At 76.5% G+C, this 54,976-nt stretch carries 61 protein-coding genes (2 of these 61 only partly in view); 42 read left to right on the forward strand and 19 right to left on the reverse strand.

The window, feature by feature from the left end; genetic code table 11:
* From ACI78U_RS04300 to ACI78U_RS04330, 7 genes are all read left to right on the forward strand, one after another.
* On the forward strand, positions 1–934 hold the 3' portion of the coding sequence (locus ACI78U_RS04300; protein ID WP_456874054.1) for a WS/DGAT/MGAT family O-acyltransferase. 509 nt of this gene lie to the left of the window's left edge; 934 of the gene's 1,443 nt are visible here — the last part of the coding sequence; the start codon falls outside the window, past its left edge; its stop codon occupies positions 932–934.
* A 91-nt stretch (positions 935–1,025) separates the two neighbouring features.
* The gene (locus ACI78U_RS04305) at positions 1,026–1,220 is read left to right on the forward strand and encodes a hypothetical protein (RefSeq protein WP_456874055.1); all 195 of its coding nucleotides are present in this window, start codon (positions 1,026–1,028) and stop codon (positions 1,218–1,220) included.
* A 28-nt stretch (positions 1,221–1,248) separates the two neighbouring features.
* Entirely contained in the window at positions 1,249–1,446 is a 198-nt protein-coding gene (locus ACI78U_RS04310) for a hypothetical protein (protein WP_456874056.1), read from the forward strand.
* Positions 1,443–3,866 carry a glycoside hydrolase family 65 protein gene (locus tag ACI78U_RS04315; protein ID WP_456874057.1) on the forward strand — a complete coding sequence of 808 codons (2,424 nt, stop codon included), beginning with the start codon at positions 1,443–1,445 and terminating at the stop codon, positions 3,864–3,866. The genes ACI78U_RS04310 and ACI78U_RS04315 overlap by 4 nt, the downstream gene beginning before the upstream one ends.
* Before the next feature lie 231 nt (positions 3,867–4,097).
* Complete coding sequence (locus ACI78U_RS04320) at positions 4,098–4,601, forward strand: hypothetical protein (RefSeq protein WP_456874058.1); 504 nt, start codon at positions 4,098–4,100, stop codon at positions 4,599–4,601.
* 163 nt (positions 4,602–4,764) lie between these two features.
* Complete coding sequence (locus ACI78U_RS04325; protein WP_456874059.1) at positions 4,765–5,235, forward strand: adenosine-specific kinase; 471 nt, start codon at positions 4,765–4,767, stop codon at positions 5,233–5,235.
* Between the two features lie 154 nt (positions 5,236–5,389).
* Positions 5,390–5,854, forward strand: a complete 465-nt coding sequence (locus ACI78U_RS04330; RefSeq protein WP_456874060.1) for an Hsp20/alpha crystallin family protein — start codon at positions 5,390–5,392, stop codon at positions 5,852–5,854.
* 26 nt (positions 5,855–5,880) lie between these two features.
* Here ACI78U_RS04330 and ACI78U_RS04335 read toward each other — a convergent pair whose 3' ends face one another.
* On the reverse strand, positions 5,881–6,675 hold the full coding sequence (locus ACI78U_RS04335) for a dienelactone hydrolase family protein (RefSeq protein ID WP_456874061.1): 795 nt from the start codon (positions 6,673–6,675) through the stop codon (positions 5,881–5,883).
* A gap of 230 nt (positions 6,676–6,905) precedes the next feature.
* On the opposite strand from ACI78U_RS04335, the gene ACI78U_RS04340 reads away from it, so the two are divergent.
* On the forward strand, positions 6,906–7,121 hold the full coding sequence (locus tag ACI78U_RS04340) for a DUF1918 domain-containing protein (protein WP_456874062.1): 216 nt from the start codon (positions 6,906–6,908) through the stop codon (positions 7,119–7,121).
* A gap of 375 nt (positions 7,122–7,496) precedes the next feature.
* Positions 7,497–8,717 (forward strand): hypothetical protein, encoded by a 1,221-nt coding sequence (locus ACI78U_RS04345; protein ID WP_456874063.1) that lies wholly within the window; start codon positions 7,497–7,499, stop codon positions 8,715–8,717.
* Here ACI78U_RS04345 and ACI78U_RS04350 read toward each other — a convergent pair.
* On the reverse strand, positions 8,663–9,439 hold the full coding sequence (locus ACI78U_RS04350) for an AMIN-like domain-containing (lipo)protein (RefSeq protein ID WP_456874064.1): 777 nt from the start codon (positions 9,437–9,439) through the stop codon (positions 8,663–8,665). The genes ACI78U_RS04345 and ACI78U_RS04350 overlap by 55 nt on opposite strands.
* A gap of 234 nt (positions 9,440–9,673) precedes the next feature.
* Between ACI78U_RS04350 and ACI78U_RS04355 the strand changes: the two genes are divergently transcribed.
* The gene (locus ACI78U_RS04355; RefSeq protein WP_456874065.1) at positions 9,674–10,117 is read left to right on the forward strand and encodes a DUF4383 domain-containing protein; all 444 of its coding nucleotides are present in this window, start codon (positions 9,674–9,676) and stop codon (positions 10,115–10,117) included.
* A 291-nt stretch (positions 10,118–10,408) separates the two neighbouring features.
* Here ACI78U_RS04355 and ACI78U_RS04360 read toward each other — a convergent pair whose 3' ends face one another.
* The 3 genes from ACI78U_RS04360 to ACI78U_RS04370 are packed head-to-tail and all read right to left on the reverse strand — an operon-like array spanning position 10,409 to position 12,547.
* On the reverse strand, positions 10,409–11,077 hold the full coding sequence (locus ACI78U_RS04360) for a RibD family protein (protein ID WP_456874066.1): 669 nt from the start codon (positions 11,075–11,077) through the stop codon (positions 10,409–10,411).
* Positions 11,070–11,486 (reverse strand): DUF302 domain-containing protein, encoded by a 417-nt coding sequence (locus ACI78U_RS04365; protein ID WP_456874067.1) that lies wholly within the window; start codon positions 11,484–11,486, stop codon positions 11,070–11,072. Before ACI78U_RS04365 ends, ACI78U_RS04360 begins: the two co-directional genes overlap by 8 nt.
* A 26-nt stretch (positions 11,487–11,512) precedes the next feature.
* Positions 11,513–12,547, reverse strand: coding sequence for a zinc-binding dehydrogenase (locus ACI78U_RS04370; protein WP_456874068.1), 1,035 nt, complete (start codon positions 12,545–12,547; stop codon positions 11,513–11,515).
* Between the two features lie 233 nt (positions 12,548–12,780).
* Here ACI78U_RS04370 and ACI78U_RS04375 point away from each other — a divergent pair, with 233 nt between their 5' ends.
* From ACI78U_RS04375 to ACI78U_RS04400, 6 genes are all read left to right on the forward strand, one after another.
* Complete coding sequence (locus ACI78U_RS04375; RefSeq protein WP_456874069.1) at positions 12,781–13,062, forward strand: PLD nuclease N-terminal domain-containing protein; 282 nt, start codon at positions 12,781–12,783, stop codon at positions 13,060–13,062.
* A 75-nt stretch (positions 13,063–13,137) separates the two neighbouring features.
* Positions 13,138–13,515, forward strand: a complete 378-nt coding sequence (locus tag ACI78U_RS04380) for a hypothetical protein (RefSeq protein WP_456874070.1) — start codon at positions 13,138–13,140, stop codon at positions 13,513–13,515.
* A gap of 121 nt (positions 13,516–13,636) precedes the next feature.
* Positions 13,637–13,996 (forward strand): spore germination protein GerW family protein, encoded by a 360-nt coding sequence (locus ACI78U_RS04385; protein ID WP_456874071.1) that lies wholly within the window; start codon positions 13,637–13,639, stop codon positions 13,994–13,996.
* Positions 13,997–14,166: 170 nt separating this feature from the next.
* Complete coding sequence (locus ACI78U_RS04390; protein WP_456874072.1) at positions 14,167–15,255, forward strand: Acg family FMN-binding oxidoreductase; 1,089 nt, start codon at positions 14,167–14,169, stop codon at positions 15,253–15,255.
* On the forward strand, positions 15,252–16,172 hold the full coding sequence (locus tag ACI78U_RS04395) for a universal stress protein (RefSeq protein ID WP_456874073.1): 921 nt from the start codon (positions 15,252–15,254) through the stop codon (positions 16,170–16,172). Before ACI78U_RS04390 ends, ACI78U_RS04395 begins: the two co-directional genes overlap by 4 nt.
* A complete protein-coding gene (locus ACI78U_RS04400) occupies positions 16,169–17,074 on the forward strand; it encodes a universal stress protein (protein ID WP_456874074.1) in 906 nt (301 codons plus the stop codon). Before ACI78U_RS04395 ends, ACI78U_RS04400 begins: the two co-directional genes overlap by 4 nt.
* 41 nt (positions 17,075–17,115) lie before the next feature.
* Here the strand turns inward: ACI78U_RS04400 and ACI78U_RS04405 are convergent, their stop codons facing one another.
* Complete coding sequence (locus ACI78U_RS04405; protein ID WP_456874075.1) at positions 17,116–18,321, reverse strand: AI-2E family transporter; 1,206 nt, start codon at positions 18,319–18,321, stop codon at positions 17,116–17,118.
* Positions 18,322–18,985: 664 nt separating this feature from the next.
* Here ACI78U_RS04405 and ACI78U_RS04410 point away from each other — a divergent pair.
* Positions 18,986–19,360: a hypothetical protein gene (locus ACI78U_RS04410; protein ID WP_456874076.1), complete on the forward strand. Its 375-nt coding sequence runs from the start codon at positions 18,986–18,988 to the stop codon at positions 19,358–19,360.
* 609 nt (positions 19,361–19,969) lie between these two features.
* Here ACI78U_RS04410 and ACI78U_RS04415 read toward each other — a convergent pair.
* Positions 19,970–22,414 carry a cation-translocating P-type ATPase gene (locus tag ACI78U_RS04415; protein WP_456874077.1) on the reverse strand — a complete coding sequence of 815 codons (2,445 nt, stop codon included), beginning with the start codon at positions 22,412–22,414 and terminating at the stop codon, positions 19,970–19,972.
* A 193-nt stretch (positions 22,415–22,607) separates the two neighbouring features.
* Complete coding sequence (locus ACI78U_RS04420; protein ID WP_456874078.1) at positions 22,608–22,853, reverse strand: hypothetical protein; 246 nt, start codon at positions 22,851–22,853, stop codon at positions 22,608–22,610.
* A 134-nt stretch (positions 22,854–22,987) separates the two neighbouring features.
* On the opposite strand from ACI78U_RS04420, the gene ACI78U_RS04425 reads away from it, so the two are divergent.
* Positions 22,988–23,842 carry an SDR family NAD(P)-dependent oxidoreductase gene (locus ACI78U_RS04425; RefSeq protein WP_456874079.1) on the forward strand — a complete coding sequence of 285 codons (855 nt, stop codon included), beginning with the start codon at positions 22,988–22,990 and terminating at the stop codon, positions 23,840–23,842.
* A 10-nt stretch (positions 23,843–23,852) separates the two neighbouring features.
* Here ACI78U_RS04425 and ACI78U_RS04430 read toward each other — a convergent pair whose 3' ends face one another.
* Positions 23,853–24,467, reverse strand: coding sequence for a TetR/AcrR family transcriptional regulator (locus ACI78U_RS04430; RefSeq protein ID WP_456874080.1), 615 nt, complete (start codon positions 24,465–24,467; stop codon positions 23,853–23,855).
* Between the two features lie 102 nt (positions 24,468–24,569).
* Between ACI78U_RS04430 and ACI78U_RS04435 the strand changes: the two genes are divergently transcribed.
* The 3 genes from ACI78U_RS04435 to ACI78U_RS04445 all read left to right on the forward strand — a co-directional run bounded on the left by ACI78U_RS04435 (position 24,570) and on the right by ACI78U_RS04445 (position 27,004).
* Positions 24,570–25,589 carry a hypothetical protein gene (locus ACI78U_RS04435; protein ID WP_456874081.1) on the forward strand — a complete coding sequence of 340 codons (1,020 nt, stop codon included), beginning with the start codon at positions 24,570–24,572 and terminating at the stop codon, positions 25,587–25,589.
* 40 nt (positions 25,590–25,629) lie between these two features.
* On the forward strand, positions 25,630–26,097 hold the full coding sequence (locus tag ACI78U_RS04440) for a TspO/MBR family protein (RefSeq protein ID WP_456874082.1): 468 nt from the start codon (positions 25,630–25,632) through the stop codon (positions 26,095–26,097).
* Positions 26,098–26,287: 190 nt separating this feature from the next.
* Positions 26,288–27,004 (forward strand): hypothetical protein, encoded by a 717-nt coding sequence (locus ACI78U_RS04445; protein WP_456874083.1) that lies wholly within the window; start codon positions 26,288–26,290, stop codon positions 27,002–27,004.
* 10 nt (positions 27,005–27,014) lie between these two features.
* Here the strand turns inward: ACI78U_RS04445 and ACI78U_RS04450 are convergent, their stop codons facing one another.
* Entirely contained in the window at positions 27,015–27,488 is a 474-nt protein-coding gene (locus ACI78U_RS04450) for an N-acetyltransferase family protein (RefSeq protein WP_456874084.1), read from the reverse strand.
* A gap of 55 nt (positions 27,489–27,543) precedes the next feature.
* Between ACI78U_RS04450 and ACI78U_RS04455 the strand changes: the two genes are divergently transcribed.
* Positions 27,544–28,047 (forward strand): DUF2505 domain-containing protein, encoded by a 504-nt coding sequence (locus ACI78U_RS04455; protein ID WP_456874085.1) that lies wholly within the window; start codon positions 27,544–27,546, stop codon positions 28,045–28,047.
* Positions 28,048–28,050: 3 nt separating this feature from the next.
* Here the strand turns inward: ACI78U_RS04455 and ACI78U_RS04460 are convergent, their stop codons facing one another.
* The gene (locus ACI78U_RS04460; protein ID WP_456874086.1) at positions 28,051–31,191 is read right to left on the reverse strand and encodes a carboxyl transferase domain-containing protein; all 3,141 of its coding nucleotides are present in this window, start codon (positions 31,189–31,191) and stop codon (positions 28,051–28,053) included.
* Positions 31,192–31,244: 53 nt separating this feature from the next.
* On the opposite strand from ACI78U_RS04460, the gene ACI78U_RS04465 reads away from it, so the two are divergent.
* Both ACI78U_RS04465 and ACI78U_RS04470 read left to right on the forward strand, forming a co-directional pair.
* Positions 31,245–31,373, forward strand: coding sequence for a hypothetical protein (locus ACI78U_RS04465; protein ID WP_456874087.1), 129 nt, complete (start codon positions 31,245–31,247; stop codon positions 31,371–31,373).
* Between the two features lie 42 nt (positions 31,374–31,415).
* Positions 31,416–32,726 carry a serine/threonine-protein kinase gene (locus ACI78U_RS04470; RefSeq protein WP_456874088.1) on the forward strand — a complete coding sequence of 437 codons (1,311 nt, stop codon included), beginning with the start codon at positions 31,416–31,418 and terminating at the stop codon, positions 32,724–32,726.
* Here the strand turns inward: ACI78U_RS04470 and ACI78U_RS04475 are convergent, their stop codons facing one another.
* Positions 32,727–33,758 carry an ion channel gene (locus ACI78U_RS04475; RefSeq protein WP_456874089.1) on the reverse strand — a complete coding sequence of 344 codons (1,032 nt, stop codon included), beginning with the start codon at positions 33,756–33,758 and terminating at the stop codon, positions 32,727–32,729.
* Positions 33,759–33,853: 95 nt separating this feature from the next.
* Between ACI78U_RS04475 and ACI78U_RS04480 the strand changes: the two genes are divergently transcribed.
* Together ACI78U_RS04480 and ACI78U_RS04485 are read left to right on the forward strand one after the other, a co-directional pair.
* Positions 33,854–34,360: a mycothiol transferase gene (locus ACI78U_RS04480; protein ID WP_456874090.1), complete on the forward strand. Its 507-nt coding sequence runs from the start codon at positions 33,854–33,856 to the stop codon at positions 34,358–34,360.
* Between the two features lie 152 nt (positions 34,361–34,512).
* Positions 34,513–35,694, forward strand: coding sequence for an acyl-CoA dehydrogenase family protein (locus ACI78U_RS04485; RefSeq protein WP_456874091.1), 1,182 nt, complete (start codon positions 34,513–34,515; stop codon positions 35,692–35,694).
* A 12-nt stretch (positions 35,695–35,706) separates the two neighbouring features.
* Here ACI78U_RS04485 and ACI78U_RS04490 read toward each other — a convergent pair whose 3' ends face one another.
* Positions 35,707–35,988 carry a hypothetical protein gene (locus ACI78U_RS04490; protein ID WP_456874092.1) on the reverse strand — a complete coding sequence of 94 codons (282 nt, stop codon included), beginning with the start codon at positions 35,986–35,988 and terminating at the stop codon, positions 35,707–35,709.
* Positions 35,989–36,129: 141 nt separating this feature from the next.
* Between ACI78U_RS04490 and ACI78U_RS04495 the strand changes: the two genes are divergently transcribed.
* Together ACI78U_RS04495 and ACI78U_RS04500 are read left to right on the forward strand one after the other, a co-directional pair.
* Positions 36,130–36,708 (forward strand): hemerythrin domain-containing protein, encoded by a 579-nt coding sequence (locus ACI78U_RS04495; RefSeq protein ID WP_456874093.1) that lies wholly within the window; start codon positions 36,130–36,132, stop codon positions 36,706–36,708.
* A 69-nt stretch (positions 36,709–36,777) separates the two neighbouring features.
* Positions 36,778–37,083: a hypothetical protein gene (locus ACI78U_RS04500; RefSeq protein ID WP_456874094.1), complete on the forward strand. Its 306-nt coding sequence runs from the start codon at positions 36,778–36,780 to the stop codon at positions 37,081–37,083.
* A 138-nt stretch (positions 37,084–37,221) separates the two neighbouring features.
* Here ACI78U_RS04500 and ACI78U_RS04505 read toward each other — a convergent pair whose 3' ends face one another.
* Entirely contained in the window at positions 37,222–37,707 is a 486-nt protein-coding gene (locus tag ACI78U_RS04505) for a MarR family winged helix-turn-helix transcriptional regulator (RefSeq protein WP_456874095.1), read from the reverse strand.
* A gap of 21 nt (positions 37,708–37,728) precedes the next feature.
* Between ACI78U_RS04505 and ACI78U_RS04510 the strand changes: the two genes are divergently transcribed.
* The 7 genes from ACI78U_RS04510 (at position 37,729) to ACI78U_RS04540 (ending at position 44,045) form a co-directional block, all read left to right on the forward strand.
* On the forward strand, positions 37,729–38,769 hold the full coding sequence (locus tag ACI78U_RS04510; RefSeq protein ID WP_456874096.1) for an ABC transporter substrate-binding protein: 1,041 nt from the start codon (positions 37,729–37,731) through the stop codon (positions 38,767–38,769).
* Between the two features lie 77 nt (positions 38,770–38,846).
* Positions 38,847–40,292: an APC family permease gene (locus ACI78U_RS04515; RefSeq protein ID WP_456874097.1), complete on the forward strand. Its 1,446-nt coding sequence runs from the start codon at positions 38,847–38,849 to the stop codon at positions 40,290–40,292.
* Entirely contained in the window at positions 40,289–41,311 is a 1,023-nt protein-coding gene (locus ACI78U_RS04520; protein ID WP_456874098.1) for an acetamidase/formamidase family protein, read from the forward strand. Before ACI78U_RS04515 ends, ACI78U_RS04520 begins: the two co-directional genes overlap by 4 nt.
* Before the next feature lie 67 nt (positions 41,312–41,378).
* Positions 41,379–42,458, forward strand: coding sequence for a sigma-70 family RNA polymerase sigma factor (locus ACI78U_RS04525; protein ID WP_456874099.1), 1,080 nt, complete (start codon positions 41,379–41,381; stop codon positions 42,456–42,458).
* Positions 42,455–43,357: an STAS domain-containing protein gene (locus tag ACI78U_RS04530; protein ID WP_456874100.1), complete on the forward strand. Its 903-nt coding sequence runs from the start codon at positions 42,455–42,457 to the stop codon at positions 43,355–43,357. Before ACI78U_RS04525 ends, ACI78U_RS04530 begins: the two co-directional genes overlap by 4 nt.
* Complete coding sequence (locus ACI78U_RS04535; protein ID WP_456874101.1) at positions 43,354–43,758, forward strand: STAS domain-containing protein; 405 nt, start codon at positions 43,354–43,356, stop codon at positions 43,756–43,758. Before ACI78U_RS04530 ends, ACI78U_RS04535 begins: the two co-directional genes overlap by 4 nt.
* Complete coding sequence (locus ACI78U_RS04540; RefSeq protein ID WP_456874102.1) at positions 43,755–44,045, forward strand: phosphatase RsbU N-terminal domain-containing protein; 291 nt, start codon at positions 43,755–43,757, stop codon at positions 44,043–44,045. Before ACI78U_RS04535 ends, ACI78U_RS04540 begins: the two co-directional genes overlap by 4 nt.
* Positions 44,046–44,128: 83 nt before the next feature.
* Here the strand turns inward: ACI78U_RS04540 and ACI78U_RS04545 are convergent, their stop codons facing one another.
* Entirely contained in the window at positions 44,129–44,425 is a 297-nt protein-coding gene (locus ACI78U_RS04545) for a hypothetical protein (RefSeq protein ID WP_456874103.1), read from the reverse strand.
* 209 nt (positions 44,426–44,634) lie between these two features.
* Between ACI78U_RS04545 and ACI78U_RS04550 the strand changes: the two genes are divergently transcribed.
* The gene (locus ACI78U_RS04550) at positions 44,635–45,423 is read left to right on the forward strand and encodes an esterase/lipase family protein (protein ID WP_456874104.1); all 789 of its coding nucleotides are present in this window, start codon (positions 44,635–44,637) and stop codon (positions 45,421–45,423) included.
* Here ACI78U_RS04550 and ACI78U_RS04555 read toward each other — a convergent pair.
* The gene (locus ACI78U_RS04555) at positions 45,393–46,991 is read right to left on the reverse strand and encodes an FAD-dependent oxidoreductase (protein ID WP_456874105.1); all 1,599 of its coding nucleotides are present in this window, start codon (positions 46,989–46,991) and stop codon (positions 45,393–45,395) included. The genes ACI78U_RS04550 and ACI78U_RS04555 overlap by 31 nt on opposite strands.
* A 59-nt stretch (positions 46,992–47,050) precedes the next feature.
* Between ACI78U_RS04555 and ACI78U_RS04560 the strand changes: the two genes are divergently transcribed.
* Both ACI78U_RS04560 and ACI78U_RS04565 read left to right on the forward strand, forming a co-directional pair.
* On the forward strand, positions 47,051–47,632 hold the full coding sequence (locus ACI78U_RS04560; protein ID WP_456874106.1) for a helix-turn-helix domain-containing protein: 582 nt from the start codon (positions 47,051–47,053) through the stop codon (positions 47,630–47,632).
* Between the two features lie 52 nt (positions 47,633–47,684).
* Entirely contained in the window at positions 47,685–48,254 is a 570-nt protein-coding gene (locus tag ACI78U_RS04565) for a hypothetical protein (RefSeq protein WP_456874107.1), read from the forward strand.
* A 283-nt stretch (positions 48,255–48,537) separates the two neighbouring features.
* Here the strand turns inward: ACI78U_RS04565 and ACI78U_RS04570 are convergent, their stop codons facing one another.
* A complete protein-coding gene (locus ACI78U_RS04570) occupies positions 48,538–49,572 on the reverse strand; it encodes a zinc-dependent alcohol dehydrogenase (protein WP_456874108.1) in 1,035 nt (344 codons plus the stop codon).
* Positions 49,573–49,601: 29 nt separating this feature from the next.
* Between ACI78U_RS04570 and ACI78U_RS04575 the strand changes: the two genes are divergently transcribed.
* Entirely contained in the window at positions 49,602–51,320 is a 1,719-nt protein-coding gene (locus ACI78U_RS04575; protein ID WP_456874109.1) for a dihydroxy-acid dehydratase, read from the forward strand.
* Positions 51,321–51,326: 6 nt separating this feature from the next.
* Here the strand turns inward: ACI78U_RS04575 and ACI78U_RS04580 are convergent, their stop codons facing one another.
* Both ACI78U_RS04580 and ACI78U_RS04585 read right to left on the reverse strand, forming a co-directional pair.
* Positions 51,327–52,088, reverse strand: a complete 762-nt coding sequence (locus ACI78U_RS04580; RefSeq protein WP_456874110.1) for a dihydrodipicolinate synthase family protein — start codon at positions 52,086–52,088, stop codon at positions 51,327–51,329.
* 79 nt (positions 52,089–52,167) lie between these two features.
* Positions 52,168–52,389, reverse strand: a complete 222-nt coding sequence (locus ACI78U_RS04585; RefSeq protein WP_456874111.1) for a hypothetical protein — start codon at positions 52,387–52,389, stop codon at positions 52,168–52,170.
* Positions 52,390–52,605: 216 nt separating this feature from the next.
* Here ACI78U_RS04585 and ACI78U_RS04590 point away from each other — a divergent pair, with 216 nt between their 5' ends.
* The 3 genes in view from ACI78U_RS04590 to ACI78U_RS04600 are tightly spaced (each overlapping or abutting the next) and all read left to right on the forward strand, a layout consistent with a single transcriptional unit that may run on beyond the window.
* Positions 52,606–52,857, forward strand: a complete 252-nt coding sequence (locus ACI78U_RS04590; RefSeq protein WP_456874112.1) for a hypothetical protein — start codon at positions 52,606–52,608, stop codon at positions 52,855–52,857.
* Positions 52,854–53,684 carry a hypothetical protein gene (locus ACI78U_RS04595; RefSeq protein WP_456874113.1) on the forward strand — a complete coding sequence of 277 codons (831 nt, stop codon included), beginning with the start codon at positions 52,854–52,856 and terminating at the stop codon, positions 53,682–53,684. Before ACI78U_RS04590 ends, ACI78U_RS04595 begins: the two co-directional genes overlap by 4 nt.
* Positions 53,684–54,976, forward strand: the 5' portion of a protein-coding gene (locus ACI78U_RS04600) for a fumarate reductase/succinate dehydrogenase flavoprotein subunit (protein WP_456874114.1). Its footprint extends 510 nt past the window's final position; only the first 1,293 of its 1,803 coding nucleotides appear in the window; its start codon is at positions 53,684–53,686; its stop codon lies beyond the right edge, outside the window. The genes ACI78U_RS04595 and ACI78U_RS04600 overlap by 1 nt, the downstream gene beginning before the upstream one ends.

The raw sequence follows: 54,976 nt of genomic DNA on the forward strand, positions 1-54,976 counted from the left end.
GTCGGCGGCGGTCCTGGCCGCGCAGGCGGTGACGCGGCTGGCCCGGCTGCCGCTGGACCAGGCACGGGCCCTGGCCTCGGTGGCCCGCCGTCCGGCGGAACTGGCCCGGCAGGTGGGCACCACGGTCCGCGGGGTCCGGGCGCTGACCGGCGCGCTGCTGCCGGCGCCCCGCTCGTCGCTGTCCGGTCCCGTCTCGGCGCACCGGCGGTTCGCCTTCGCCCGTGGCTCGGTGGCGGACGTCTCGGCGGTCCGGCACGCGCTGGGCGGGACGTTCAACGACGTGGTGCTGGCGGCGGTCAGCAAGGGCTTCCGGACGCTGCTGCTCAGCCGCGGCGAGCGGCCGGCGCCGCACCTGGTGCGGACCCTGGTGCCGGTGAACGTGCGCGCCCCGGGCGAGGAGGCCATCCGCGACAACCGCATCTCGCTGATGCTCGCCGAGCTGCCCGTCGACCTCGCCGACCCGGTCGAGCGCCTCCTCGCCGTCCGCGGGGAGATGACCCGGCTCAAGGCCGAGCACGAGGCGGAGGCCGGGGCCGCGCTGCTCCGGATCGCGGGACTGGAGGCCTTCCCCGCCGTCGCCTCGCCGGTGCGGCTCGCCGCGCACCTGCCGCAGCGCTCGGTGGTGACCGTGACGACCGACGTGCCGGGCCCGCGGCAGCCGCTGTACGCGCTCGGTCGCGAGCTGCTGGAGATCATCCCCTACGTGCCCATCGCCTCGCGGCTGCGCACCGGGGTGGCGGTCTTCAGCTACCGGGACCGGCTCGCCTTCGGCGTCACCGGCGACCGCGAGTCCGCGGCGGACGTCTGGACCCTCGCCCGCGGCATCGAGACCGGCCTCGCCGAGCTGGTCGCCGCGGCCGCCGCCGCTCCGACCGGCCCTCCCCTGACCGGTCCGGGCAGCGAGTCCCACCGGGGTCGGAGGTCCTCCCGGTGACCAGTCCTCCGGCCGTTCCGGAGGACGCGCGGTCGGCCGACGATGAGGGCTCGACGCCGACCGCCGGTCCGGAAGGCAGTGGGAGGTCGCCATGGACGTCCTGCACCCCGATGTCGACGAGGGCCTGCTGCTGCAGCTGGACCTGGCCCGTCTCGAGCTCGGCGAGGCGCGACGGGCCCGGCGGGCCAAGGACACGCCGGCGGCCCGGCAACGGGTGGTGGAGGCGATGCGCCGGGTCGACCGGTTGCTCGACCGGTGGAACGAGCTCGCCCGGACCCCGGTCTGACCGCCGGTCGGCCGAGCGGAGCGGTGCCGTGACGCCGGAGGACTTCTCCACGGGCTCCTCCGTGGGGGCGGCCGTGTACGGCCGGGTGCGTGCGCTCCTCCCGGACTGCGAGGTACGCGTGTCGCGCAGCTTGGAGGTGCACGACCCCGCCGAGGTCGACGACGAGGTCGCCGCGTGGCTGCGCGAGGCGGCGGCTCAGGCCGACGCCCCGGGAGTCCCCCGGTGACCGGCTGGCTGCTGCGCTACGAGGGCCTGGACCCGGCACGGGAGCCGCTCCGCGAGGCGCTGTGCACGCTGGGCAACGGCCGGTTCGCCACCCGCGGCGCGGCGCCCGAGGCGCGCGCCGGCGGCTGCCACTATCCAGGGACGTACGCGGCGGGGGTGTCCAACCGGCTGGTCGACGAGGTCGACGGGCGGCGCGTCGAGAACGAGAGCATCGTCAACCTGCCCGACTGGCAGTCCCTGACCCTGCGGATCGCCGACGGTCCCGACCTCGGACCGGAGGCCGGGACCGTGTCCGCCCACGTGCAGGAGCTGGACCTGCGCCGTGGCGTGCTCACCCGGCGCTACCGGGTCACCGACGGGCAGGGCCGGACCACCCGCGTGGCCCAGCGCCGGCTGGTGTCGATGGCCGACCCCTTCCTGGCCGCGCTGGACACCACGGTCGTGGCGGAGAACTGGGAGGGGCGGGTCGTCGTCCGGTCCGGACTCGACGGCCGGGTGGAGAACGCCGGCGTGGCTCGTTACCGGCACCTGAGCGGGCGGCACCTGGTGCCCCGGGAGGCCGCCGTGGACGACGACTGCGTGCTGCGGCTGACCACGGAGACGAGCGCGTCCCACGTCCGGGTCGGGCTGGCCGCCCGGCACCGGGTGCTCGTGGACGGCGAGCCGTGCGACGTCCCGGTCGTCCCCGTCGTCGACGGCGACGTCTATGCCGGCGCGGAGCTCGTCCTCGACGTCGTCCCCGGCCGGGTCGTGACCGTCGAGAAGGTCGTCGCGCTGTGCACCTCGCGGGACCGGGCGATCGACGAGCCGGGCGCCGCGGCACTGGACGCGGTCCGCCGCGCCCCCCGCTTCGACGAGGTGCTGGCCCGTCACGAGCAGGCCTGGCGGCGCCTGTGGGACCGGTGCGACGTCGTGATCGACGGGCCGCCGCACACCTCGCTGGTGCTGCGGCTGCACGTCTTCCACCTGCTGCAGACGGTCTCACCGCACAGCATCGACCTCGACGTGGGCATCCCCGCGCGGGGCCTGCACGGCGAGGCCTACCGCGGGCACGTCTTCTGGGACGAGCTGTTCGTGCTGCCCTTCCTCACCCTGCGGCTGCCCGAGGTCGCCCGCGCGATGCTGCTGTACCGCTGGCGCCGGCTGCCGGCCGCCCGTGCCGCCGCGGGGGCGGCCGGACGGCGCGGCGCGATGTTCCCCTGGCAGAGCGGCTCGACCGGCCGGGAGGAGTCGCAGACGCTGCACCTCAACCCGCGGTCGGGCCACTGGCTGCCCGACAACTCGGCGCTGCAGCGGCACATCGGACTGGCCGTCGCCTACAACACCTGGCGCTTCCACGAGGCGACCGGCGACACCGGCTTCCTCGACGCCCACGGCGCGGAGCTCCTCCTGGACGTCGCGGCGTTCTTCGCCGACCTCGCCACCTACGACCGCAGCGACGACCGCTACGACGTCTGCGGCGTGATGGGACCCGACGAGTACCACGACGCGCTGCCGTGGCGGGACCGGCCCGGGCTCGACGACAACGCCTACACCAACGTCATGACCGCCTGGACGCTGGCGCGGGCGCAGGACTGCCTCGCCCTCCTCGCGCCGCGGCGGCAGGCGGAGCTGCTCGACCAGCTGGGCCTGGGCCTGGCCGACCTCGAACGGTGGGAGCACGTCTCCCGGAAGCTGCGGCTGTGCTGGCACGACGACGGGGTGCTCAGCCAGTTCCGCGACTACGACCGGCTCGAGGAGTTCGACTGGGACGGCTACCGCCGCCGCTACGGCGACATCAGCCGGCTCGACCGGATCCTCGAGGCCGAGGGCGACTCGACCAACCGCTACAAGCTGTCCAAGCAGGCCGACGTCCTCATGCTGTTCCAGCTCCTGACGGCCGACGAGTTCTACGCGGTCCTGGACCGGCTCGGCTACCCCCACGACCGGCAGACCATCCCCCGCACCATCCGCTACTACCTCGACCGCACCTGCCACGGCTCGACGCTGTCGAAGGTGGTGCACGCGTGGGTGCTGGCGCGGGGGGACCGGCGCCGGGCGTGGGCCCACTGGCTGGAGGCGCTGGAGAGCGACGTCGCCGACGTGCAGGGCGGCACGACCGCCGAGGGGATCCACCTGGGGGCCATGGCCGGCACCGTGGACCTGCTGCAGCGGGCGTTCACCGGCCTGGAGACGCGGGGGGACGCGCTGGGGCTGGACCCGTACCTGCCGGACGCGCTCGCCGGCATGCGGTTCCGGCTGCGGTACCGGGACCACCCCGAGGTCGAGGTGGACATCACGCACGGCGAGGTCGTCGTCGGCGGTGACCTCCGGCGGGCGGCCGTGCTGCCGCTGCGGGTCCGCGACCAGGACCACCAGCTGGACCCGCGCGGCAGCCTCCGCGTGCCGCTGTCCCGGCGGCGCAACGGCCGCGGCACCTGAGCGCACCGTCGGTGCGCGGCGGTGAGACGGCCCACCGACCTCGCCGGGGCGACCGGAGGACCTTGGTCGGCGGCCCACCCCGGGACCAACGGAGGACCCTCGCGGGCCGCACGCCGGTGGTGTCCGGCCGTGTCGCCGCGCGACGGTGAGGCCGTGAGGCAACGGGAGGCCAGGTCGACGGCGCACCGTGGTGCAGGCGGTCGCGGTCACCGCCTGTGGCAGCGGGAGGCCGTGTCCACCGGCACGGCGCGGAGTGCGCGGCCGGCGCCGACCGAGGAGGAGTCCAGGCGCATCGCCGGCCTGGTGGGTCCGGCCCTGGTCGCGATCACCGCGTCCGAGGCGGTGAACCTCGACCTGGTCAGGCGCCAGCACCGAACCGACAGCTACCTCGACGGGTCCGTGGTCTTCGTCGCCGGGCTGGCCCTGGTCCGCGCCCACGGCCACTGGGTCCGGGGCTGGCCGGTCCTGATCACCCTGACCGGCTGGGCGGCCCTCCTCGGCGGCCTGGCCCGGATGTTCTCCCCGGGGGCGGAGGAGGGGGACGCCGGAGCCGGCGCGTACGCCGCGATCGCCGTCCCGTTCGCCGTCGGCGTCCACCTGACGGCGAGGGCGTACTGGCCGGCGGCCGGGGCGCCCCGCCACCCCCTCCGCTCGCTCGCCGGGCCGGCGGACCGTCCGGCGCGGCGCCCGGGCCTTCCGCCCCTGCTCCGGCCGTCGCGTCCGGCGGCACCGTGACGGTGACCGGGGGACGTGCGGAGGAGACGGCGATGACGTACCACGAGGTGCGCGGCAGGGACGCCGCGCTCCGCGACAGGACCGGCCGACCCGAGGCGGCGGGGTCCGCCGGGCCCGGCGCCGCGGAGCCGCAGCCACGACCGCTGCGGGCCTGGCCGTCCACGTGGTCTCCGTCGACAAGACCACGGACAGCGCGGTCGTCCTCGGTCAGGCGCACTTCGTCAAGACGGTGGAGGACCTGCACGAGGCCCTCGCCGGGGCGCATCCGGACCTCCGCTTCGGGCTGGCCTTCTGCGAGGCGTCGGGCGACCGTCTGGTCCGGCGCTCCGGCAACGCCGAGGACCTGGTCGAGGAGGCCACCGACAACGCGCTGCGCATCGGCGCGGGCCACTCCTTCGTGGTGCTGCTGCGCGGAGGCCACGCAGTCGACGTCCTCGACCGCATCAGGGCGGTGCCCGAGGTGTGCACGGTCTTCTGCGCAACCACGAACCCGGTCGAGGTGCTGGTCGCCGTCACGGGTCAGGGCCGCGGGGTCATCGGGGTCGTCGACGGATCTGCTCCCCTGGGCGTCGAGACCGACGCCGACGCCGCCGACCGGCACCGCCTCCTGCGGGACCTGGGCTACGAGCTCTGAGGACCCCGGGGACCGCGGCCCGGGGCGGGCACCCCGCGGCGCGCCGAGAGGGTGCAAGGGACCTCTCGCGCGGGACCTCTGCCCCTGCTCCGCACGACGCGGCCCTCGGCACGGTGGTGGGGTCCCATCCGGACCGCACCGAGGAGAGACCCTCATGACCACCCTGCAGGAACGCGACAGGCGCAGCCTCGAGTCGCCGTGGAGCCGGCTGGACCGCCTGTTCGACGAGTGGATGCGGACCATGCCGATGCGCCGACTGCTCGGCGAGGCACCCGGAGAGGAGATCATCCGCGTCGACGAGTACCGCGACGACGACACCCAGGTCATCCGCGCCGAGCTGCCCGGCATCGACCCGGACCGGGACGTCGAGCTCAGCGTCTCCGGCGGGATGCTGCGCATCAACGCCGAGCGCCGGGTCGAGGAGAGGACCGAGGAGAAGGGCCTGACCCGCCGCGAGATGCGCTACGGCAGCTTCACCCGCACCCTCCCCCTCGCCGAGGGCGCCACCGAGGACGACATCAGGGCGGAGTACAAGAACGGGGTCCTCGAGATCCGGGTCCCCGTGGCCCAGGCACAGGTCGAGTCCGAGCCGAGGAAGATCCCGGTCGCGCGCGGCTGAGCCGGTGACCCGATCGCCCGGGAGCGTCAGCTCCCGGGCGCTGCCGACGGCACGTCCCCGTCGGCTCCGTCCCCGCGCTCACCCGTCGGACCCGGAGCGCGGGAGAGGTGGTCGACGAACCAGTCCCGGGCCCGGTGCGCCGCGGTCTCGAGCGTGCCCGGCTCCTCGAACAGGTGCGTCGCGCCGGGCACGACGGCGAGCCGGTGCTCGCAGCGCAGCCGGCGCGCGGCCCGCGCGTTCAGCTCGAGCACGTCGACGTCGCGGCTCCCGACGAGGAGCAGGGTGGGCGCCCGGACCTCGCCCAGTCGCGGACCGGCCAGGTCGGGCCGCCCGCCCCTCGACACGACGGCGGCGACGTCGGCGCCGGGCTCCGCGGCCGCCCACAGCGCCGCCGCGGCCCCCGTGCTGGCGCCGAACAGGCCCAGCGGGAGCGACCGGGACCCCGGCTGCCGGCGCAGCCAGGCGAGGACCTGCAGCAGCCGGCCGGCGAGCAGGCCGATGTCGAAGACGGTGGCCCGGTGCGCCGCCTCGGCCGGGGTGAGCAGGTCGAACAGCAGGGTGGCCAGCCCCGCGCCCTGGAGGAGCCCAGCGACATACCCGTTCCGGGGGCTGTGCCGGCTGCTGCCGCTGCCGTGCACGAACACCACGACCCCGATCGGGCGGTCCGGGACGGTGAGCCGGCCGGCCAGCCGCACGGCCCCGGCGACCACCTCGACCTCCTCGCCCCCGTGCCGCAGCCCGGCCGCGGCCGGGTCTCCCCTGCGCGGGGCGCCCGGCGCCGGTGCCGTCCGGCTGGTCGTCTCGGGGCCCACCCTCGGCACCGCCTCTCGTCGGCCGTCCTCCGACGAGCGTGGGGGGACGCGGCCTCGGCGACCACGGGCCCACGTCCCGGGGCGAGCACGCGGACGACCCCGTCCTCCGGAGGACCGAGGTCCCTCCGGGACGGGCCGACCGGCCGTGGTCGGCGCCGCCCGCGGTGCCCACACTGACCTCCCGGGCGGCCCGCCCGCCCCGAGCGGCGGGCCGCCTGCGGCTCAGTGGGGAGGCAGCCGTGCGGGCGCAGGTGGGTGACTGGCTGATCGTGCACAGCCGCCGGGTGGACGACGGCGTCCGCGAGGGCCTGGTCCTCGAGGTCCCCCGAGCCGACGGCAGCCCGCCCTACCTGGTCCGCTGGCTCGACGACGAACGCACCAGCCTGGTGTACCCCGGGCCGGACGTGACCGTCCGCCCCGGGCGGGGGCACGCGGTCGAGGCCACGGTGGGCTGACCCGTCGCGGAGGGCCGCACGGCCGTCCGGCGGGGCGACCTCCGGCACTGTCCGCCGGTCGCGACCGGGCGGTCCGATGAGCCGGTGAACGCCGATGCCGGGACCGCGACCCGCTGGCCCGTGATCACCGGGGCCCGGGCCGCGACGGTGCCACCCGTCCCTCCACCACCGGCCCCGCCGCCGGTGCCCGCCCCGCCCCCCGAGCCGGCCCCTCCCCCGCAGCCGGTGCCTCCTCCGGAGCCCACACCCCCGCCGCAGCCCGCGCCGGTGCCAGAGCCGCTCCCGGTCCCGACGCCGCCGTTGACGCATCCCCCTGGCCGTCGAGCGGGGCGTGCGCCGCTCGCCGCTGGTCCCCGGGATCCGTGGACCGGCCGGGTGGACCCGAGGACGGCGTCACCGTGGACGGCGCTGCTCGGTGGGGACCCCCTCCCCTGGCTGCTCGCCTCGGACGACCCCGCGGCACGCTGGCTGACCCTCACCGCCGTGCTCGGCCGCCCACCGGCGGACCCGCGGGTGCGGGCCGCGCACGACGCGTCCCTCACCGACCCGGCGACGGGGGAGCTGCTGGACCGGTTGCCCGACTGGGAGGCCGGCGAGCAGTTCTCCGGGGACGACAACCCACGGTTCGCCCCCAACTGGCTGGTCCTGCTCGCCGACCGGGGCGTCGGCGCCGGCGACGACCCGCGCGTCGAGCACCTCCTCGACCGGATGCTGGCCCACCAGGAGGACAGCGGCCGGTTCCCCTCCTACACCGCCCTGCGCCGCGGTGAGCCCCCCGCGTGGGGTGCGCTGCTGTGCGACAGCCACGCCGTCACCGAGGTGCTGGTCCGGTTCGGGCGGGGCGAGGACCCCCGGGTCCACCGCGCCCTGGACCGGATGGGCCGGGACCTGACCGACACCCCGCAGGGGCGGGCCTGGCCGTGCCTGCCGCACTCGGCCACCGGCTGGCGCGGCCCGGGGCGCGTCCGCGACTGCTGCCCGATGGTGACGCTGCAGGCGCTGCGCACGTTCGGCCGGGTGCCGGCGCGGTTGCGTCCGCCGGGCCTGCTGGACGTCGCCCGGGTCCCGCTGCACGTCTGGCGGGTCCGCGGCGAGGAGCAGCCGCACGTGTTCGGGCACGGGCGCCGGTTCAAGGCCGGGACGTGGCCCCCGACCTGGTACGGCGCCCTGACCGTGCTCGACGCCCTCGCCGGGTACCCGGCCCTGTGGCGGGGCGTCCCGGCCGCCGACCCGGACCGGCGGGCGCTCGCCGAGCTGCTGGCCTGCCTGGTGGCCTACGCCGTCGGCGACGACGGCCGGGTCACCCCGCGGTCGGTCCACCGCGGGCTGGCGTTCCTGTCGGCCGGGCAGAAGCGGGAGCCCTCCGCGTTCGCCACCGCCCGCGTGCTCGCGACCCTGACCGTCTACGACGGGCTGGCCGCTGCCGCCGCCGCCGTGGACGTGACCGCCCTGACGAGCTCCCGGGGCGGCACCGGCACCGCCGTCCCGCCGCCTCCGGCACGCGAGCCACCCCGCCGCCCGGCACGGCCTCCAGGGGGCGGTCAGGAGGCGTCGGCCACCTCGAGGACGACCCGCGCCGGGTCCTCGAGCAGGTAGACCCGGAAGGGTGTCTCCGACGCGGTGCCGACCAGGGCCGCCGTGACGCCCTCGAAGGTCCCGTCGAAGAAGACCTCGGTCACCTGCTCGGTGTCGCGCGCGGACAGCCGCTGCGCCCCCGCGTACTCGTCGACCCCGGTGTCGGGCGGGTAGCCGACCCCGGTCACCGTCACCTGGAGCGTGGCGTCCCCCTCCAGGTCCACGGCCTCACCGCTGCCCTGCCGGGCCGGTTCGTCCGTGTACCGCACGTCCCAGCCCGGTGTCCCGGTGCCGTGGAACTCGAACACGACCCGGTCGAAGCCGTCGTGGCGGCCGATGCGGATCGCGGTGACGTTGCCGAAGGCATCGGCCGAGGCCTGCTGCGTGTCCGGCGCGGTGTCCGCCGGGAACGGCGGCTGCGGCGCGCCGCCCCCGTCGTCCTGCCCACCGTCGTCCTGCCCACCGTCGTCCTGCCCACCGTCGTCCTGCCCACCGTCGTCCTGCCCACCGTCGTCCTGCCCACCGTCGTCCTGCCCGCCGCCGTCCTGCCCGCCGCCGTCCCCGTCCGGCGAGGGGGACGACGAGGTGGGCGACGGCGCCGTCGTCGCCGTCGCACCGCCGTCGGACCCGGTTCCGTCCCCGTCGCCGCCGCAGCCGGCGAGCAGGCCCCCGAGGAGGAGCAGGACCGCAGGACCGCGGCCGCGTCGGAGACGGGCACCTCGGTCGAGCGCGCTGCGGGTCATGGCCGGCTCCTCTCCTCGGGCTCGGGCCGACGGTGACGGATCGGAACGCCTCCGGCCGCTGCCGGACGGCCCTGGGCTCCGGGCCGTCGGTCCCGCTGCCCGCGCGGACGGGACCTCCGGCACCGCCGCGCGGCGACCGAGGTCCCCGGCTCGCGGTGACCTGCTCCTCTGCCGCTCCAGCCCGGACGGCGGCGCACTGGGGTCCTCACCGCGGACGTCGTCGAGGAGGTCCCCATGTCCGCACGAGACCGCACCGTCGGCACCCCCGGGGCGTGGACGTGGCCGCAGGTCACCGCCCTCGTCGTCGGTGCCGTCTACACGATCTTCGGCATCGTCGGGTTCTTCGTGACCGGGTTCGAGGACTTCGCCGCCCACACCGGCGACGAACTCCTCGGCTTCGAGGTCAACCCGCTCCACAACCTGGTCCACCTCGCCATCGGGGTCGCCGGTCTCGCCCTCGCCCGCTCCCTCGCCCTCGCCCGCACCTACGGCTGGGCGCTCGCCGTCGGCTACGGGGCCGCTCTGGTCTACGGGCTGTTCGCCATCGGGGAGACGTGGGACTTCCTGGCCGTCAACGCCGCGGACAACTGGCTGCACGCCGTCAGCGCCGCCGTCGGTCTGGTCATCGCGCTCGGTCCGGTCCGGGCGGCCGTCGGCAGGCGGACGACGCGGGTCTGAGGCACCCGCCGGTCGCGAACACCGCTCCGGAGGGACCGAGGCAATGTGCGCCTTCGGTCCCTCGCGGCCGTGCTCGGGTGACCCCGCCGAGGCCCCGGCCTCGGTCGCGAGCCGGAGGACCGGGGGTCACAGGAACAACCGCTGCTCGACGCGCGCCGCGGCGAAGGACCCGGCGAAGGCCCGTCCCGGTCGGTGGGCGCCGACCGACAGCGGGAGGAGACGGGCGGGCCGGTGCCCTCACCGCGGTGGTGCTCGCGACCGGGCGGGCGCCGGACCCGCGGCCGGTGCCGGTCACCCGGCGGGCGCGGCGTCCTCGGCGGGCGGGAGCACGCGATACCGCAGCCACACCGGCCCGCCGTCCTCCTCGGGACCGCGGCACCCGGTGAGCTCCAACGGCACCCGGGGCAGCGGAGCCGCGCCGTGCCAGCGGGGACCGGCGCCGGCGAGGACGGGGTGGACCAGCAGGCTGACCTCGTCGACCAGACCGGCGGCCAGCAGCGCACCGGTCAGGCCGCCACCGCTGTCCACCCGCACCGTCCGCAGACCGCGGCGACCCAGCTCGGCCAGCGCCGCGGCCAGGTCGACGCGCTCCCCTCCGGTGACGAGCTCCTCGACACCGGGCGCGGCGCCCGGAGGGGGTCCACCGGCGCGCAGGGCGAGGACCCCGGACCAGTAGCCGGCCCGGGCGAGCGCCTGCCACGCCCCGACCCGCCGGCGGCCGTCGACCACCGCGAGCAGGGGCCCCTCGGGCGCCGGTCCCGGCTGCGGGGCCCGGGCCAGGTCCGCCTCCTGCGCGAGGACGGTGTCGGCGCCCGTCAGGGTGACGTCCTCGTGCCAGGTCCCGGCCAGGGCGTAGAAGCGCCCCACGTCGACCGGGAACCCGGTGGTGGCGCCGTCCAGCGACACCGCCACGTGGACCACCACGTGCGGGCGGCGCCCGGCGCGGACCGTCTCAGGCACCCGGTGCCGCGTCGGCGACCTCGCCGAGCGCGCTCGCGAGCCGGTCCCGTGCCTCGGCGGCGACGGGGGCCAGCGCGTCCCGGCCGGTCAGCCCGACCATGACGTCGGGGTCCATCGCCGAGACCCGGGTGGCGCCGTGCTCGTCGACCCGGACGACGACGTTGCAGGGCAGCAGCAGGCCGACGTCCGGCTCGGCCTCCAGCGCCCGGTGAGCCAGCGGCGGGTTGCAGGCGCCCAGGATCAGCTGCGGCGGCACCTCCACGCCGAGCTTCGTCCGCAGGGTCGCCGCGACGTCGATCTCGGTCAGCACGCCGAACCCCTGACCGGCCAGCGCGGCCCTGGTCCGCGTCAGCGCCTCGTCGAACGGGAGGTCGACCTCGACCGACATCCCGTACCCCGGGCCGTCCACGACCGGTTGCTCCTGCGCCGTCCCGCTCACCGGTGGACCGCGACCTTCAGCGCACCGGAGGCGACCGGGTCGGCGAACAGGTCGTAGGCCGCGGGCACCTCGTCGAAGCCGAAGCGGTGCGTGACGATGCGGCCGGCGTCGAGCTTCCCGGCCTGCAGCATCCGCAGCAGCATCGGCGTGGTGTTCGTGTCGACCAGGCCGGTGGTGATGGTGACGTCACGGATCCACAGGTCCTCGAGGTGCAGCGTCGTCGGCTTGCCGTGCACGCCGATGTTGGCCACCCGCCCGCCGGGCCGGACCACGTCCACGGCGAGGTCGAAGGTCGCCGGGAGGCCGACGGCCTCCATGCCGACGTCGGCGCCCAGCCCGCCGGTCAGCTCCCGCACGGTGCCGACGACGTCGTCGTCGGGCGAGAGGACGAGGTCGGCGCCGAGCTCGGTGGCCGCGGCCCGGCGCGACTCGACCGGGTCGACGACGACGATCCGCTGCGGGGTGTAGAAGCCGGCGGTCATGATCGCGGCCAGCCCGATCGGGCCCGCGCCCACGATGACCACGGTGTCCCCCGGCCGCACCCCGCCGTTGAGCGCGCCGACCTCGTAGGAGGTGGGCAGGATGTCGGCCAGCATCAGCGCCGCCTCGTCGGCGACCCCCTCGGGCAGCCGGTGCACCGAGCCGTCGGCGAACGGGATGCGTACCGCCTCGGCCTGCACGCCGTGGGTGGTGTGCCCGAGGATCCAGCCCGCGCTCCGGCACTGTCCGTACCGGGCCTCCCGGCAGTAGCGGCACCGGCCGCAGGCGGTGATGCACGAGACGAGCACCCGGTCGCCGGGACCGACGGTCCGCACCCCGGGACCCACCTCCGTGACGGTGCCGACCGCCTCGTGGCCGAGGATCGTCCCCGGGGCCACCTCGGGCACGTCGCCCTTGAGGATGTGCAGGTCGGTGCCGCAGATGGTGAAGCCGTCCACGCGCACGACGGCGTCCTCGGCGTCCTCGATGCGCGGATCGGGGACGACCTCCCACGACCGCTTGCCGGGACCGTGGTAGACGAGCGCCTGCATGACCTCTCCTCCCGCTGTCGGAGCGTCCAGTCCAGCGCGGCGGGACCACCGGACCGGAGGGCCGAACGTCCCGCGTGGCAGGGACGCACCGCCTGCTCGACGCGGCCCGCGGGCGCGCGGGACCGATGGCCCGGCCCGGCGGTGCTCTCCGACCCTCCACGCCGGGCACCCGCCGCCCGACCATCGACGGCGCGGGGCCCGCACGTGCCGCTCAGGTCCCGAGGAGGTCCGTCATGACGTCCACCGGCCGCAGCGCCCGAGCCCGCCGCCCGGCCACCGGCCCGGCGACGACGCGGTCCCGCCGACCGCGCCGCTGGGCCGACCTGAGCCCCCGCCGGAAGGGGGTGCTGCTGGCCCTGGGGTCGGTCCAGCTGTCGCTGGCCATCGCGGCCTGGACCGACCTCGCTCGCCGCCGCCCCGACCAGGTGCACGGCCGGAAGGCCGTCTGGGCGGCGGTCATCGCCGTCAACTGGGTCGGTCCCCTCGCCTGGTTCCGCTGGGGCCGGCGTCGCTGAGCGGCCGGCCGACGGCGCCGCCCGGACGGACACGCTCGAGGAGGAGCCGGACGGACACGCTCGAGGAGGAGCGCTGTGAGACCCACGTGGAGGGACGCCCTCGCCACCCTGCTGGTCACCGCGGCCGTCCTCGCCTACATCGCCCACCTGGTCGGCGACGACCTCCCGCTGCTGCGCGACGCACGGGGCACGGGGGCAGTGGTCCTGGTGCTCGGCGTCGCGGCGGCCCTGGTCCCCGGCCGGGCCGTCCGGCGGCCGCGGACGATCAACCGGGTCGCCCTGACGACGGGTGCGGCCGGACTGGTCCTCGGGATCGCCACCGTCTGGGTGGGCACCAGCGAGGAGCTGCTGTGGTTCACCGTGGCGTTCCTCGTGGTGACCTGGGGTCTCGGCGAGGTGGCTGCCCTCGACGCCTGGCCGCCCACCCGGCGGCAGACCCCGGCGGCCCCGTGACCCGCACCCGGTGACAGGGCCGTTGGCCCCTGCCCCTCCGGGCAGTGCGCCCGTGCCCGGACCCCGGCGCCCCGCCGAGACTCGACGGCCCAGCCCCGGACACCACGGTCGAGGAGGGCCCATGGACGTCGGTGCGATCGTCAACGGAGCACGGGACGCGATCACCGTGAAGCGGGTGTTCGCCGAGCCCTACGAGAAGGACGGCGTCACCGTGATCCCCGCCGCCAGCATCGGTGGAGGCGGTGGAGGCGGCGCCGGGCACGACGACTCCGGACAGGAGGGGCAGGGCGCGGGGTTCGGCCTGGGAGCCCGTCCGGCCGGGGTGTACGTGATCAGGAACGGGGAGGTGACCTGGCAGCCGGCGGTCGACGTCAACCGGCTGGGCACGATGGCCGGCCTGGTGCTCGTCGTGCTGCTGGTGACCCGGTCCCGCGTCCTCCGTGCGCAGGTGCGATCCCGCCGTCGTCGGCGCGGCACCTGACGCCCGTCCGGAGCAGTGCCTCACCGCCGGCCCCGACGGCGACGGGGCAGGTCGCCTCGTGGAGCCGACGAGCGGGGACGTTGGTCGCTGCCACGGGTGACCGCAGGCCCCGGGACGCGGCCCTCGGTCGGGACGACGCTCGGGGCACCACCGCCCGGAGGAGTCGCACCATGACCCGCCGCACCGCCGCCCCCAGGTCGCTGCCGCTGCTCGAGGCGGCCGCCGACGCCGCCGTCCTGGCGCCCTCGGTGCACAACACCCAGCCCTGGCGGATCCGGCTGCACCCCGACCGGCTGGAGGTCTCCGCCGACCGCTCCCGGCAGCTGACGACCCTCGACCCCGCCGGCCGCGCCCTGGCCCAGAGCGTCGGCGCCGCGCTGCTCAACGCCCGGGTCGCGCTGGCCGCCGCCGGCACCGCCGCCCGGGTCGACCGGCTGCCCAACCCCGCCGACCCCGGCCTGATGGCGGTGCTGCGCCCGGTCGCCGGCCCGCCCGACGCCGCCCTCGCCGCGCTCGCTCCGGCCGTGCGCCGGCGCCGCACCAACCGCCGCCGCTACGCCTCCGACCGGGTCCCCGACCAGGTGCTGCGCGTCCTGTCGGCCGCGGCAGCCGCGGAGGACACCGCCCTCGTCCCGGTGGCGCGCGAGGAGGACGCCCGGCTCCTCGCGAGGCTCCTCCAGGACGCCGACCGCATCCAGAACGCCGACCCCGCCTACCGCGCCGAGCTGCGCCGCTGGACCAACCGCGAGCCGGGCACCGGCGACGGCGTGCCCACCAGCGCCGTCCCGCACGTCGACGGACGCCAGCACGACCAGCTGCCCGTCCGCGACTTCGACACCGCCGGCGCCGGGGAGCTGCCCGCCGACACCGGCTCGGGCACCGAGCAGACGCTGGTCGTCCTGGCGACGCACCGCGACGACCCGCCGGCCTGGCTGCGCTGCGGAGAGGCCCTCGAGCGGGTGCTGCTGGAGCTCACCGCCCGCGGCTGGGTCGCCGGACCGCTCACCCAGGCCGTCGAGGTGCCGGCCACGCGGAGCCGGCTGCGCGCGCAGCTCACCCCTGACGCCCACCCGCAGTCGGTGCTGCGCATCGGCCGGGCACCGGCCACCTCGCCGACCCCCCGCCGTCCCCGCGGCACGGTGGTGGAGAACAGCGCCTCCCCCGCCGAGCGCCCGGTCCGCCGATGGCCGAGCCGCCCCGGCTGGCCCGGGCAGGCCCGTCCCGTCCCCGACGGCCGCGGGGGGACGACGTGGGTGTGACCGCCGTCCGGCCTCCGGTCGTGGCCGGGGTCGACGGCGGCCCCGCCACGCGGCACGTGGCGCGGGCCGCCGCCGACCGCGCGCACCGCGAGCTGCTCCCGCTGGAGCTGGTGACCGCGGTCGAGGGTGCGCACGACGCCGGACGCGCGCACGACGGTCCCTGGCAGCGGGCGCTGGCCCACCTCGACGCGCTGCGCCGGGACCTCGCCGAGTACGTGCCCACGACCCCCGTCCGGACGATCGTGCGGGCCGGGCCCGCGGCGGAGGTGCTGCGCGAGGAGTCCACCGGCGCGGCCCTGCTCGTGGTCGGCCGTGGCGGTGTCCCCGGGGTGCTCGGCCCCGTCGTCCGGGAGCTGCTGCGCACCGCTCGCTGTCCGCTGCTGCTGGTCCCGCGGCAGGCGGCCGGGGGCGGCGACGTGGTGGCCGGTGTCGACGGCACCGACGGTACGACCTCGGTGCTCGCCGCGGCGGCCCTCGAGGCCGGCACGCGGGGCGCTCCGCTGCGGATGGTCCACACGTGGGGCCGGCGCGCCGGCGTGGCCGACCCGTCGTCACCGGCAGCCGTCGTCCCGCCCGTCGCCGAGGCCGTGGTCGACGCCGAGCGACGGTTCGTCGAGGACCGGGCCGGACGCGTCCGGGGTGGGTGGCCCACGGTCCCCGTCACCGTCGACGTGCGCGCGGGCGACCCCGCGTCGGTGCTGGTCGACCTGTCCCGCGGCGCCGGACTGGTCGTCCTCGGCCGGGCGGGTGACGCCTCCGGCCGCGCCGTGGTCGACGCCGTCGCCACCGGCGCCCGGTGCCCGGTCCTCCTCGTCCCGCCGGCGGGACGGCGCCCCGCCGGTCCCGCGGCGGGGATCCCCGCACCGCGTGACCGTCCTGTCCCGGCGCCACGGCGCCCGACCCCGGGGCGGACGTGACCGGGCCGGGACGGGAGCGGGTCGTCGTCGCGGGCATCGACGGGTCCGCGGCCGCGCGGGAGGTCACCGCGACCGCCGTGGGCGAGGCGGTCCGGCGCGGCTGTGCGCTGCACCTGGTGCACGCGCTGTCCTGGCCCACCACCGTAGCGCCGGTGGGTGGGGCCCGGGCGGCGGACGTGCCGGAGCTCGGCTCCCTCCTGCACGCCGCCGGGGAGGCCGCGCTGCGGACGGCCGCGGGGGACGCCGCGGACGTGCTCGGGCAGGACCGGGTCAGCTGGGCGGTGGAGTCCGGCGATCCGGCGACCGCCGTCGTCGAGGCCGCCCGCGACGCCGAGGTCCTGGTCCTCGGCAGCCGGGGCGCCGGCGGGGTCACCGGCCTGGTCCTGGGCTCCACCGTGTCCGAGGTCCTCCTCGGCCCGCCGTGCCCGGTGCTGCTGGTGCCGGATCCGTCCGGGGCGGTCGTCCGGCCCCGGTCCACCGTCGTCGCGGCGGTCCAGGGCCGGCCCGGCGACGACGCCGTCCTGGCGTTCGCCCTCACCGAGGCCGCGACGCGCCGCACCGACCTGCTGGCCGTGCACGCCTGGCAGGACGTGGCCCTCGAGACCGCGGTGCTCTCGGTCGAGCCCCGGGTGGACTGGGCCGGCGCCCTCGCCGACGAGCAGCGCGTGCTCTCCGAGGCGCTGGCCGGCCGGCGGGACGAGGCGCCCGACGTGACGATCCGCGAGGCCGTCGTCCGCGAGCGTCCGGCTCGCGCCCTGCTGGCGGCCGGGCTCACCGCCCAGCTGCTCGTCCTGGGCGCCCGCCGGCACCGCGGACTCGCCCGCCTGGGCTCCACCACGCACGCGGTCGTCCACCGCGCCACCTGCCCGGTCGCGGTCGTCCCGGTCGACCACGCCCGGTGACCGGCTCGCCAGGTCCCGCGCTGTCGTGCACCACGGCCGGCTCACCGCGGCTGGCGGAGCAACCCCCGCCACCGCCGACGGGCGGCGGGGCCCGGCTCCCCCGGGCCGTCGTCGGCGACGAGCTCGTAACGGTGCCCGTAGGTGTCGATCACCGCCTGGAACGCAGCGACGACCGGGATGGCGACCAGCGCGCCCATGCCCCCCAGCAGGCTCGCGCCGACGATGACCGAGCCGAGGGCGACCGCCGGGTGCACGTGCACCGTGCGCGCGGTGATCCTCGGTCCCACCAGGTAGTTCTCCACCTGCTGGTACGCGGCGCCGAACACCACGACCCACAGCGCGTCCGACGGCTGGCCGGCGAGTGCCACGACGGCGGGCAGGCCGATCGCGAGGTAGGTCCCCACGGTGGGGATGAACTGCGACACCAGCCCGGTCCAGAGCGCGAGCGGCAGCCAGAACGGGACCCCCAGGAGCAGCAGGAAGACGGCCGTGACGAACGCGCTGAGCAGGGCGAGCAGCAACCGGGAGAACACGTACCCGCCGGTCTTCTCCACCGCGATGTCCCAGACGGTCGCGATGACCCGCTGCTGCCGGGGCGGGAACCGGCGGGAGACGGTGTCCCGCAGGGCGGGTGCCTCGGCGGACATGTAGTAGGCGAACAGCAGGAACGTCAGCGCCTGGAAGACCGCCCCGATCACCGAGGTCACGAACCCGACGACGCCGGGCGTGAGGTCCTGCACGACCTGCTGGACCCGCTCGGGGGTGAGCTGGAGGGAGTCGACGACGTCGTCGGCCTGCAGCGTGGTGCCGAACGTCCGGTTGACCGCCTCCACCACGTCGCTGACGACCTCGGGCAGCGAGCTCACCAGACCCGCGAGCTGGTCGACCAGCAGGGTGCCGAAGGCGGCCACCAGGCCAATCCCGAGGAGCACCACGCCCAGCATGACCAGGCCGGTGGCGGCCCCGCGGCGCAGCCCCCGCCGGGTCAGCGCGTGCACGGCCGGCTCGATGCTGATCGAGAACATCCAGGCGAGGAACACCAGACCGAGGAAGCCACGCAGGTGGGTGAACGCCCAGCCCGCCACCTGGTAGGCGGCGACGGCGAGCAGCGCCAGCAGCAGGACGCGGCGCAGCCAGGGCGGCTCGGCACCCCAGCGGCCCGGGCCGTCGCCGTCGGGGACCGGCGGGGACGGGACGGCCTCCGTCTCCCGCCCGTCCGCCGCGTCTGGCACGTCGCTCGCCGGCACGTCGGCACGGTAGAGCGACACGCGACCCCGCAGGCGTGCCGGAGGTCCGGGACGTCCGGGCCGGAGTACCCCGGTGGCCACGCCTCGCGGCCTGCCGGTGACGGTCGCCGGCGTGCCCTCCGAGACGAGGAGCGCCGGTGCGAGCGGACACAGCCGGGACGACCCGGACGTCCCCGACCGGACCCACTCCCGGCTGGAGCGGCACCTGCAGGGGACCTCACCTGCGGAGGGGGCGGTCGCGGTCACCGGACCGCCCGACACTCCCCACGGCGCCCTGACCACCCCGGGTGCCCCGACGGCCGGTTCCGCCGCCCCCACCCGGATGGGCGGCCGGTTCTCCGCACCGCTGCCCGGAGAACCGGCGCGTCCGTGGTCGCCCCCGCGGACCGACGACACGGCGACCGGCAGGGTCACCTCGGGGTAGGACCACCCGAACATCGGGCGGCCGGTCGGGACCGTTCAGGTGTCCAAGGTCCCGGATCGTCCGGGCGCAGGTCACACGTCACGCCGTCTACGGCGAGACCGCGCTCCCGGCAGGGGTCCAGGTCCTGGCACCCCGTGTGCCGAGCCGCCCTGCGGGCGGAGCCCGGCGGCGACCTCCGGCCCCGCGACCGAGGACGTCGGGCCCTCACCGCCGCCTGCCGGCGGGCGCCACCGTCACGGCATGGACGACGTCCGTTCCCCTCTCCCGGTCGGTCACACCACTGCCGACGCCCGGTCGACGGCCTGGCGGGTGGTCCACGGGCAGGGGTCCGTCGCGGCGCGCTCGGCTGACGGCGGGGTCGCCGAGGCGGTCCTCCGCGACGACGAGGACGCCGTGCGCGTCGAGGTGCGCGCATCCCGGCCGCTGCCCGCCCGGACGGCGGCCGCGCTGGTCACCGAGCTGTTCTCCGAGCCGGCGTTCCGTCGTGCCTGCCCCGTGCTGCTCGCCCTGCCCGCCGCGCACCACGAGGTGGTGACAGAGGTCCGCCGCCGTCTCTGTGACGTCGACGCCCATGTCGCCGGCGCGACCTGCCTGCTGAGCGGCCGGATCGGCTGAGCCGAGCCGCCGACGAGGACCCCCACCGGGTCCGGGGTGGTGCGCCGCGACGGGCAGCGACCACCGGCGGTCCTCGGTGACGATCCGCAGGGTCACCGCCTCGGAGGTGGCCAGAGCCCGGTCCGAGCTGTCCGTGTCCGCTACGTGTGTGACGCCGCCACGGCGTGGTCCCGGGACTCAGGCCATGCCGCCGCCACCCGGGGGACCGAAGGCGCCCGGCGGCACGTCCCACGGCCGGCTCTGCCGACCACAGCGGCGGCACACCCGGCGATCCGGGCCCTCGTAGCGCTCGTCCGGTGGGTGTCGGCGGACCCAGTCGTGGATCCCGACCAGGCAGCGCAGGGACCGTCGTCCCCGCTGAGTCGTCATGGTGCGGTCCTCCCAGGCAGCTCGGGCACCTCGGACCTGACGTCCACCAGCAGCGTCGCCGGACGGCGCAGCAGGCCGGTCACGCCGGCGTCACCGCGGTCACCGGCGCTCCCGGGGTGCTCGGTGCGACGTCGGCTGTCGCCGCCGGTGCGGACGGTGCGCCCGATGCTGGGGCTCCGGCGCCGCCGCGCGGAACGGCCCGAGGACCCGGACCGGAGGGGCCGAGGTCCCCGGTCGTCGTCAGGTGGCCCGTCCCCGCAGCCGTCCCCGCAGGAGCAGGGATGCGAGGGCCGGCGGGAACGCGGCGACGAGAGCGCTGGCCAGCTCGGCCACGCCCAGCGCCTCGGTGCGCAGGAGGTCCTGCAGCGGTGGCGCGTACACGGCCGCCGCGAGCAGGGCGGCGCTGCCCAGCACGGCGACCGGCAGCCAGCGACCCGCGCCGCCCGTCCGCCAGGCCCCGGCCGGGCGCACCGCCAGCGCGACGGCCAGCTGCCCGGCGGTCAGGGTGACGAACAGCTGGGTCTGCCAGGGGCCGCCTTGGGCACGGGCGACGACGGCGACCAGCAGGCAGCTCGCGGCCACCACCGCCCCCACGACCAGGACCTGGACGGCGAGGGCACGGTCGAGCACCCCGGCCGACGGCCGGCGCGGCGCGCGGTCGAGCACGTCAGGAGCCGCCGGTTCACCGCCCATGGCGACCCCGACCGGGCCGTGGGTGAGCAGGTTGACCCACAGCACCTGCGCCGGCAGCAGCGGCAGCGCGAGCCCGGCGAAGGGGCCGAGGAGCATGACGAGCACCTCCCCCAGCCCGCCGGCCAGCCCGAACCCGACGAAGCGCCGCACGTTGTCGAACACCCGTCGGCCCTCCGCGACCGCCGCCGTCACGGTGGCCAGGCTGTCGTCGGCGAGGACGAGGTCGGCGGCCTGCTTGGCCACCTCGGTGCCCCGCCGGCCCATGGCCACCCCGATGTCGGCCGCCCGCAGCGCCGGTGCGTCGTTGACGCCGTCACCGGTCATGGCCACCACGTGGCCCTCGGCCTGCCAGGCGGTGACGTGCCGCAGCTTGCCCTCGGGTTCGACCCGGGCGAGCACCGCGTCCTCGACGGGATGGGCGTCGTCGACCAGGCCGACGGCCCGGGCCACTGCCTCCGCGGTGCCGGCGTGGTCCCCCGTGACCAGCACCGGGCGGATGCCCGCACGGTGGCAGGACGCGATCGCGGCCGCGGCCTCGGGCCGGAGGGGATCGGCCAGGGCGACCAGCCCCAGGAGGACGCCGTCCCGGGCGACCGCCAGCAGCCGGGCGCCCTCCGATGCCCAGGAGGTGGCCACCTCGTGCGCCGCCGCCGCGCCGGGCAGGCCGGGCAGCACCGCCTCCGGCGCTCCCTTGACCACCACCGTCGTGCGACCGGCGGGAGCGCGGTGCGTCGTGGCCATCCGCCGGGTGACCGCGTCGAAGGGCTCCTCGGCCACCCTCGGCCATGCCGCGCGGACGGCGGCGACGTCCACCCCGGCGGCGACCGCGGCCCGGACGAGGGCGGTCTCGGTGTCGGCGGTCCCGGCCGCGCCCGCGGCGCCGGCGCCGGACGGGTCGGCGTCGTTGCACAGCACGGCTGCCTCGAGGAGCACGCGGACCGACGCCGGCAGGGGGCCGCCGGGCAGCCGGGAGACGCCGTCGGCCGGGGTCCACACCCGCTCGGCCACCATCGCCCCGGCGGTGAGGGTGCCGGTCTTGTCGGTGGCCAGCAGCGTGACCGAGCCGAGGGTCTCCACCGCGGGCAGCGACCGCACGACCGCTCCCCGCCGGCTCATCCGGGTCGCCCCTCCGGCCAGCGCGAGCGCGACGACGGCGGGCAGCGACTCGGGGACCGCGGCCACGGCCAGCGCGACGGCCGCGACGACGGTGGTGTCCCAGGGCTGGCCGCGCAGCAGTCCCGAGGCGACGAACAGCAGACAGGCGACGGCCACCGCCAGCGAGATCTGCCGGCCCAGCCGGGCCAGCCGACGCTGCAGCGGGGTGAGCGGCGACCGGCGCCCGACCAGCGCGGCCACCCGGCCGACCGCGCTCGCCGTCCCGGTCGCGACGACGACGGCCTCCCCGGTGCCGCGGACGACGGTGGTGCCGGCGTGCACCATCCCCGACCGGTCACCCAGCGGGGCGTCGGCGGGCGAGACGGTGTCCGCGGTCCGGTCCACCGGCAGCGACTCGCCGGTGAGCGTCGACTCGTCGACCTGCAGCCGGGTGCTCCGGAGCAGGCGGGCGTCGGCGCCGACGACGTCGCCGGCGGTCAGCCGCAGCACGTCCCCGCGCACGAGGTCCCGGGTGGGCACCCACACGTCGCGCCCAGCCCGCACCACGCGGGCCGACGGTGCGACGAGCTGCGACAGCGCGGCCACCGCTCGCAGCGCCCGTCGCTCCTGCACCACGCCGAGGGTGGTGTTGACGACCACGACCAGCCCGATGACGAGCGTGTCGACGAGGTCGCCGGTCGCCGCGGTGAGCACCGCGGCGGCGAGCAGGACCAGGATGAGCGTGTCCCGCAGTTCCGCGACGACCGAGCGCAGCAGGGACACCGGCGGGTCGGTGGCCACCTCGTTGGGACCGTCGACGGCGAGCCGGGCCGCAGCCTCGGCGTCGGCCAGGCCGGTCGAGGAGTCGACGCCCGCCCGCGCGAGGACCTCCGCCACCGGCAGGGTCCACGGCTCGGGCCCGTCCCAGCCCGACCCGGTACCAGGGGGCCGACCGTGGGCGGGGGCAGCCACCGGCAGTGTCGAGGTCCTCACCTGGGGAGCGTCCGCGCGGCTGCTGAGGGCCCCCAGGGCCGGAGGTCCCGGGACGGCTGCCGCACGTCCCAGTGCTCCCCGTCCCCGGGCTCGTCGCTCAGCCGCCGGGCGTGGACTGCAGGTCGGTCCGCAGCCGGACGTGGAGCGCCCGGAACGGCAGCCCGTGGGCGCCGGGCTCGGTCCAGTCGACGTGCACGACCTGCCCCGCCCGCAGCGGGCCGCCGGTCACCACGGAGGCCTCGGCCCAGCACTCCCCCGGCGGGTCGGCCAGCTCGATGACGGCACCACCGGCGTCCGCGTCCCACCGGACGACGCTGCCGGTGCTGCTCCCGCTGCGTTCCATGCCGCCAGGCTGCGCCCCGCGGGCGCCCGCGACAAGGCGGTCAGCGGGTGCTGTGCACTGAGCACCAGGCACACCTGCCCCACCCGACCGCCGGGACGTCCGGTCGGGGCGCCCGCCCGCCGATCGGAGGGAGCGTGGCCCCCGCGCACCCCTCCGTCCTGATCACCGGCAGCTCCTCCGGCCTCGGCCTGGAGACCGCCGTCGAGCTGGCCGGCCGCGGGTGGCAGGTCGTGGCCTCGATGCGCGACCCGCAGCGGCGGACGGCGCTCGACGCCCGGGCACGGGAGGCCGGCCTCGACCCGCTCGACGTCGTCGCGCTCGACGTCACCGACCCGGACTCGGCCAAGCGGGCGGTCGAGGAGACCCTCGAGCTGACCGGCGGGCGGCTCGACGCGCTGGTGGGCAACGCCGGCACCGCCTCGGGCGGCGCCTTCGAGGACACCGACGAGGGCGAGTGGCAGCGGGTCCTCGACACCAACCTGCTCGGCAGCATGCGGCTGGCCAAGCTGGTGCTGCCGGTCATGCGGCGGCAGCGGGCCGGGCGGCTGCTGTTCGTCTCCAGCGACTCGGCGCGCTACGGCAACCCGGGCCTGTCGCTGTACTGCGCGTCCAAGTGGGCGCTCGAGGGCTGGGCCGAGTCACTGGCCTACGAGGTGGAGCCCTTCGGCGTCCGGGTGGTCCTGGTGGAGCCGGGCAACTACGACACCGCGATCTGGTCGACGACCCCGCGGGTCACCGCCCCGGACAGCGCGTACCGCGGCCTCCTGGAGGCGGTCGAGCGGTTCGTGCAGGAGGAGCACCTCCCGCGCTCCCGCGACCCGCGCGAGGTGGCCCGGGCCGTCGCCCGCGCCCTGGCGGCGGACCGCCCGCCGTTCCGGGTGCCGGTCGGCCCCGACGCCCGCCTGGCCGCCGTGCTGGGGCGGCTCCCCTACCGGGTGACGGCCACGGCGGTCCGGCGGCTCACCGGCCTGCACCGCTGGCGCCCCTGACCGGTCCGCCTCACACGCCCGCGACCGTGGCGCCGTCCCGGACCACCCGCAGCGCCTCGGCGTACGCGGCGGGGTCGACGTCGCCGAGCAGCAGCCGCTGCAGGAGGAAGCCGATCACCGTGGAGAACATCGTCGCCCCCAGGTGCAGCGGGTCGGCGTCGGCCGGCAGCCGCCCGGCCGCCTGCCCCCGCCGGGCGACCTCGACGAAGTACCCGCGGATGGTGCGGTAGGCTCGGTCGACGACGGCGTGCACCGCGGGGTTGCGCAGCGCCTCCCCCCACGCCTGGACCGCGACCCGCGTGACGTCGACCGGCTCGCGTGCGGCGACGTCGGCCACCATCCGGACCGCGGCGGCCACCGCGTCGACCGGGTCGGGTGCGGCGTCCTCCTCGAGGAGCGCCTCGAACCGGACTGCCGCCTCCCCGAGGATCCGGTCGACGATGGCCGCGATGAGCTCGTCCTTGCTGCGGAAGTACCGGTAGACCGCGCCGGCCGACATCCCGGAGGCCGCGATGACGTCGGCCATCCCGGTCGCCTGGAAGCCGTTGGCCGCGAACCGGGCGGTGGCCGCGTCGAGGATCTGGTCGCGGCGGGCGGCGAGGTGGGACTCGGAGACGCGGGGCATGCCTCCAGAGTAAAACGAACGACCGTTCTTGACGAGTGCGGGACGCTGGCGCACACTCGGCCAGGTAAGCGAACGGTCCTCCGTTTTACAGGAGCGGTCCCCATGTCCACGTCCGCACCACCGCCTCCCGCCCGCAGGTCCGCCACGTCCGCGACCGCCGCCGTCGCCGTCGTCGCCGTCCTGCTCACCGTCGTCCTCACCGCCTTCGCGTGGCCGGCCGTCCGGTCGGCGCCGCACGACCTGCCGCTCGCCGTTGCCGGGCCCCCGGCCGCCACGGAGCAGGTGACCGCAGCCCTCGACACCGCGGCACCCGGTGCCTACGACGTCCGTCCGGTCGACGGCGAGCCCGCCGCCCGGGCGGCCATCGAGGACCGCGAGGTGTACGGCGCGGTGGTCGTCGATGCCGGCGGGCCGCGCCTGCTCGTCGCCTCGGCCGCCTCCCCGACCGTCGCGAACTCCCTGCGTCAGGTCGCCACCGGTCTCGGCGCGGCGACCGGGACAGACGTGCCGGTGGAGGACGTCGTCCCTGCGCCCGAGGCCGACCCGCGCGGAGCCGGGCTGGCCGCCGCCGCGCTGCCCCTCGCGCTGGGCGGCATCGTCACCGCCGCCCTGGCCTCGCGGCTGGTGCGCGGCCGAGCCCGGCAGGTCGCCACGGCGCTCGCCGCGGCGGTGGCCGGCGGCATGGTCACCGCGACCGTGCTGGGCACCTGGCTCGGCGCGGTCGAGGCCGGGTGGTGGACGACGTCGGCCGTCGTGGCGTTCGGCATCGCGGCGACCGCCCTGGTGCTGCTGGGCCTGCACGACCTGCTGGGCACGCCGGGACTGGCGCTGGGCGCGGCGACGACGGTCCTGCTGGGCAACCCGCTGTCCGGTCTGGCCGGCGCACCGGAGCTGCTGCCGGGCGCCTGGGGCACGGTGGGCCAGTGGCTGCCGCCGGGCGCGACCGGGACCCTGCTGCGCGCCACCTCGTGGTTCGACGGTGCCGGGGCGGGCTCCGCGCTGCTCGTGCTCTCCGCCTGGTGCCTGGCCGGCCTGCTCCTGCTCGGCGCCGGCGCGGCCCGCGCCCGCCGGGTCCGGCCGGACGCACCGGCCCCCGCCGCCCGGGAGGCCGTACCGGTCTGACCGCCGTGCCGGCCGGGACGGCGAGGGCCATCCTCGGGACGTGCGCCGCCCCTCCCCCCTGGTCTCCTCCGCCGTGCCCGTCGTGCTCACCGCGCTGGTGGGCACGGCGGGCACCGACGTCGGCTCGGACTGGTACCGGCGGCTGGACACGCCGCGCTGGCAACCGCCCGGCCCGGTGTTCGGGATCGTGTGGACGGCGCTGTACGCGCTGGTCGCCGCGGCGGGGACCCGCACGCTGCGGCGGGCCGGCACCGACCGGCGGAGCTGGTCGGGCGCCTTCGCGGTCAACCTGGTGCTCAACGCCGGGTGGCCGTGGGCGTTCTTCCGCGCCCACCGGCCGTGGCCGGCAGCGGCGGAGGCGGCACTGCTCGCCGTCTCGACCGCCGACCTCGCCCGGCGGTCGGCGCGGATCGACCGGACGGCCGGGCTGGCGCTGCTCCCCTACGCCGCGTGGACGGCCTTCGCCACGGCGCTGAGCACCGAGATCGCCCGCCGCAACCGGGGCTGAGCGGCCACCCCGTGGCGGGAGCAGCGGACTCGACGCGCGGGCTCCCGTAGACGGGGCGGAACCGTCCGGGTCAACATGTCCCACCCGGTCGTCCGGCAGCTCAGGGGGGAGCGCAGTGGACAGGTCACGGCGAGGGATCCGCTCGGCCCGCTTCATCCCGGCTGTCGGAGCGAGCGCCTGTGCGCTCGGGGTGGCGGCGGCCCTGTCCGCGACGTCGGCCGTCCCCGGCGCGGAACGGGGCGGAGAGGACACCGCGCCGGCCGGCGACGTCTACCGCCCCACGCCCGAGCCGGCATCCGACGCCGGGCCGCTCGCCCTGCCGAGCATCGGCGTGCTCGCCCCCGGATTCGAGGAGGGGTGGGCGCCCGCGCCGCCGGAGGCGCCGGTGGTCGACTGGGCGGCCCTGGTGCCCCAGGACCCGTTCCCGCCGTTCACCGAGGACCTGGACCGATACCTGCGCGCCGAGGCGACCGCCGGGACGACGACCGCTCCCGCGGCCGGTCTCCCGAGCACGCCGGCGGCCTCGCCGTCGACCGGGACCTACACCACGTCGCCGCCGTCGCCGACCACCGCACCGTCCACCGCGGCACCGTCGACCACCACGCCGTCGACCACCACGACACCGACCACCACGCCGACGCCCGTTCCTGAGCCCACGCCCGAGCCGACCCCGGAGCCCACCCCGGAACCGACGCCCGAACCGACCCCCGAACCGACGCCGGAGCCCACCCCGGAGCCGACGCCCGAGCCCGCCCCGACGCCGACGGCCGAGCCCACCGAGCCGGCGTGCGAGGTGCCCGCGCCCGCCGACCCGGCGGCCACCCCGCCGCCCCCGCCGCCGACCGACCCCGTGACCGGCGAGCCCGTGCCCTGCACCCCGGCCGAGCCGGCGCCGGTCACGCCGTGACCCGGACGCGCTACCGGCGCAGGTCGGTGGCGTACCAGACCTCGCGCAGCCGGTGGCCGGCCCACTCGCGCTCGAGCACCTCACCCGTCGGGCGCCAGCCGGCCCGCTCGTAGAACGTCCGCGGCCCGGTGTTGCGCTCCTCGGTGCGCAGCCGGGCGCGGTCCCACCCGGCTCGGCGGAGCCGGTCGAGGACGGCGGCCAGCAGCGCGCGCCCGGTGCCCCTCCCCTGCTCGACGGGGTCCACGTAGAGCAGCGTCACCTCGCCGGTGGCGTCGTCGGCCCGCGTGAAGCCGACGACGGCGCCGCCGCGCTCGGCCACCAGGAACCCCGGCGCGGTCACCCGCTCCCGCCACAGCGGCACGTCGGGCTCGGCCAGGACGTCGCCGAGGAAGGACGACCAGGCCGCCCGCCCCGCGCGCGCCTGCACCGCGGCGACCGCCGCCGCGTCCCCCGGCTCCGCCGGCCGGATCACCACCTCGTCCACCGCGGCAGTGTGACCCCGGCGAGCGGGCGCGGGTCCGCCCGGACGAGGATGAGCCGTGCCCATCGACGTCACCACCACCTACCCCGCCGACCCCGAGCGCGTCCTCGCCGTCCTCACCGACGAGTCCCTCCTGCGCGAGGTCGCCCAGGCCCTGGAGGCGCAGGTGCAGGAGGTGTCCAGCCGTACGGAGGGAACCGGCACCACCACGCGGATGCGGCTGTCGGCCCCCACGACGGGCATCCCGCCGGTCTTCGCCCGCTTCGTCGGCAGCACCGTGCCGGTCTCGCAGGTCACCACCTGGCGCCCCGACGGCGACCGCGGCTACCGCGGCGACCTCGACCTGCGCGCCGAGATCATGGGCCGCGAGGCCCGGGTCACCTGCGCCCGGCGGCTGACGCCCGCGGACGGCGGGACCCGCGCCACGGTCACCGGCGACGCGAAGGTCGACGCCCCGCTCATCGGCCGGCAGGCCGAGGCGGCCGTGCGCGACCTGGTCACCCAGGTCGTGCTGCGCCGCGAGCACGAGGTGCTGCAGCGCCGCCTGGGCGAGGGCGGCTGAGCGTCACCCGGCGAGCCCGGCCAGCGCGCGCAGCAGCACCTCGCGGGTGTCGGCCGGGTCCACGACGTCGTCCACCTCGAACGCCGACGCCACGTTGAGCGCCCGCCCCTGCGCGTAGGACTGCGCGACCAGCTCGGCGAACCGGGCCTCGCGGGCGTCTGCCGGCAGGGCCTCCAGCTCACGCCGCGCCCCGAGCCGGACGGCACCCTCCAGGCTCATCGGCCCGAACTCGCCGGTCGGCCAGGCCAGCGTGAGCAGCGGGGCCTGCAGGTCGCCGCCGAGCATCGCCATCGCCCCCAGGCCGTAGGCCTTGCGCAGCACCACCGCGAGCAGCGGCACCGGCAGCTGCGCCCCGGCGACGTAGAGCCCGCCGAAGCGCCGCACGGTGCCGGTGCGCTCGGACTCCGGGCCGACCATGAAGCCGGGGGTGTCGACCAGCGAGACCACCGGCAGCCCGGCCGACCCGCACAGCCGCAGGAACGCCGCCGCCTTGTCCGCCGACTCGCCGTCGATCGCGCCGCCGAGGTGCCGCGGGTCGTTGGCCAGGAACCCCACCGGCCGGCCGCCCAGCCGGGCGAGGGCGGTGACGATCCCGCGGCCGAACGCGGGGCGCAGCTCCAGCACGCTGCCGGCGTCGGCGAGCGTGGTGACCACCGGCCGCACGTCGTAGCTGCGCACCCGGTTGGCCGGCAGCGCCGTCCGCAGCGACCGCTGGTCGGCGGCCTCTCCCGGCTCGACCCGCCCGGCCAGCAGCCCGACCGCGCGCCGGGCGGCGGCGACCGCGGCGGCGTCGTCGGCGACCACGACGTCGACCACGCCGTTGGCCGCCTGCACCGCCGTCGGCCCGACGTCTCCGGGAGCGACGACGCCGAGGCCGCCGGCCTCGATCATCGCCGGGCCGCCCATGCCGATGCTGCTGTCCTCGGTGGCGACGACGACGTCGCAGCAGCCCACCAGCGCGGCGTTGCCGGCGAAGCAGTACCCGGAGACGACGGCGACCGTGGGCACCCTCCCGGCCAGGCGCGCCATCGTGGTGAACGTCGGGACGTCGAGCCGGGAGAAGCCACCGCCGTCGGTGTCGCCGGGTCGCCCGCCGCCGCCCTCGGCCACGAGCACCACCGGCAGCCCGCGCTCGGCGGCGACCTCGAGCAGCCGGTCGGTCTTGCGGTGGTTGGTGCGGCCCTGGGTGCCGGCCAGCACGGTGTAGTCGTAGACCAGCACCGCGCAGGGGACGCCGCCGACCTCGCCGATGCCGGTGACCATCCCGTCGCCGGGGGTGCGGGCGACCAGCTCCGCCAGCGACCGGCGCGCCCGCTGCGCGGCGATGCCCAGCTGCCCGTACTCGACGAAGGTGCCCTCGTCGACCAGCGCGGCCACCGTCTCCCGCGCGGTCATCCGCCCGGCGTCGTGCCGGCGGGTGACCACGTCGGGCCGGGCCGCGTCGAGGGTGGCGGCCCGCCGCTCGTGCAGCTCGGCGAGCTCGGGGCGGACCGCGTCCGGGTCGTCCTCGCCCGGCCCGCCGGCGGCGTCGTCGACCTCGCCGGGGAGGACCCCGCCGAGCACGGTCCCCGCGGTGACGACGTCACCCACCCGCGCCGTCAGGCCGGCGACCACGCCGGCGACCGGCGCGGCCACCACGTGCTCCATCTTCATGGCCTCGAGCACCAGCAGCGTGGCCCCGGCGGCGACGGCGTCGCCCTCGGCGGCGGCGACCTCGACCACCGCCCCCGACAGCGGTGCGGTGACCGGCAGGACGCCGTCGAGGGCGGGCCCGGCGGGGTGCTCCGGGGCCGGCTCCGGCACCAGCTCGGCCAGGCGCGCGTCGACCAGGCCGGTGCCCGCCCGCCCCTCGGCGACCTCGGGCAGTGCGACCAGCGCGGCGAGCAGGCCGGCGGTGGTGGGCACGCCGGCGACGTCGAGCTCGGCCAGCGCCCGGGCGGCGCCGGCCAGCGCCCGCGGGAGGTCGCGGTCGTGCACGACCACCTTGGCCAGCAGCGAGTCGTAGCGGGGGCCGATCTCGGCGCCGGGCACCGCGGCGGTGTCGACCCGCACACCGCGCCCGGTCGGCGGGACGAACCGCTCGAGCACCCCGGTGCCCGGCCGCACGGTGCCGTCGGGGAGCAGGGTCTCGGCGTTGACCCGCGCCTGGACGGCGGCGCCGCGGACCGGCGGCGGGTTCTGCAGCCCCAGGCCGGCCAGCGTCGCGCCCTCGGCCAGCCGGATGCCCACCTCCACCAGGTCGAGGCCGGTGACCTCCTCGGTGACGGTGTGCTCGACCTGCAGCCGCGGGTTGACCTCGAGGAAGGCGATCTCGTCGCCGCGGACGAGGAACTCCACCGTCGCCAGCCCGCGCAGGCCCGCCGATCCGCACAGCACCGTCGCCCAGGCGGCGAGGCGGCCGCGCAGGTCGTCGCCGAGCGCCGGCGCGGGCGCCACCTCGACCAGCTTCTGCCGGCGCCGCTGCAGCGAGCAGTCCCGGTCGCCGAGGACCACGATCTCGGCGCCGTCGCCGGCCACCTGCACCTCGACGTGCCGGGCACCGGTGAGCAGCCGCTCGAGGTACACGGCGCCGTCGCCGAAGGCCGCCCGCGCCTCCGACCGGCAGCGCTCCAGGGCCGCGGGCAGCGCGGCGGCGTCGTGCACGGGCCGCATGCCGCGCCCGCCGCCCCCGGCGAGTGCCTTGACCATCACCGGGCCGCCGGCCAGTAAGGCCGCGGCCTCGTCGGGGCCGGGGTCGGCGCCGGTGGCGGCGAGCACCGGCACGCCGAGCCCGGCCGCCCGGTCGCGGGCACGGGTCTTGTCGCCGAAGAGCGCCAGCACACCGGCGTCCGGGCCGACGAACGTGAGCCCGGCGTCGGCACAGGCGCGGGCCAGCCGCGGGCTCTCGGCGAGGAACCCCCAGCCCGGGTGCAGGCCGTCGGCACCGGCGCGCACGGCGGCGCCGACCACCGCGGCGACGTCGAGGTAGGCGGCCGGGCCGGTGCCGGGCAGCCGGACGGCGTCGTCGGCGCGGCGCACGTGCAGGCTCCCGGCGTCGTCCTCGGGAGCCACCGCCACGGTGGACAGGCCCAGCGCGGCCGCGGTCCGCAGCACGCGGACGGCGACCTCGCCGCGGTTGGCGACCAGCAGCCGGGTGACGCTCACGGTCGCCGGAGTCTAGGGAGCGCGCCGGCACGATCCGGGGCAGGCTGCCGGTCATGACGACACCGCCGACCGAGCCCGACGCCCCCCAGCCGCGCGACATCGCCGTCGAGATGGAGACCCAGCAGGTCGCCGACGACCTCGAGGCGCGCAGCGACCCGGAGGAGCCGGCGAACCCGGCCTGAGCGGGGAGGACGCCGACCCGTCCCCGGGCGTAGCGTTCTCGTATGTCCGCCGAAACCGGGACCGGACGCCTGGTCGCCGGGCGTTACGCGGTGACCGAGACCATCGGGCGAGGTGGCATGGGCGTCGTGTGGCGCGCCACCGACCAGGTGCTGCGCCGGCCGGTCGCCCTCAAGGAGATCGTGTTCCCGGCGCACCTCAGCGACGAGGAGCGCGAGTCGCTGCGCCTGCGGACCCTGCGCGAGGCCCGCACGGCGGCCCGGCTGGTGCACCCCTGCGTCACCACCCTCTACGACGTCGTCGAGGAGGACGGCCGGCCCTGGCTGGTGATGGAGCTGGTCGAGTCCCGCAGCCTGCAGGAGATCGTGCAGCGCTCGGGTCCGCTGCCGTGGCGCACGGTGGCGCGCATCGGCCTCGACGTCCTCGACGCGCTGGAGGCCGCGCACGCGGCGGGGATCGTGCACCGCGACGTCAAGCCGGCCAACGTGCTCGTCGGCGCCGACTGCTCGGCGCACCTGACCGACTTCGGCATCGCGACGGCCACCGGCGACTCGTCGATCACCACGTCGGGCGCCATCCTCGGCTCACCGGCCTACATGTCGCCCGAGCGGGCGCGCGGCGAGGAGCCCGGGCCCGCCGTCGACCTGTGGTCGCTGGGCGCGACCCTCTACACCGCGGCCGAGGGCCGGCTCGCCTTCGACCGGCCCGAGCCGATGGCCACGCTGCTCGCCGTCGTCCAGGAGGACCCCGCGCCGGTCGAGCGGGCCGGTCCGCTGGCCCCGGTCCTGCACGGGCTGCTGACCCGCGACCCCGCCCAGCGGTGGGACGTCGCCCGCGCGCGGGCCGGCCTGCGGGACGCCCTCGCCGGCGCCGGGCCGGGACCGGCCTGGACGCCGCCCGCGCCCGGCGGTCCCCCGGCCGAGGGCGCGCCGTCGCTGGGCGGCCAGGTCGAGCGCTTCGACCTCGACGACCTGCGCGCCCTGGCCTCGGTCATCGGCACCGTCGCCCGCGATGCCCGCGACCAGGCCCGCTACCTCGCCGACAAGCGCCGGGAACGCAAGGAGCGCAGGGAGCGCAGGTCCGGGGAGCGGGCCGAGCAGAAGGCGCGCGCCGCCGCCCCGCCGGCTCCCCCGCCGCAGGCACCGCCGCCCGCACCGGTGCGCGGCCGCGGGCGGACGGCGCCGCCCGCGCCGGGCCGGAGCCGGGGACGGGGACGGGCGGCACCGCCCGTGCCGCGGCGCCGGCGGTTCAAGCGGCGCTGGGTGGTCGTGCCGGTCGTCGTGACCGTGCTCGCCGTGCTGGCCGCCCTGGGCGGGGTGGTGGCGCTGCTCGCCGCCCTCCTCGGCTTCTGGTGATCAGCCCCGCTGGGCGAGGCGGGCGGGGTCGAGCCGGTGGGCGGCGACGTAGTACAGCGTGGCGCCCTCCGGCACGGGGGTGTCCCAGGAGGGGCTGACGACCAGGCCATCGGTGGTGCGCAGGGCGAGCACGGTGGCGCCGTGGTCGCGGCCGAAGGCGGTCTGCCAGTCGCCGAAGGCGCGGTGCGACAGGCCGGCCGGCACCCGCACGGAGTAGGTGTTGCCGTGCCCGCCGGCGGTCATCAGCTCGTTGTAGACCGCGGTGAGCCCCGGGTCGGCCGCCTCCTCCGAGAGCAGGAACGGCATGTGCCACTGCACCACCTGCACCCCGGGGTTGACGTAGCGCAGGGTGACGCGCCGGCCGAGGTCACGCACCGCGGCCACCATGTGGACGTCGGGGTTGGCGTGGTCGACGGCGACCGCGATGGCGAGCGTCTCGTTGTCGTCGCGGCCGTCGATCACGACCGTGCGGGCGCGGGCCACCCCGGCCCGGGTCATGACGTCGGCGTGCGTCAGGTCGCCACGGACGAAGGAGACCGCCGGCTCCTCGGGCATCGGGTTGACCGGGACGTCGTCGTGCGCGCACAGCGCGATCCGCGTGCCCGGCTCGACGGTCAGCTCGGCGACGATCCGCTCGGTCCGCCCCGGCGTGTAGCCCAGGACGACGACGTGGTCCCGGAGGTCCAGGCCGACCACTCCTCTCAGCCGCTTGCCCCGCGTGGTCTGCAGGGCGGTGGCCAGCTCGGTGAACAGCAGGGTCAGCGTGACGATCCCGCCGACGATGACGTAGGCGCCGACGACGCGGCCGCCGAAGGACACGGGGAACTGGTCGCCGTAGCCGACGGTGGCGGCGGTGACGACGAAGAACCACCAGTAGTTGGCCGGGGCGGCCAGGCCGCTGTCGGCCGGCTCGACCAGCGCCATCGCCGCCCAGCTGGTCAGGAAGACCAGGAGGGCGACGGCGAGCGGCAGGCGCCAACCCGACAGCCGGGTCCGGAGGGAACGCAGCAGCCGCTGGAGCAGGAACGGCAACGCGGGACTCCCTCGGACGGCGGGTGGACACCGCAACCTACCGCCGGGCCGCCGCCGCGGGCGTCCCCCGCGAGCGGGACGGGTAGCGCCGGGGCATGCGCACCTCCGACCTCCTCCGGTACGCCTACGCCCAGATCGGCGAGACGCTGCACCGCGCCCTCGAGGGCCTGTCCCCGGAGGAGCTGGCGCACCGGCCCGGTCCCGACGCCAACCCGGTCGGCTGGCTGGCCTGGCACCTGCTCCGCGTGCAGGACGACCACCTCGCCGAGGTCGCCGGCACACCCCAGGTGTGGACCGCGCAGGGCTTCGCCGCCCGCTTCGGCCTGCCGGTCGACGACGCCGCCACCGGCTACGGCATGTCCCCCGAGGAGGTGGCCTCGGTGCGCGTGCCCTCCGTGGCACTGCTCCTCGAGTACGCCGACGCGGTGGCCGCCCGCAGCGACGAGTTCCTGCGCGGGCTGTCCGACGACGACCTCGACCGCGTCGTCGACGAGCGCTGGGACCCGCCGGTCACCCTCGGCGTGCGGCTGGTCAGCGTCCTCTCCGACGACCTGCAGCACGTGGGCCAGGCGGCCTACGCCCGGGGGCTGCTCGGCGCCTGAGCTCCCGCACGGGGTGCGACCCGAGTGAGCAGTCGGGGTCGGCGACACGCGCCGGCACGCCGAGTCGAGCAACCGCGAGTGCTCATCCGGCAGCGGGGGCTCCCAGCCCCGCACGCCCGGCAGCCCGCCCGGCCGGCGCGTAGCGTCGGCGCGTGACCGAGACCGCGCGCACCGACTTCTACGCCCTCGAGGAGCTGCTCGACCCCGCGGACACCGAGATCCGGGACCGGGTGGCCGACTGGTGCGCCAAGGAGGTCACGCCGCGCATCAACGACTACTGGGAGCGCGCGGAGTTCCCCTTCGAGCTGGTGTCCGGCTTCGCCGCGCTCGGCATCGCGGGCGGCACGGTGCAGGGCTACGGGTCGCCGGGCATGAGCGCGGTGGCGGCCGGGCTGGTCGCCGCCGAGCTGGCGCGCGCCGACGGCAGCATCGGCACGTTCAACGGCGTGCACAGCTTCCTGGCCATGCAGTCGATCGCGCTGCTGGGCTCGGAGGAGCAGCGCGAGCGGTTCCTGCCCCCGATGGCGCGGATGGAGAAGATCGGCGCGTTCGGGCTGACCGAGCCCCGGCACGGCAGTGACGCCGTCGCCCTGGAGACCAGCGCCCGCCGCGACGGCGACTGCTACGTCCTCGACGGCCAGAAGAAGTGGATCGGCAACGGCTCGATCGCCGACTACGTGCTCGTCTGGGCGCGTGGGGAGGACGGCCAGGTCGGCGGCTACGTCGTCGAGAAGGGCACGCCCGGGTTCACCGCGCGGGTCATGACCGGCAAGACGGCGCTGCGCGCGGTGTGGCAGGCCGAGATCACCCTCGACGGCGCCCGCGTGCCCGCGGAGAACCGGCTGGAGAACTGCCGGTCGTTCAAGGACGTCTCCACCATCCTCGACCGCACCCGCTACACCGTGGCCTGGCGGGCGCTGGGCGTCGCCATGGCCGCCTACGAGCTGGCGCTGGCGCACTGCCTGGGCCGCGAGCAGTTCGGCGCACCCATCGCCGGCTACCAGCTGGTGCAGGAGAAGCTCGCCACGATGCTCGCCGAGATCACGAACATGCAGCTGATGTGCTGGCGGCTGTCCACCCTCGCCGACGCCGGCCGGATGACCGCGGCGATGGCGTCGCTGGCCAAGCGGCACTGCTGCGCCACCGCCCGGCAGATCGTGGCCGACGCCCGCGACCTGTTCGGCGGCGACGGGATCCTGCTCGAGCACCACATCGCGCGGCACCACGCCGACATCGAGGCGATCTACACCTTCGAGGGCACCGACCACGTGCAGGCGCTCATCGTCGGCCGCGAGATCACCGGTCTCTCGGCGATCAGCGGTCGGCGGCGCTGACCGGGCGGGGGCTCAGCGCGCCCGGCTGAACTGCGCCGGACCGGCCTCGACCGACCGGGTCAGGCCCGACAGCCGGCGGCACTCGGCGCAGCCGGCGGGCCCGGCGCCGACGTGGTCCCAGCGCCGTCCGCCCTCGACGTGGACGATCGCGCCGCACAGCGCCAGCTCGACCTCGCCGTCGAGCTCGGTGGGCGGGCGGTGCGCCTCGACGGCGTGCCAGGGCGCGCGCTGTCCGGCCGGCCGGCCCCGCGTCCACCGGTCCGGCCGGGCGAGCCCGGCCGCGTAGGACTCCACGGGGCTGCTGTGCCCCGCGTCCCGTCCCGCCGAAACCCGCGCGCGGGCGGCCCCGTCCCGTGGGTGTGCCCGGGCGGGGCTCGGGGAACGGTCGGGGCCTCCCCAGCCGCGGGGACCGAGCCCGACCAGCCGGGAGACACCGTGACCGAGACCCAGCGCGACGTGGTGGACCTGCTCAGCGCCGACCACCGCGAGTTCGACCGCATATTCCAGGAGCTCGAGCAGCTCATGGGCAGCACAGACCCCGACGCGCTCGCCCGCAAGCGCGCCCTCGTCGACGAGGTCAGCATCGGCCTGGTCAAGCACTCCGTCGCCGAGGAGACGCAGGTCTACCCGCGGGTGCAGAAGGAGGTCGACGCCGAGGAGGCCGAGCGCGCCAAGCACGAGCACGACCTCGCCGAGCACACCATGAAGGAGCTCGAGCGGCTCGACCCGTCCGACGAGCGGTACGACACCGAGATCCGCACGCTGATCCGCGAGATCCGCACGCACGTCGAGCACGAGGAGGGCCGCATGTTCACCGAACTGCGGGCCTCGTTCGACCGGGCGGAGCTGGTGCGCATGGCCGAGCAGGTCGAGCGGATCAAGACGATCGCCCCCACCCGGCCGCACCCGGCGGTACCCAACGAGGGTCCCGTGCGGACGGCCCTGGGCCCGGTGGCCGCGCTCATCGACCACCTGCGCGACGCCGTCAGCGGGCGGGGCAAGCAGGACACCTGATCCGTCCGGCACCGCCGTCGCCCTCCCGGCGTTACCGTCGGGAGGTCGACGCGGTGGGAGGGGTCTCCGGTGGAACCAGTCAGCCTGGTGGTCGGTGCGGCGCTGCTGGTCGCCGGGTTCGTGGCCGGGCGGCTCGGACGCCGCCGTCCCGCCGCTCCCCCGCCGAACCCGGTCCCGCTGTGCGGCTGCGGTCACGCGCTCAGCCAGCACGACACCGAGACCAACACCTGCTACGCCGAGCTGCGCCGCGACGCCTACGACAAGCGCGGCCGCTGGGCCGGTCACACCTGGGTGCCCTGCACCTGCCGGCAGTACGTCGGGCCGCGGCCGATCGACGAGGTCTTCGTCCCGCGGATCCTCCCGCCGGCCGAGTGAGCCCGGCGGCGCCGCGTGTCCGGCGCCGCGTGTCGATCATCGGACCGGTTGTCGATCATCGGATGTGTGCCGCCCGCACCGGCGTGTCCGCGCGTGTCGCGTGCACCCATCCGATGATCAACACGGCGGCCGTCCGCCTCAGCGGTGCCGTGGCACCTCGGCGGACCAGTCGGGCGGGCCGGCGAGGTCGGTGAGCGCGGCGACGAGCGCGCGCACCCGGTCGGCGCCCAGCTCCGCCGCCAGCGCCGACTCGTGCGCCCGCACCAGCGCCTCGAGCCGGTCGAGCCGGGTGCGGCCGCGCGCGGACAGGTGCACCCGCACCCGCCGGCCGTCGCCGGGGTCGGGCAGCCGGTAGGCCAGCGCCGCGTCGACCAGCCCGTCGACCAGCCGGGTGGCGGTGGGCGCCGGCATCGACAGCACCGTCCCCAGCTCCCCCATCGTGCGGCCGGGCCCGTCACCCAGGGCCCGCATCAGGCGGTACGCGTCGAGCGTCGCGCCGTCCTCGGCGAGCACCGTGGCGACGCCGCGGGCGACCCGACGGGCGACGACGGTCAGCAGCTCGACGAGGGACGGCCCGGTCGCCGACGGCACGCGAGAACCCGTGGCCCGCTGCTCGACCGGCATGGTCCGCACCATACTCAGACGGTGCCCGGACCGACCGTCCCGATGGACGCCTGGGAGGCCGCCCTCAGCGGCCGCACCCCGGGTGTCGCGCGGGTCGGACTCGCCGTCCCGCTGTCCGGCCCCCTGGCCATGACCGCACCGTCGGCGCTCGACCTCGCGGGCCTGGCCGCCGAGGAGCTCAACGAGGCCGGCGGCGTCCGCGGCCGACCGGTCGAGCTGGTCACCGTCGACGCCGGCCGGCGTCCGGCCGAGGTGGCCGCCGAGGCCGCGGCCCTGCACGCCGCCGGCGCGGTCGACGTCCTCGTCGGCTTCTCCACCAGCGACGTGTCCCGGGCGGTGGCCGCGGCCATGGCGGGCCGGGCCGGCTACGTCTTCACCCCGCCGCACGAGGGCGGCCGCAGTGTCGGCGGCGTCCTGCGGATCGGCTCGTCCCCGCTGTCCCAGCACGCCGCCGCGCTCGCCTGGCTGGTACGCCACCGGCGGGCCCGGCGCTGGGTACTGCTCGGCACCGACTACGTGTGGCCCCAGGCCGTGCACCGGGCCGCCCGCGCCGTGCTGCGCGACCTGGGCGCCGAGGTCGCCGGCGAGCTGCTGGTCCCCTTCGGCCCGGCCGACCCCGGGCCCGCGCTGGACCTGGTCCGCCGCAGCCGGGCCGACGCCGTCCTGCTCAGCCTCGTCGGCCGCGACCTGGTCGCCTTCAACCGCGCCTTCGCCCGCGCCGGCCTCGACCGGCGGGTGGTCCGGCTGTCGGGGGCGCTGGAGGAGAACGGTCTCTACGCCGTCGGTGGCGACGGCACCGGCGAGCTCTACGCCTGCATGCCCTCCTTCGCCGCCGCGGCCGACGCCGCCGACGAGGGCCAGCTCGCCCTCCAGGAGCGGCTCGCCGCCCGGGCCGGGCCGTCTGCACCCGTCGTGTGCGCGTACGCGCGCGGGGTCTACGACGGCGTCCGCACCGCGGCCGGCCTGCTCGGCGGGCGGGCGGTGACACCGGTCCGGCCGCCGCAGCCGCGGCTGGCCCGCGCCGACGGGCTGGTCTTCCGGGAGGTCCCGCCGCGCGGCTGACCCCCGGTGCTTCCAGATGGAAACAACTGGGCCTACCCTCCCCGCGTCCGGCCCCGAGCCGGCCGAGAGGAGGAGTCGTGAGCGACCCCCGCACCACCCACTCCGCGCACGCCCCCGGGAGAACCGGAGCCGGCGCGGTCCCGGCGGCCGGCGCTGCCGGCGTCGAGGAGTTCGGCTACCGGCAGGAGCTCAAGCGCTCGCTGAGCTTCACCGACCTGCTGGTCTACGGCCTGGTCTTCATGGTCCCGATCGCGCCGTTCGGCATCTTCGGCGGCGTCTTCCAGGCCAGCGGCGGCATGGTGGCGCTGGCCTACGCCATCGGCGGTCTGGCCATGGCGTTCACCGCGGCGTCGTACTCGCAGATGTCGCGCGCGTTCCCGATGGCCGGCTCGGTCTACACCTACGCCGGGCGCGGCATCGCCCAGCCGGTGGGCTTCATCGCCGGCTGGATGATCCTGCTCGACTACGTGCTCGTCCCCGCGCTGCTCTACCTGATCGCCGCGATCGCGATGAACTCGATCATCGCGTCGGTCCCCGTCTGGGTGTGGCTCATCGGGTTCGTCGTCCTCAACACCGTCGTCAACTACTTCGGCATCGAGTTCACCGCGCGGGTCAACAAGATCATGCTGGTCGGCGAGCTGATCGTGCTCGCGATCTTCCTCGTGATCGGCGTCGTGGCGCTGGCCTCCGGCGAGGGCCGCGGCTTCGACCTCACCCCGATCTACAACAGCGACACGTTCTCCCTGGAGCTGGTCTTCGGCGCGGTCTCGATCGCAGTGCTGAGCTTCCTCGGCTTCGACGGCATCTCGACCCTGGCCGAGGAGAACCGGGAGTCGGCCCGCTCGATCGGCAAGGCGATGATCGCCGCGCTGGCGCTGGCCGGGACGCTGTTCATCGTGCAGACCTGGGTCGCGGCGCTGCTGGTGCCCGACCCCGACACCCTCATCGCCGAGGGCGACGCCGCCGGCACCGCGTTCTACGACGCGGCCGAGGTGGCCGGGGGTGCCTGGCTGGGCACGCTGACGGCGGTGGCGACGGCGATCGCCTGGGGCTTCGCCAACTCGCTGGTCGCCCAGGCGGCCACCTCGCGGCTGCTGTTCGCCATGGCCCGTGACCGGCAGCTGCCCAGCTTCCTGCGGCAGGTGCACCCGACCCGCCGGGTGCCGGTCAACGCCACGCTGCTGGTCGCCGCGATCTCCCTGGTGCTGGGCCTGTACATGGAGTCCCGGGAGGACGGGATCACGCTGCTGTCCACGCTGGTCAACTTCGGCGCCCTGTCGGCGTTCCTGCTGCTGCACGTCGCGGTCGTCGTGCACTTCGTGGTCAAGAACGGCAGCCGCAACTGGTGGCTGCACCTCGCGGTGCCCGTCATCGGGTTCGCGATCCTCGCCTACGTCGTCTACAACGCCCAGGTGGCGGCCCAGGAGCTGGGCTTCGCCTGGCTGGCGATCGGCCTGGTGCTGATGGTGGTCCTGATCGCCACCGGCCGCCGGCCGGAGATCCGAGCGGAGGAGCGACTGTGACCGCCAGCCTCGAGGTCGTCTCGCTGGAGCCGACACCCGACCAGCTGCGCTACTCGTTCGGCGGCGGGGAGCCGCTGCTGACCGTCGCGCCCGGCACGGTGGTCGAGCTGGCCACGGAGGACTGCTTCGGCGGGGCCGTGCGCAGCGTCGACGACCTGCCCAGCCAGGTGTGCGTGTTCCCCTACCTCAACCCGGTCACCGGCCCGATCGCCGTCGAGGGCGCCGAGCCCGGCGACACGCTGGCCGTGCACCTGGTCGACATCGCCCCGGTGCGGGACTGGGCCGTGTCGACCACCTTCCCGCACTTCGGGGCGCTGACCACCACGCACCAGACGGCGATGCTGCACGAGCCGCTCGAGGAGCTGGTGTGGCTCTACGAGGTCGACCGGGAGCGGGGCACCTGCCTGTTCCGGCCGCGCCGCGGCGGGCCGGAGGTGGAGCTCCCGCTCGACCCGATGCACGGGACCATCGGCGTCGCCCCCGGCGCCGGCGAGGTGCACATGAGCATCACGCCGGGCGCGCACGGCGGGAACATGGACACCCCCGAGGTCCGCGCGGGGACGACGCTCTACTTCGGCGTCAACGTCCCCGGCGGCCAGCTCGCCATCGGCGACGGGCACTGCCGGCAGGGCGAGGGCGAGGTCTGCGGGACCGCCGTCGAGGCGGCCATGCGGACCGTGGTCGTCGTCGACCTGGTCAAGGGCGGCGGCCCGGCGTGGCCGCGGCTGGAGACAGACGAGTTCCTCATGTCCACCGGCTCGGTCCGACCGCTCGAGGACGCGTTCCGGGTCAGCCAGCACGACCTGGTGACGTGGGCGGCGGAGCTCACCGGCTGGGACCGGCTCGACGCCTACCAGCTGGTCAGCCAGGCGGGGCTGGCGCCGGCGGGCAACGTCGTCGACACCAACTACACGATGGTGGCCAAGCTGGCCAAGCGGTACCTGCCGGGCGCCCCGGCCGCCGACGGCGTGCACGAGCGGCTCCGGGAGACCGCGGCCGCCTACCTGGCGCAGCGCTGACCGCGGCGGCCGTCCCGGCGCTCCGCAGCGGGCGCCGGGACGGCCGTCCGGCGGTAGCGTCCCGCGAGTGGGGGCCGCGGAGTCCGTCGGTGCGTCGCCGTTGGGCGGCTCCGACGCCGTGGCCTCGCTCATCCCCATGGTCCGGCGCATCGTGGCGGCCCGCGTCGCCGACGCCACCGCCGCCGAGGACCTGGTCCAGGAGACCCTCGTCCGCGTGCTCGCCGCCTCCGGCCGCGTCGAGCCCGGCATGCTCGAGCCCTACGCCATCGCCACGGCGCGCAACGTCGTCGCCACCTCCTGGCGGGAGCAGGACCGGCAGCGGCGCAACCAGCACCGGGTGGTCGACCTCCGGGCGCCCGACCCACCCGAGGGCGAGCTGCTCGCCGCGGAGGAGCGGACGGCGGTCGCCGAGGCACTGGCCCGGCTCTCCGAGCGCGACCGGCTGGCGCTCCTGGAGCACGAGGTGTCGGGCCGGGACACCCGGGCGCTGGCCACCGAGCTCGGCTCGACCGCCGGAGCAGTCGCCGCGCAGCTGCACCGCGCGCGGGCCCGACTGCGGGTGGAGTACCTGCTCGCCCGCGACCGCACCGAGCCGCCGACCGACCGCTGCCGCCCGGTCCTGTTCGCCCTCTCCAGCGGTGACCGCCGCCGGCAGCGCGAGGTCGACGCCGGGCGGCACCTGCTCGAGTGCGACGTCTGCGCCGCCCTGAGCCGGCCGCTGCTCGAGCGGGCGCCGCAGCGCGACGACGAGGTCCGCATCCCGATCGAGGGCGACGCCGACGTCGTCGCCGCCCGGCAGGCCGCCCGCGACCTGGCCGGCCGGCTCGGCTGCTTCTCGCCCACCGACCTGACGCTCATCGCCACGGCGGTCTCCGAGGTGACCCGCAACATCGTCAAGTTCGCGGGCTCCGGCGAGGTCGTCGTCGAGGTCCTCGACGAGCCGCGCAAGGGCGTGCAGGTGACCGCGCGCGACGCCGGACCGGGCATCCCCGACGTCGAGCGGGCGCTGCAGGACGGCTACAGCACCTACGCCGGCCTGGGCCTGGGGCTGCCCGGCGCCCGGCGGCTGATGGACGAGTTCGCGATCGCCTCCGAGGTGGGGCGGGGTACGACGGTGACGATGACGAGATGGTGTGGTGAGCGATGAGCAGCATCGAGGGACCGGCTCCGGCCACGGCCACGGCCCTGTCCGAGGGCCCCGGCGAGGACCAGCTGCTCCCCCAGCTCGTCGCCCACCTGCGCGAGCACCGCACCCGGCTGCGCCACGAGTGGGCCGAGCGCATCCAGCAGGCCGGCCTGCTGCACGCGATGACCCCGCAGGAGATGGCGGCCGAGACCACGTCGGTCTACGACAACTACGTCGAGGTGCTGGAGACCGGCAGCGTCGAGGCGCTGCGGCGCTACGCCCGCGACCTCTCGGAGCGGATCATCCCGCGCGGCGTGGAGACCCACGAGGTCGTCGGGATCGTGCTGCTGCTGCGCGACGTGCTCGCCCGGTCGCTGTTCGAGAAGTACCAGCGCGACTTCGGCCTGCTCAACCGGGTGCTCGACGCCTACGAGCCGGCCGCCAACCGCATCGCGAACACCGTCGCGGTCAGCTTCGTCGAGGAGCGCGAGCGGGTCATCCGGCAGCAGCAGGACGCGCTGCGCGAGCTGTCCACCCCGGTCCTGCCGGTGCGCGAGCGGCTGCTCATCCTGCCGATCATCGGCGTCCTGGACAGCGAGCGGGCCCGTCAGCTCACCGAGCAACTGCTCACCGGCATCCGCACCCACCGCGCGCGGGTGGTGGTCATCGACATCACCGGGGTCCCCGAGGTCGACGAGTCGGTGGCCAACCACCTCGTGCAGACCGTCGACGCCTCCCGGCTCATGGGCGCCAGCGTCATCATCACCGGCCTCTCGCCGATGATCGCCCAGACGCTGGTCACCATCGGGGTGGACCTGAGCAAGATGGACACCATCGGCGACCTGCAGGGCGGCCTCGAGGAGGCCGAGCGCCTCCTCGGCTACGCGACCGGCAGGGACGACGGGACTGCGGTCCCGTGACCGGGCCCCGGCTGGTCTCGATCCTGCGGCAGGGGTCCTACCTCATCGCCTCGATCCACACCGCCCTCGACGACACGCAGATGACCGCGTTCCAGCACGACCTCGTGGAGCGCATCGGCAACGACCGCGCGCGCGGGGTGGTCATCGACGTCGCCGCGCTCGACGTGCTGGACTCCTTCGGCACGCGGACGCTGCGCACGATCGCCGAGGTGGCCCGGCTCCGCGGGGCGGTGACCGTGGTGGTCGGCATCCGGCCGGAGGTGGCCTTCGCGATGGTGGCCCTGGGCATGGACACCGGGTCGGTGCACACCGCGCTCGACCTCGAGGAGGGACTCGCCTTCCTCGACCGGGTCGCCGGGTCCCGCCTCCCGATGACGACGACTCGGGGCGGGCCGGTGTGACCGGCGTCGAGGGGCTCACCCGCGACTACCGCGTCGCCTTCCTGGCCCACCTCGCCCGCCGCAGCGAGGCGTCGCTCAACCGCGGCTACGAGCTCGGCCGGGCCGCGGTCACCGAGGGGCTGGGCATCCTCGAGGTGGCGCGGGTCCACCACGAGGTGCTGCTCGAGGTGCTCCGGGAGACGCCCGCCGACGAGCTGGCCGACGTCGCCGCGGCGGCGTCGGAGTTCCTCATCGAGGTGCTGGCGACCTCGGACATGGCCCAGCGGGCGCTGCTGCGCCCGCGGTGAGGAACGGGCCCCCGGCCGGGTCGGGGGGCTTCGGTCCCGGCCGGGGGCTCGTGAGGCGCGGACGGGTGTCCGCGCCGGCTCGGTCAGGCCTGCCGGAAGACGACGTCCCCGAACGGCGCCTCGCAGACCGTGGTGGTCTCACCGCTGCGGTCCACGGCCCGGCCGAGCACGGCCACCGGCCCGACCTTGAGCCCGCAGACCTGCGCCGCGACCTGGGCGGCCACGGCCACGTTGACGTCCTCGAGGATGGTGATGTCGCCGACGGCCACGTTGATGAGGCCGTCCTGGACCGGCTGGGCGCTGGCGATCCCGGCGCTGCCGGTGACGAGGGCGGCGCTGGCCGCCACGCAGACGGCAGAACGCTTGAGCATGCTGGTCATCGGGGTCTCCTCCGTGTGTGGCCCGGTGCGACGTCGTCACCGCGGGGGCCGTGCACGCATGAAGACCCCGCCGGCCCGCCGGCATGACGCGGAACCGGAGCCGTACGAGGCTCCAGAACGCGACCGGGGCCACGTCATGGCGACGGTCCGGAGGCGTCCGGGCGGGTATGGGCACCCGGACAGCAACCGCCGCCCGCGGAGGAGAGCCCGTGACCGGATCCCCGGACCCCCGGACCGCCGGACGCCGCCGCACGCTGCTGGCCGCCACCGAGCCGGTGCGCGCCGCCGCCAGCGCCGGTGCGCTCGCCCTCGCCTACCCCCTGCTGCGCGGCGCCCCGCGCGGGGAGGCACACGGCGTCCTGGTGCTGCCCGGGCTGCTCGCCTCCGACGTCTCCACGGTCACCCTCCGCCGCTGGGTGCGCGGGCTGGGCTACCCGGTGGTCGGCTGGGAGCTGGGCCGCAACCGCGGTCCGACCAAGGAGATCACCGACGAGCTGCCCCGGCTGGTGGAGCGGCTCGCCGAGCGGCACGGCGGGCCGGTGAGCATCGTCGGGCAGAGCCTCGGCGGCATCTACGCCCGCCGGCTGGCGCTGCGGGTCCCGCACCTGGTGCGCCAGGTGGTCAGCCTCGGCTCGCCGTTCGGGATGTCCGGCCGCCCCGCCGACGACAGCCCCGGCGCCCGCGCCTACGCCCGCTACCGGCACCTGCACGCGGTGCCGCGCGGGCGGGGCGGCCTGGCCGGCGGCCTGCCGGTCCCGAGCACCGCGGTGTACTCGCGCTGGGACGGCGTCGTCGACTGGCGGGCCTGCCGGCAGACGCCCGGCCCGCGCGCGGAGAACGTCGGCGTGCACGCCAGCCACCTGGGGATGGGCCACGACCCGGCGGTGCTGTGGCTGGTGGCCGACCGCCTCGCCCAGACCCGCGACGGCTGGCGGCCGTTCACCCCGCCCGCGCGGCTGCGGCTGCTCTACACGAGCGAGGACGACGTCACCGGCTGACGCCGCCGGGCCCGCAGGACGGCGTCCGCGGCGTGGACCGACCCGTGCTCGTGGCCGCGGGCCTCGCGTGGCCGCGCCTCGGCCACCTGCACCTCCCAGTCGCCGGCGTCGAGGACCGCGGCCAGCTGCTCGCCGGTGGCGTACCAGTCGGGCAGTCCCGGCCGCTGGATGCCCCGGGAGGAGTCGCTGCCGTCGTGCATGGTGACCAGCAGCGTGCCGCCGGGGGCGACCGCCGCGGCCAGCCGCCGCAGCACGGTGTCGCGGGTGCCGGGCGGGAAGTGCAGGAACGACGCGGTCACCAGGTCCCAGCGCTCCTCCCCCGGCTCCCATGCGGTGACGTCGGCGTGGCGGGTCTCCAGCGCGACGTCCGCCTCCGCGGCGGCCGCGGCGGCCCGGTCCAGCGCGGTGCGGGAGAGGTCGAGCGCGGTGACCTCCCAGCCGCGGCGGGCCAGCCAGACGGCGTCCCCGCCCTCGCCGGCCCCGGCGTCGAGCGCCCGGCCGGGCGGCAGGTCGGCGGCCTCGGTGGCCAGCACGTCGTTGACCCGGCCGCTCCAGACGCCGTGCCCGTGCGAGCGGTAGCGCTCCTCCCACCACTGCTCGCCGAACTCCGGGTCGCTCATCGCCCGGACCACCTCCACCGCGGCCCGGGTGTCCTCGGCGACGAGGTCGGCGTTGATCGCGGCGGCGGCCATGAGCCCCGCGGCCGCGGCACCGATGACCTGGGCGCCGGGGTCGGCGACGTTGCCGGCCGCCCACACGCCGGGCACCGCGGTGGCCCCGCGCGCGTCGACCGGCACGTGCGACCCGACGACCGCCTCGCCCATGCGGAACGGCTGCGCCTCCACCCCCAGCCCGGTCAGCACGGCCGAGCGGGCGGTGAACACCGGGGCGACGACGACGGCGCTGCGCGGCACGACCTCCCCGGTCGCCAGGCGCACGCCGGTCAGCCGGTCGCCGTCGGTCTCCAGCGCCGCGACCTCGCCGCGCACCACCCGGATGCCGCGGGCGGCGAGCGCCTCGGCGGTGGCGTCGTCCGGCTCCGGCGCGGTGTGCAGGAAGAAGACGAGGTCGGCGCTCCACTGCCGCCACAGCTGGGCCTGGTGCAGCGACATCGGGCCGGTGGCGACCACGCCGACGGGCTGGTCGCGCACCTCCCAGCCGTGGCAGTACGGGCAGTGCAGGACGTCGGTGCCCCACAGCTCGCGCACGCCGGGGATCCCCGGCAGCTCGTCGGTCAGGCCGGTGGTGACCAGCAGCCGGCGCGCGCGCAGCACCCGGTCGCCGGCCAGCTCCACGGTGAAGGCACCGGCCGACCCGCCGGCCGCGGTGACCGTGCCCTCGACCAGCACGCCGCCGTAGCCGGCGACCTCGGCCCGGCCGGCCGCGAGCAGGTCGCCGGGCGGGGCCCCGTCGCGGCCCAGGTAGTTGTGCATCTCGTGCGCCGGCGCGTTGCGCGGCGTCCCGTCGTCGACCACCGCCACCGAGCGGCGCGCCCGTCCCAGGGCGAGGGCGCCGGAGAGGCCGGCCGCACCCCCGCCGATGACCACCACGTCGTACGTCTCGTCCATGCCGACGACGGTGCGCCTCGATCTGCCGGTAGCGCAAGTTCCTTTGCCATACTGGCAACGTGACCGATCTGGACGCCGTCCTCGACGCCGTCGGCCCGCGGCTGCGCGAGCTGCGGCGCCGGCGGGGCGCCACCCTCACCCAGCTGTCGGACGACACCGGCATCTCGGTGTCGACGCTGTCGCGGCTGGAGTCCGGGCAGCGCCGCCCCACGCTGGAGCTGCTGCTGCCGCTGGCCCGCGCCCACCAGGTGCCGCTCGACGAGCTCGTCGACGCCCCCGAGACCGGCGACCCGCGGGTGCGGCTGCGGCCGATCACCCGGCACGGCGCCACCTTCCTGCCGCTCACCCGGCGCCCGGGCGGGTTGCAGGCCTACAAGATGGTGCTGCCGCCGGGCTGGGGCGGGGAGCCCGGCGAGTTGCGCTCGCACGAGGGCTGGGAGTGGCTCTACGTCCTGTCCGGGCGGCTGCGGCTGCTGCTCGGCGACGCCGACGTGACCCTGACCCCCGGCGAGGTGGCCGAGTTCGACACCCGCACCCCGCATCGGCTCGGGAACCCCGACGACCGGCCGGCCGAGGTGCTCGCCCTCTTCGGCCCGCAGGGGGAGCGCATCCACGTGCGCGCCTCCCCCGCCCGCCGCTGACCGGTGGAGCTCCACCGGGTGAGGCACGGCCGGATGGGGTACCGCCGTCGGCATGAGCGGGAAGTCGGCCGAGGACTACGCCGAGGACTACACGGACCCGGAGCTGCGCGCGCGGCTCAAGGAGGAGATCAAGGCGGGCGACCGGGGTGGTCGGCCCGGCCAGTGGAGCGCCCGCAAGAGCCAGCTGCTCACCACCGAGTACGAGAAGGCCGGCGGCGGCTACCGGCACGAGGGCGAGCGCACCGAGTCGCAGCGGCACCTGCAGGAGTGGGGCGCGCAGGACTGGCACACCGCCGACGGCGGCGACCGGGCGCGCGGCTCGGACGGGACGAAGCGGTACCTGCCCGACGCGGCGTGGGAGCTGCTCTCCGACGAGGAGAAGCGGGCCACCGACACGAGGAAGCGGGGGTCCACCGAGCAGCACGTGGCCAACACCGACGCGGCGAAGGAGGCCCGCAAGGCCGCCGAGTTGGTCGACGTGGACGCGATGGAGGCGCGGAAGCGGGTGGCCCGGATGTCCGGCGAGTCGCAGCTCGACCGCGCCGAGCAGGCAGAGCGCGAGCTCGGCAAGGGCCGCAAGACGGTGCTCGAGGCGATCGAGAAGCAGCGCGCCCGCGACTGATGGGCGGTGGCCACGATCAGGTGACCTGATCGTCGGGCGTCCTACCCGACCGCCCACCACGAGGGAGGACGCACTGCGGTGAGGGAGGACGCCCTGCGGTGAGGGAGGACGCCCTGCGGTGAGGGAGGACGCGCCGCGGTGAGGGAGGACGCGCCGCGGTGAGCGAACACGACCCGACGCGCCGGGCAGTGCACGCGACTGCGGGTCTGACCCCCGTGCACTTCCGCGGAAGTGCCCCGTGCACATCCGCGGAAGTGCGCGGATCAGCGGGCTGGGGCGCCACTCAGGCGGGCAGCCGCGGGTCGACGTGGACCTTGGGCCCGGCGCCGCTGCCCGGAGGGCGGCCGCCCGCGAGCACCGCGCCGACCTGCCCGAGACCGACGGTGGCGGCGACCAGCGGCCGGGGGTCGACCTCCCCGCTCCGATAGGCGGCGATCGTGGGAGCCAGGCCGGGGGACGCCGAGAGGATCCCGACCGCGGTGACGTCCTCGAGCACCAGCGTGCGGGTGTCGACGGTGCTCGGCGTGCCGGCGAGGCCGATGCACACGACGCGCCCGGCGGGCTCGACCAGGTCCACGGCCAGCGCCGGGGACCCGGGGGCGGTCGAGGCGTCGACGACGGCGTCGAACGGCAGGTCCGGGAGCGTGTCGCGGGTCCAGGCACCGGGGAAGCCGAGACCGCGGGCGAACTCGAGCGAGGAGTGGGTGATGCCGAGCAGGTGCACCTCGGCGCCCGCCGCACGGAGGAACATCGCCGTCAGCAGGCCGATCGTCCCGGGCCCGATCACCAGCGCGCGGTCGCCGGAGGCGACCGCGGCGGCCTGCGCCGCCCGCCAGGCGTTGCCCCCCGGCTCGACGAGCGCGCCGAGCGCCGCGTCGACGGAGTCGGGCAGCTCGTGCAGCGAGTCCGCAGGGACGGCGAGCTGCTCGGCCAGCGCACCGGGGCGGTCGCCCCGGATGCCCACCTCCTGCCGGTCCTCGCACACGTGCTGCTGCCCCCGCAGGCACCGGCGGCAGACCCGGTCGCCGAGCATCGTGTCCCCCGTGACCCGCCGGCCCAGCCAGGCCGGGTCGACCGCGTCGCCCACCGCGGTGACCCGGCCGCACCACTCGTGGCCGGGTCGCACGGGGTAGGAGGAGTGCCCGGTGTGCAGGTAGGACAGCTCGCCGGTGAACAGCTCGACGTCGGTGCCGCAGACGCCGGCCCGGTCCACCTCGACGACCACCTCGCCGGGCGCGGCGACCGGGACGGGGACCTCCTGCACCGCCCCCTCGCCCGGCCCGGTCAGCACGAAGGCCCGCATGGTCGGTGCGCTCACCTGGACCACCGTCCCAGCACGCGGTGAGGATGTCGGCCGTGACCCTCCGCAGCGCGCAGTGGTACTCCGGGGACCTCCGCTCCGCCTACATCCACCGTGCGTGGATGCGCCGCGGCGTCCCGGACGACGCGTTCGGCCGCCCGCAGATCGCCATCGCCAACACCGCCTCCGACCTCGTGCCGTGCAACCGCCACCTCTCCGAGGTCGCGGCCGCCGTGCGCGACGGCGTCCACGCCGCCGGCGGCACCCCGCTGGAGCTGCCGGTCTTCGGGCTGGGCGAGACCCAGGTCCGCCCCACGGCGATGCTCTGGCGCAACCTGGCCGCGATGCAGATGGAGGAGGCGTTCCGCGCCAACCCCGTCGACGGGCTGGTGCTGCTCGGCGGGTGCGACAAGACGATCCCGTCGCTGCTCATGGCCGCGGCCTCGGTCGACCTGCCCGCCGTCGTCGTCCCGGGCGGGCCGATGCTGACCGGCACCTTCCGCGGGGTGCCGCTGGGCTGCGGCACCGACGTGTTCCGGCTCTCCGAGGAGGTGCGCGCGGGCACGTTGTCGGCGGAGGAGTTCGCGCGGTCGGAGTCGGCGATGATCCGCAGCCGGGGGCACTGCAACACGATGGGCACCGCCTCCACCATGGCGCTCGTCGCCGAGGCGCTGGGCGCCGTCGTGCCGGGGGTCGCCGGCACCCCGGCCGCGGACAGCCGCCTGCTGGAGGCCGCGCACGGGACCGGCCGGCTGGTGGTGGAGATGGTCGCCGCCGACCGCCGGCCCTCGACGTTCCTCACCGAGGGGTCCTTCGCCAACGCCATCGTGGCGCTGGCCGCGATCGGCGGGTCGACCAACGCCGTCGTCCACCTGCTGGCCATCGCCGGCCGGCTGGGGATCGACCTGACCCTCGACGACTTCGACCGCATCGGCTCGGGCGTGCCGGTGCTCGTCGACCTGCTCCCGGCGGGCCGGTTCCTCATGGAGGACCTCCACCGCGCCGGTGGCCTGCCCGCCGTGCTGGGCCAGGTCCGCGACCTGCTCGACCCGACCGCGCTCACCGTCACCGGCACGCCGCTGGTCGACGCCCTCGACGGCGCCGCGATCTGGGACCCGCAGGTGATCCGGCCCCGCGGCGAGCCGCTGCTCGAGCACGGGGGCATCGTCGTCCTGCGCGGGAACCTCGCACCCTCCGGCGCCGTCATCAAGCCGGCCGCCGCCTCGCCGCACCTGATGCGGCACCGCGGCCGGGCCGTGGTCTTCGACTCCATCGAGGACTTCCACTCCCGCGTCGACGACCCCGACCTCGACGTCGACGCCGACTCCGTGCTCGTCCTGCGCGGCTGCGGCCCGAAGGGCTACCCCGGCATGCCCGAGGTCTCGAACATGCCGCTCCCGCGGAAACTGCTGGAGCAGGGGGTGCGCGACGTGGTGCGGGTGTGCGACGGCCGGATGAGCGGCACCGCCTACGGCACCGTCGTCCTGCACGTCGCCCCGGAGGCGGCCGCCGGCGGCCCGCTGGCCCTCGTGCGCACCGGCGACGTCATCGCGCTCGACGTCGCGGCCCGGCGGATCGACGTCGAGGTCCCGGACGGCGAGCTGGCGCGGCGCCGGCCGGCCGAGGCGACCGTCGCCGGGTTCGCCGCCCCCCGGCGCGGCTGGGAGCGGCTCTACGTCGACCACGTGCTGCAGGCCGACACCGGCGCGGACCTGGACTTCCTCGTCGGCTCGAGCGGATCGGCGGTGGGTCGGGAGTCCCACTGAGCGCGCTCAGCCGCCCACCCGGGTGACCGCCGAGGTGCCGAAGCGCTCCGCGGCCGCCCGCTTGTAGCCCGACGGGAAGTCGGCCGACGCCCGGCGGTCGAGGGCGGCGAGCCGGACCTGCGCCGCCCAGTCGCCGCCGGCGGCCGCGGTGCACTCCTCGGGGGCGAGGTTGGCGGCCGCCACCAGCGCGCCGGCCGCCCCGATCGCGGCGCACAGGCCGACCAGGGTCGCCGCGCCCGTGTAGAGGTCGCCGGCGAGGACGTCGCGCTCGAGCAGCAGCCGGCCGGCGTCCCCGGAGGAGTCCTTGAGCCCGGACACCGGCAGGTCGGGCAGCAGGCCGACGGGGATCCCGGGCGCGGAGGCCCCCGGGAAGTGGTAGGCCAGCAGCGGCCCGCTGGCCGCCTCGGCCACCGCTGCGTAGTACGGCCGCGGGTCGGGGACGCCGGCCGGGGAGAGCACCAGCACGGCGTCCGCACCCGCGGCGAAGGCACGCCCGGTCAGCTCCGCCGCCTGCCGGCCGGTGGGCGCGCCGGTGCCGGCGAGCACGGGCACCTCCGCCGGCACCGCCGCCCGCACCGCGCCGACGAGCACGTCCCGCTCCTCGGCGGTCAGGGCGGCCGCCTCCCCCGTCGTCCCGGCGACCAGCACGCACCGCACACCCAGGCCGGTCAGCTGCGCCGCCAGGTCGGCGGTGGCCGGCGCGTCCAGCGCCCCGTCCTCGCGGAAGAGGGTGACCAGGGCGACTCCGACGCCGGTGAACAGGGGCATGCCCGCATCCTGCTCCTGCGGACGGCTCCGGGCCCGGCGCGTGCACTTCCGTGGAAGTGCACGGATCCGCGGGCGGCGGTCAGTCGTCCTGCTGGGCGGCCGCCCGCCGTTCGGCGCCGGTCTCCTCCGCGTAGCCGACGTCCTGGCCGGACACGCGCCCGACGAAGGTGCCGGTGGTGCCGGTCCCCGTCGTCGCGTCCGCGTCCGGCCCGCCCCCGCCGCCGTCGCCCGTGGCCCGCGACAGCGCCTGCGCGTCGTCGCGGTCGACGTCGTCCTCGCCCGGTCGTGGGTCTCGCTGCACGGCTGGTCCTCCGGTTCCCCGGCGGTGCCGGCGCGGAGCTGTCGGGACGTCCCGGGGGTTGCCCGTCCCCGGCGCCGCCGACACCTCGGGGTCCCCGCCGCACGGGGAGACCGGCCGGTCGCGGAACCACCGGCGCAGCCCTTTCCCCGGTGCGCGGGTCCGTGGTGGACTGCGGCCCCGCCTTCCCGGCGGCGTCAGAGCGACCTGGAGGCAGCGATGTCCCTGGAGCAGGACGTGACGGCGGCACGCGGGGCGGTCGACGCCCTGGAACGGGCGTGCGCCCTCGTCACGAGGCACTTCGGCGACACCCTGGACTCGCGCCGGCTGCGGGTCGACGTCGCCCGGCTGCGTGACGACCTCGACCTGCTGTGCGGCGCCCGGCCGCGCGGGACGTACGAGCCGTTCGCGATCGTGTACGGCGACGGGGACGACGAGGGCCTGGGCGGGTCCGGCCGCACGCGCCGGTGACCACCACCGCGCCCCGCGGGTCCGGGGCGGTCTCGGCGGGACGCGGCGACGGGGGCCCGGCGCCGCGGCGCGCGACGATCGCGGCGCGCACCCTGCGCACCGACCGGTGGTGGGTCCAGCCGCTGGTCACCGTCGTCGTGCTGCTGCTGTTCATCGCCTACTCGACGTTCCGCGCCTTCCAGAACGCCTACTACTACGCCTCGCCCTACATCTCGCCGTTCTACTCGCCGTGCATCACCACCCGGTGCGAGGGCGACAGCTTCCCCGAGTTCTTCACCGGCCCGGCCTGGATCTCCCCAGCCATCTACATCCTCGTGCTGCCCCTGGGGATCCGGCTGACCTGCTACTACTACCGGAAGGCCTACTACCGCTCGTTCTGGCTGTCCCCGCCGGCCTGCGCGGTGGCCGAGCCGCACCGCCGCTACACCGGCGAGACCCGGCTCCCGCTCATCGGGCAGAACGTGCACCGGTACTTCCTGTACGCGGCGCTGCTGTTCAACGTGATCCTCTTCTACGAGGCGTTCCGCGGGTTCCGGGACGAGACCGGCGAGTGGGGCCACATGGGGCTCGGCACGCTCATCCTGCTGGTCAACGCGGTGATGCTCTTCCTGTACTCGGTCTCCTGCCACTCCTGCCGGCACATCGTCGGCGGCCGGCTGAACTCCTTCTCGAGGCACCCGCTGCGCTACCGGGCCTGGACGCTGGTCTCCCGGCTCAACGGCAAGCACATGCAGTACGCCTGGATCTCGCTGTTCACCGTCGCGTTCGCCGACTTCTACGTCTTCCTCCTGGCCACCGGCACGATCTCCGACCCGAGGTTCTTCTGATGGAGCTCGAGAAGCACGAGTACGACGTCGTCGTCGTCGGGGCGGGAGGGGCGGGTCTGCGGGCCGCGATCGAGGCCCACCAGAGCGGGGCGCGCACCGCCGTCGTCTGCAAGTCCCTGCTGGGCAAGGCGCACACGGTGATGGCCGAGGGCGGCATCGCCGCGGCGATGGCCAACCTCTACCCCGAGGACAACTGGCGGGTGCACTTCCGGGACACCATGCGCGGCGGGAAGATGCTCAACCACTGGCGCATGGCCCAGCTGCACGCGCAGGAGGCCCCCGACCGGGTCCGCGAGCTCGAGGACTGGGGCGCGCTGTTCGACCGGACGGCCGACGGGCTGATCAGCCAGCGCGACTTCGGCGGCCACCGCTACGCGCGGCTGGCCCACGTCGGTGACCGCACCGGGCTCGAGCTGATCCGCACCCTGCAGCAGCGCACGGTCGCCCTCGGCATCGACGTCTACATGGAGTGCACGGTCACCCGGCTGCTCACCGACGACGACGGCATCACCGGCGCGTTCGGCTACTGGCGGGAGTCCGGGCGCTTCGTGGCCTGGCAGGCGCCGTCGGTGGTGCTGGCCACGGGCGGGATCGGCAAGTCCTACAAGGTCACCTCGAACTCGTGGGAGTACACCGGCGACGGCCACTCCCTCGCGCTCCAGGCCGGCGCGACGCTGGTGAACATGGAGTTCGTCCAGTTCCACCCGACCGGGATGGTCTGGCCGCCGTCGGTGCGCGGCATCCTCGTGACCGAGAGCGTGCGCGGCGACGGCGGCGTGCTGCGGAACTCGGCCGGCAACCGCTTCATGTTCGACTACATCCCCGACTTCTTCCGCAAGGAGACGGCGGAGACCGAGGACGAGGCCGACCGCTGGTACGACGACAAGAAGAACAACCGGCGGCCGCCGGAGCTGCTGCCCCGTGACGAGGTCGCCCGGGCGATCAACAGCGAGGTGAAGGCCGGCCGCGGGACCCCGCACGGCGGCGTCTTCCTCGACATCGCCTCGCGCCGATCGGCGGAGTACATCCGCAAGCGGCTGCCGTCGATGTACCACCAGTTCAAGGAGCTGGCCGAGGTCGACATCACCGCCGAGCCGATGGAGGTCGGCCCCACCTGCCACTACGTGATGGGCGGGGTGGAGGTCGAGCCGGACACCGAGGCGGCGCGCGTGCCCGGCCTGTTCGCCGCGGGCGAGGTGGCCGGGGGCATGCACGGGTCCAACCGGCTGGGCGGCAACTCGCTGTCGGACCTGCTCGTCTTCGGCCGGCGGGCCGGGCTGGCCGCGGCCGAG

Source organism: Geodermatophilus sp. SYSU D00710 (assembly GCF_054050195.1).

Bases quoted from the DNA above. Each gene is read 5' to 3' on its own strand.
- ACI78U_RS04350 (WP_456874064.1), bottom strand. From the start codon at position 9,439: ATGACCCGCAGCGCGCTCGACCGAGGTGCCCGTCTCCGACGCGGCCGC.
- ACI78U_RS04355 (WP_456874065.1), top strand. From the start codon at position 9,674: ATGTCCGCACGAGACCGCACCGTCGGCACCCCCGGGGCGTGGACGTGG.
- ACI78U_RS04390 (WP_456874072.1), top strand. From the start codon at position 14,167: ATGACCCGCCGCACCGCCGCCCCCAGGTCGCTGCCGCTGCTCGAGGCG.
- ACI78U_RS04420 (WP_456874078.1), bottom strand. From the start codon at position 22,853: ATGGAACGCAGCGGGAGCAGCACCGGCAGCGTCGTCCGGTGGGACGCG.
- ACI78U_RS04305 (WP_456874055.1), top strand. From the start codon at position 1,026: ATGGACGTCCTGCACCCCGATGTCGACGAGGGCCTGCTGCTGCAGCTG.
- ACI78U_RS04470 (WP_456874088.1), top strand. From the start codon at position 31,416: ATGTCCGCCGAAACCGGGACCGGACGCCTGGTCGCCGGGCGTTACGCG.
- ACI78U_RS04370 (WP_456874068.1), bottom strand. From the start codon at position 12,547: ATGCAGGCGCTCGTCTACCACGGTCCCGGCAAGCGGTCGTGGGAGGTC.
- ACI78U_RS04480 (WP_456874090.1), top strand. From the start codon at position 33,854: ATGCGCACCTCCGACCTCCTCCGGTACGCCTACGCCCAGATCGGCGAG.
- ACI78U_RS04465 (WP_456874087.1), top strand. From the start codon at position 31,245: ATGACGACACCGCCGACCGAGCCCGACGCCCCCCAGCCGCGCGACATC.
- ACI78U_RS04555 (WP_456874105.1), bottom strand. From the start codon at position 46,991: ATGGACGAGACGTACGACGTGGTGGTCATCGGCGGGGGTGCGGCCGGC.
- ACI78U_RS04545 (WP_456874103.1), bottom strand. From the start codon at position 44,425: ATGACCAGCATGCTCAAGCGTTCTGCCGTCTGCGTGGCGGCCAGCGCC.
- ACI78U_RS04580 (WP_456874110.1), bottom strand. From the start codon at position 52,088: ATGCCCCTGTTCACCGGCGTCGGAGTCGCCCTGGTCACCCTCTTCCGC.
- ACI78U_RS04590 (WP_456874112.1), top strand. From the start codon at position 52,606: ATGTCCCTGGAGCAGGACGTGACGGCGGCACGCGGGGCGGTCGACGCC.
- ACI78U_RS04575 (WP_456874109.1), top strand. From the start codon at position 49,602: ATGTCGGCCGTGACCCTCCGCAGCGCGCAGTGGTACTCCGGGGACCTC.
- ACI78U_RS04375 (WP_456874069.1), top strand. From the start codon at position 12,781: ATGACGTCCACCGGCCGCAGCGCCCGAGCCCGCCGCCCGGCCACCGGC.
- ACI78U_RS04505 (WP_456874095.1), bottom strand. From the start codon at position 37,707: ATGCCGGTCGAGCAGCGGGCCACGGGTTCTCGCGTGCCGTCGGCGACC.
- ACI78U_RS04385 (WP_456874071.1), top strand. From the start codon at position 13,637: ATGGACGTCGGTGCGATCGTCAACGGAGCACGGGACGCGATCACCGTG.
- ACI78U_RS04430 (WP_456874080.1), bottom strand. From the start codon at position 24,467: ATGCCCCGCGTCTCCGAGTCCCACCTCGCCGCCCGCCGCGACCAGATC.
- ACI78U_RS04530 (WP_456874100.1), top strand. From the start codon at position 42,455: ATGAGCAGCATCGAGGGACCGGCTCCGGCCACGGCCACGGCCCTGTCC.
- ACI78U_RS04435 (WP_456874081.1), top strand. From the start codon at position 24,570: ATGTCCACGTCCGCACCACCGCCTCCCGCCCGCAGGTCCGCCACGTCC.
- ACI78U_RS04565 (WP_456874107.1), top strand. From the start codon at position 47,685: ATGAGCGGGAAGTCGGCCGAGGACTACGCCGAGGACTACACGGACCCG.
- ACI78U_RS04330 (WP_456874060.1), top strand. From the start codon at position 5,390: ATGACCACCCTGCAGGAACGCGACAGGCGCAGCCTCGAGTCGCCGTGG.
- ACI78U_RS04410 (WP_456874076.1), top strand. From the start codon at position 18,986: ATGGACGACGTCCGTTCCCCTCTCCCGGTCGGTCACACCACTGCCGAC.